The 57120-nt window shown below is 66.4% G+C and carries 48 protein-coding genes (2 of these 48 only partly in view); 27 read left to right on the forward strand and 21 right to left on the reverse strand.

All coding sequences use genetic code 11. From position 1 onward, the window contains the following. The 3 genes in view from ATO3_RS14225 to ATO3_RS14235 are tightly spaced (at most 35 nt apart) and all read right to left on the reverse strand, a layout consistent with a single transcriptional unit that may run on beyond the window. Positions 1-389, reverse strand: partial view of an ABC transporter ATP-binding protein gene (locus ATO3_RS14225; protein WP_088650537.1) — the 5' portion only. It extends 382 nt beyond the left edge of the window; 389 of the gene's 771 nt are visible here — the first part of the coding sequence; it begins with the start codon at positions 387-389; its stop codon lies off the left edge, out of view. Next, positions 389-1363 (reverse strand): ABC transporter substrate-binding protein, encoded by a 975-nt coding sequence (locus tag ATO3_RS14230; RefSeq protein ID WP_088650538.1) that lies wholly within the window; start codon positions 1361-1363, stop codon positions 389-391. The genes ATO3_RS14225 and ATO3_RS14230 overlap by 1 nt, the downstream gene beginning before the upstream one ends. Before the next feature lie 35 nt (positions 1364-1398). Further along, positions 1399-2136, reverse strand: coding sequence for a 5-formyltetrahydrofolate cyclo-ligase (locus ATO3_RS14235; RefSeq protein ID WP_088650539.1), 738 nt, complete (start codon positions 2134-2136; stop codon positions 1399-1401). A 75-nt stretch (positions 2137-2211) separates the two neighbouring features. On the opposite strand from ATO3_RS14235, the gene ATO3_RS14240 reads away from it, so the two are divergent. Continuing rightward, positions 2212-3060 (forward strand): MurR/RpiR family transcriptional regulator, encoded by an 849-nt coding sequence (locus ATO3_RS14240; RefSeq protein ID WP_088650540.1) that lies wholly within the window; start codon positions 2212-2214, stop codon positions 3058-3060. 81 nt (positions 3061-3141) lie between these two features. On the opposite strand, the gene ATO3_RS14245 is transcribed toward ATO3_RS14240, so the two are convergent. Together ATO3_RS14245 and ATO3_RS14250 are read right to left on the reverse strand one after the other, a co-directional pair. After that, positions 3142-4941 carry an NAD(P)/FAD-dependent oxidoreductase gene (locus tag ATO3_RS14245; protein WP_088650541.1) on the reverse strand — a complete coding sequence of 600 codons (1800 nt, stop codon included), beginning with the start codon at positions 4939-4941 and terminating at the stop codon, positions 3142-3144. A gap of 140 nt (positions 4942-5081) precedes the next feature. Then, complete coding sequence (locus ATO3_RS14250) at positions 5082-6812, reverse strand: sigma-54-dependent Fis family transcriptional regulator (RefSeq protein WP_088650542.1); 1731 nt, start codon at positions 6810-6812, stop codon at positions 5082-5084. Between the two features lie 375 nt (positions 6813-7187). On the opposite strand from ATO3_RS14250, the gene ATO3_RS14255 reads away from it, so the two are divergent. Beyond that, positions 7188-9377: a calcium-binding protein gene (locus tag ATO3_RS14255; RefSeq protein WP_088650543.1), complete on the forward strand. Its 2190-nt coding sequence runs from the start codon at positions 7188-7190 to the stop codon at positions 9375-9377. A gap of 334 nt (positions 9378-9711) precedes the next feature. Here the strand turns inward: ATO3_RS14255 and ATO3_RS14260 are convergent, their stop codons facing one another. The 7 genes from ATO3_RS14260 to ATO3_RS28850 all read right to left on the reverse strand — a co-directional run bounded on the left by ATO3_RS14260 (position 9712) and on the right by ATO3_RS28850 (position 17313). Further along, a complete protein-coding gene (locus ATO3_RS14260; protein ID WP_088650544.1) occupies positions 9712-11361 on the reverse strand; it encodes an amidase in 1650 nt (549 codons plus the stop codon). Between the two features lie 61 nt (positions 11362-11422). Beyond that, a complete protein-coding gene (locus ATO3_RS14265; RefSeq protein WP_088650545.1) occupies positions 11423-12292 on the reverse strand; it encodes an ABC transporter permease in 870 nt (289 codons plus the stop codon). Then, the gene (locus ATO3_RS14270) at positions 12292-13239 is read right to left on the reverse strand and encodes an ABC transporter permease (RefSeq protein WP_088650546.1); all 948 of its coding nucleotides are present in this window, start codon (positions 13237-13239) and stop codon (positions 12292-12294) included. Before ATO3_RS14270 ends, ATO3_RS14265 begins: the two co-directional genes overlap by 1 nt. A gap of 60 nt (positions 13240-13299) precedes the next feature. Further along, on the reverse strand, positions 13300-15078 hold the full coding sequence (locus ATO3_RS14275; protein WP_088650547.1) for an ABC transporter substrate-binding protein: 1779 nt from the start codon (positions 15076-15078) through the stop codon (positions 13300-13302). Continuing rightward, the gene (locus ATO3_RS14280; protein ID WP_088650548.1) at positions 15075-16097 is read right to left on the reverse strand and encodes an ABC transporter ATP-binding protein; all 1023 of its coding nucleotides are present in this window, start codon (positions 16095-16097) and stop codon (positions 15075-15077) included. The genes ATO3_RS14275 and ATO3_RS14280 overlap by 4 nt, the downstream gene beginning before the upstream one ends. Beyond that, a complete protein-coding gene (locus ATO3_RS14285; protein ID WP_088650549.1) occupies positions 16094-17110 on the reverse strand; it encodes an ABC transporter ATP-binding protein in 1017 nt (338 codons plus the stop codon). Before ATO3_RS14285 ends, ATO3_RS14280 begins: the two co-directional genes overlap by 4 nt. A 44-nt stretch (positions 17111-17154) precedes the next feature. Continuing rightward, on the reverse strand, positions 17155-17313 hold the full coding sequence (locus tag ATO3_RS28850) for a hypothetical protein (protein WP_158217977.1): 159 nt from the start codon (positions 17311-17313) through the stop codon (positions 17155-17157). Positions 17314-17335: 22 nt separating this feature from the next. Here ATO3_RS28850 and ATO3_RS28520 point away from each other — a divergent pair, with 22 nt between their 5' ends. Both ATO3_RS28520 and ATO3_RS14295 read left to right on the forward strand, forming a co-directional pair. Beyond that, positions 17336-17965 carry a GntR family transcriptional regulator gene (locus tag ATO3_RS28520; protein WP_233152151.1) on the forward strand — a complete coding sequence of 210 codons (630 nt, stop codon included), beginning with the start codon at positions 17336-17338 and terminating at the stop codon, positions 17963-17965. A 10-nt stretch (positions 17966-17975) separates the two neighbouring features. Further along, positions 17976-19766, forward strand: a complete 1791-nt coding sequence (locus ATO3_RS14295; protein WP_088650550.1) for a gamma-glutamyltransferase family protein — start codon at positions 17976-17978, stop codon at positions 19764-19766. A 13-nt stretch (positions 19767-19779) separates the two neighbouring features. Here the strand turns inward: ATO3_RS14295 and ATO3_RS14300 are convergent, their stop codons facing one another. From ATO3_RS14300 to ATO3_RS14310, 3 genes are all read right to left on the reverse strand, one after another. Continuing rightward, positions 19780-20184 carry a c-type cytochrome gene (locus tag ATO3_RS14300; RefSeq protein ID WP_088650551.1) on the reverse strand — a complete coding sequence of 135 codons (405 nt, stop codon included), beginning with the start codon at positions 20182-20184 and terminating at the stop codon, positions 19780-19782. A gap of 124 nt (positions 20185-20308) precedes the next feature. Beyond that, on the reverse strand, positions 20309-21709 hold the full coding sequence (locus tag ATO3_RS14305; RefSeq protein ID WP_088650552.1) for a glutamate decarboxylase: 1401 nt from the start codon (positions 21707-21709) through the stop codon (positions 20309-20311). Between the two features lie 261 nt (positions 21710-21970). Further along, entirely contained in the window at positions 21971-25150 is a 3180-nt protein-coding gene (locus tag ATO3_RS14310) for a transporter substrate-binding domain-containing protein (protein ID WP_088650553.1), read from the reverse strand. A gap of 174 nt (positions 25151-25324) precedes the next feature. On the opposite strand from ATO3_RS14310, the gene ATO3_RS14315 reads away from it, so the two are divergent. The 8 genes from ATO3_RS14315 (at position 25325) to ATO3_RS14350 (ending at position 34541) form a co-directional block, all read left to right on the forward strand. Beyond that, a complete protein-coding gene (locus tag ATO3_RS14315; RefSeq protein ID WP_088650554.1) occupies positions 25325-25684 on the forward strand; it encodes a response regulator in 360 nt (119 codons plus the stop codon). Positions 25685-25912: 228 nt separating this feature from the next. Then, the gene (gene ytfQ / locus ATO3_RS14320; RefSeq protein WP_088650555.1) at positions 25913-26857 is read left to right on the forward strand and encodes a galactofuranose ABC transporter, galactofuranose-binding protein YtfQ; all 945 of its coding nucleotides are present in this window, start codon (positions 25913-25915) and stop codon (positions 26855-26857) included. An 83-nt stretch (positions 26858-26940) separates the two neighbouring features. Further along, on the forward strand, positions 26941-28437 hold the full coding sequence (locus ATO3_RS14325; protein WP_088650556.1) for a sugar ABC transporter ATP-binding protein: 1497 nt from the start codon (positions 26941-26943) through the stop codon (positions 28435-28437). Beyond that, positions 28434-29456, forward strand: coding sequence for an ABC transporter permease (locus ATO3_RS14330; protein WP_088650557.1), 1023 nt, complete (start codon positions 28434-28436; stop codon positions 29454-29456). The genes ATO3_RS14325 and ATO3_RS14330 overlap by 4 nt, the downstream gene beginning before the upstream one ends. Then, complete coding sequence (gene yjfF / locus ATO3_RS14335) at positions 29453-30433, forward strand: galactofuranose ABC transporter, permease protein YjfF (protein ID WP_088650558.1); 981 nt, start codon at positions 29453-29455, stop codon at positions 30431-30433. The genes ATO3_RS14330 and yjfF overlap by 4 nt, the downstream gene beginning before the upstream one ends. After that, positions 30433-31182, forward strand: coding sequence for a FadR/GntR family transcriptional regulator (locus tag ATO3_RS14340; RefSeq protein WP_198963281.1), 750 nt, complete (start codon positions 30433-30435; stop codon positions 31180-31182). Before yjfF ends, ATO3_RS14340 begins: the two co-directional genes overlap by 1 nt. A 397-nt stretch (positions 31183-31579) precedes the next feature. Further along, positions 31580-33877 carry a cache domain-containing protein gene (locus ATO3_RS14345; RefSeq protein ID WP_088650559.1) on the forward strand — a complete coding sequence of 766 codons (2298 nt, stop codon included), beginning with the start codon at positions 31580-31582 and terminating at the stop codon, positions 33875-33877. A gap of 22 nt (positions 33878-33899) precedes the next feature. Continuing rightward, positions 33900-34541 (forward strand): response regulator transcription factor, encoded by a 642-nt coding sequence (locus ATO3_RS14350; RefSeq protein WP_088650560.1) that lies wholly within the window; start codon positions 33900-33902, stop codon positions 34539-34541. Between the two features lie 6 nt (positions 34542-34547). Here the strand turns inward: ATO3_RS14350 and ATO3_RS14355 are convergent, their stop codons facing one another. Continuing rightward, complete coding sequence (locus ATO3_RS14355) at positions 34548-35798, reverse strand: D-tagatose-bisphosphate aldolase, class II, non-catalytic subunit (RefSeq protein WP_088650561.1); 1251 nt, start codon at positions 35796-35798, stop codon at positions 34548-34550. Beyond that, the gene (locus ATO3_RS14360) at positions 35795-36742 is read right to left on the reverse strand and encodes a sugar kinase (RefSeq protein WP_088650562.1); all 948 of its coding nucleotides are present in this window, start codon (positions 36740-36742) and stop codon (positions 35795-35797) included. The genes ATO3_RS14355 and ATO3_RS14360 overlap by 4 nt, the downstream gene beginning before the upstream one ends. 243 nt (positions 36743-36985) lie before the next feature. Here ATO3_RS14360 and ATO3_RS14365 point away from each other — a divergent pair, with 243 nt between their 5' ends. From ATO3_RS14365 to ATO3_RS14400, 8 genes are all read left to right on the forward strand, one after another. Continuing rightward, the gene (locus tag ATO3_RS14365; RefSeq protein ID WP_088650563.1) at positions 36986-38011 is read left to right on the forward strand and encodes a LacI family DNA-binding transcriptional regulator; all 1026 of its coding nucleotides are present in this window, start codon (positions 36986-36988) and stop codon (positions 38009-38011) included. 114 nt (positions 38012-38125) lie between these two features. Then, on the forward strand, positions 38126-39439 hold the full coding sequence (locus tag ATO3_RS14370; protein ID WP_088650564.1) for an ABC transporter substrate-binding protein: 1314 nt from the start codon (positions 38126-38128) through the stop codon (positions 39437-39439). 153 nt (positions 39440-39592) lie between these two features. Further along, positions 39593-40465 carry a carbohydrate ABC transporter permease gene (locus tag ATO3_RS14375; protein ID WP_088650565.1) on the forward strand — a complete coding sequence of 291 codons (873 nt, stop codon included), beginning with the start codon at positions 39593-39595 and terminating at the stop codon, positions 40463-40465. 10 nt (positions 40466-40475) lie between these two features. Continuing rightward, positions 40476-41309, forward strand: a complete 834-nt coding sequence (locus tag ATO3_RS14380) for a carbohydrate ABC transporter permease (RefSeq protein ID WP_088650566.1) — start codon at positions 40476-40478, stop codon at positions 41307-41309. Between the two features lie 10 nt (positions 41310-41319). Then, complete coding sequence (locus ATO3_RS14385; RefSeq protein ID WP_088650567.1) at positions 41320-42324, forward strand: ABC transporter ATP-binding protein; 1005 nt, start codon at positions 41320-41322, stop codon at positions 42322-42324. Beyond that, the gene (locus ATO3_RS14390; protein WP_088650568.1) at positions 42321-43094 is read left to right on the forward strand and encodes an L-iditol 2-dehydrogenase; all 774 of its coding nucleotides are present in this window, start codon (positions 42321-42323) and stop codon (positions 43092-43094) included. Before ATO3_RS14385 ends, ATO3_RS14390 begins: the two co-directional genes overlap by 4 nt. A 34-nt stretch (positions 43095-43128) precedes the next feature. Then, a complete protein-coding gene (locus ATO3_RS14395) occupies positions 43129-44598 on the forward strand; it encodes a mannitol dehydrogenase family protein (RefSeq protein ID WP_088650569.1) in 1470 nt (489 codons plus the stop codon). Positions 44599-44607: 9 nt separating this feature from the next. After that, positions 44608-45606: an alcohol dehydrogenase catalytic domain-containing protein gene (locus ATO3_RS14400; RefSeq protein WP_088650570.1), complete on the forward strand. Its 999-nt coding sequence runs from the start codon at positions 44608-44610 to the stop codon at positions 45604-45606. Positions 45607-45627: 21 nt separating this feature from the next. Here the strand turns inward: ATO3_RS14400 and ATO3_RS14405 are convergent, their stop codons facing one another. Then, a complete protein-coding gene (locus ATO3_RS14405; RefSeq protein ID WP_088650571.1) occupies positions 45628-46785 on the reverse strand; it encodes a BamA/TamA family outer membrane protein in 1158 nt (385 codons plus the stop codon). A 239-nt stretch (positions 46786-47024) separates the two neighbouring features. Between ATO3_RS14405 and ATO3_RS14410 the strand changes: the two genes are divergently transcribed. From ATO3_RS14410 to ATO3_RS14440, 7 genes are all read left to right on the forward strand, one after another. Then, positions 47025-48224 carry a GTP-binding protein gene (locus ATO3_RS14410; protein ID WP_088650572.1) on the forward strand — a complete coding sequence of 400 codons (1200 nt, stop codon included), beginning with the start codon at positions 47025-47027 and terminating at the stop codon, positions 48222-48224. After that, complete coding sequence (locus ATO3_RS14415; RefSeq protein WP_088650573.1) at positions 48221-48541, forward strand: DUF6525 family protein; 321 nt, start codon at positions 48221-48223, stop codon at positions 48539-48541. Before ATO3_RS14410 ends, ATO3_RS14415 begins: the two co-directional genes overlap by 4 nt. Positions 48542-48711: 170 nt before the next feature. Further along, positions 48712-49062: a RidA family protein gene (locus tag ATO3_RS14420; protein ID WP_088650574.1), complete on the forward strand. Its 351-nt coding sequence runs from the start codon at positions 48712-48714 to the stop codon at positions 49060-49062. A 223-nt stretch (positions 49063-49285) separates the two neighbouring features. Next, a complete protein-coding gene (locus ATO3_RS14425; RefSeq protein WP_088650575.1) occupies positions 49286-50914 on the forward strand; it encodes a peptide ABC transporter substrate-binding protein in 1629 nt (542 codons plus the stop codon). A 75-nt stretch (positions 50915-50989) separates the two neighbouring features. Further along, on the forward strand, positions 50990-51913 hold the full coding sequence (gene oppB, locus ATO3_RS14430) for an oligopeptide ABC transporter permease OppB (protein ID WP_088650576.1): 924 nt from the start codon (positions 50990-50992) through the stop codon (positions 51911-51913). Between the two features lie 10 nt (positions 51914-51923). Next, positions 51924-52853 carry an ABC transporter permease subunit gene (locus ATO3_RS14435; RefSeq protein WP_088650577.1) on the forward strand — a complete coding sequence of 310 codons (930 nt, stop codon included), beginning with the start codon at positions 51924-51926 and terminating at the stop codon, positions 52851-52853. Position 52854: 1 nt separating this feature from the next. Next, positions 52855-54669, forward strand: a complete 1815-nt coding sequence (locus ATO3_RS14440) for an ABC transporter ATP-binding protein (RefSeq protein ID WP_088650578.1) — start codon at positions 52855-52857, stop codon at positions 54667-54669. Between the two features lie 93 nt (positions 54670-54762). Here the strand turns inward: ATO3_RS14440 and ATO3_RS14445 are convergent, their stop codons facing one another. The 3 genes from ATO3_RS14445 to ATO3_RS14455 all read right to left on the reverse strand — a co-directional run. Next, complete coding sequence (locus ATO3_RS14445) at positions 54763-55614, reverse strand: alpha/beta fold hydrolase (protein WP_088650579.1); 852 nt, start codon at positions 55612-55614, stop codon at positions 54763-54765. A 213-nt stretch (positions 55615-55827) separates the two neighbouring features. After that, on the reverse strand, positions 55828-56481 hold the full coding sequence (locus ATO3_RS14450; RefSeq protein WP_088650580.1) for a 3-oxoacid CoA-transferase subunit B: 654 nt from the start codon (positions 56479-56481) through the stop codon (positions 55828-55830). After that, a protein-coding gene (locus ATO3_RS14455) for a CoA transferase subunit A (protein ID WP_088650728.1) crosses the window boundary here: on the reverse strand, positions 56478-57120 show its 3' portion. The gene runs 14 nt beyond the window's last position; 643 of the gene's 657 nt are visible here — the last part of the coding sequence; its start codon lies beyond the right edge, outside the window — the gene reads right to left on this strand; its stop codon occupies positions 56478-56480. The genes ATO3_RS14450 and ATO3_RS14455 overlap by 4 nt, the downstream gene beginning before the upstream one ends.

A 57120-nucleotide genomic window follows, 5' to 3' on the forward strand; every position in this document is an offset into this window, starting at 1 on the left:
TTCAGACCGACCAGGTCGATCATCGCCTGAACCTGCGCCGCCTCGGCCCGGGGCGTGCGCCCCAGTACCTCCAGCGGCACCTCGACATTGCGGCGGACCGACCGCCAGGGCAGCAGGGCCGCATCCTGGAAGGCGACGCCGGTGATGCCTTGCCGCGCGGCCTCCAGCGAGCGCTGTCCGGCGACGCGCACCTCGCCCGCATCGGCGGTTTCCAGCCCCAGTGCGATGCGCATCACCGTGGATTTGCCGCAGCCTGACGGGCCGATGATCGAGGTGAAGGACCCCGGCGGGCAGGCCAGCGTGACCTCCCTCAGGGCTTCGACCACCTTGCCCCGTCCGGTGAAGGTCTTGCTTACACCGGTCAGCGCGATCCCGTCAGGCTGTCGCATCAGGCCTCCGCCAGCAGGGAGGTGTCGAACATGTCCGCGCTGCCGACGATGCCGACCTCGCCAAGCGCGCTCAGGCAGGCCTCGATCCCGTCGCCGGTCAGGGCGAAATAGCCCTCGGGGCTTTCCATCAGCGGCTTCTGCGCGGTGTTGAAATAGACCTCGTTCTCGATCGACCGGCCGGTGCCCTTGAAGTACGTATCGGCGAATTTGGGCGGCCATACCGTGGGATCGGCAAGGTTCTCTTCCCAGCCCTTCTTCGAGGCCGACAGCCAGGCGACCAGCAGGTCGCGCTTCTCGGCCAGCACGTCCTCGGTCACGACGACGGTGTCGTTGTAGATCGTGTAGCCGAAATCATAAAGCAGGAACGAGGTTGCTTCCTCGCCGGCCTGGCTGATGGTGAAGGGGACGTTGGTGGTGAAATCCAGGCTGGCGTCGATCTCGCCCCGGACCAGCGGGGTCGGATCATAGGCGTATGGCACGATGTTGACCTCCGAGGGGTCGATCCCGTTCATCTTCAGCATCGCCTCGACCGAGATCACGTTGACCGGCGGCACGGCCAGCGTCTTGCCGATCAGGTCCTTGGGCTCGTTGATCGGGTTCTTCGCCAGCGAGACGATGCCGATCGGGTTCTTCTGGTACTGCGCGCCGATGATCTTGAAGGGCGCGCCCTGTTCGGTGATCGCCTTGATCGTCGTATCCGGCGTGGTCAGCGCCAGGTCGGCGCGGCCGGCGATGATGGTGCTTTCGGGGATCACGTCGGGCCCGCCCGAGAGGTATTCCAGGTCCAGCCCGGCGTCGGTGTAATAGCCCTGGTCCATGCCCAGGAAATAGCCCGCGAATTCGGCGTCGTTGATCCAGGCGGCCTGCATGGTCAGCGGCGAGGTGGCGGCCAGCGCAGTGTGGGGCAGGGCCGAGGCGGCAAGGCCCGCGGCGGCGGTGCCGAGGAAGGCGCGACGGTTGAGCGATATGGTCATGTGTGAAGTCTCCCTGTTGTTGGGGTGTCGGTGCGTCAGGCGAGGCCCTGCAGGCGCTGAAGCTCCTGCAGGGGCGGGGTCTGGTCGATCTGCCTGGGCTCCAGCAGCGGCCATTTCACGCCGCTGGGCCGCTTGGCCCGGCGTTCGACCACATGGGTGCCGCCGGGGGTGAAGATCTTGTCCACGAGGATGTCGGTTTCCGACGGCTGAAGCTGCTCTTCGACCAGCTGGATGTCGTGGACGACGGCGTGTACCGGCGTGGTTTCGTCGACGAAGCCCAGGTCGGTGAACATGCCCCATTCCAGGTCGAAGAACCCGTGGCCCTTGCCGAAGCGCACACCGTTCATCGACACCGCGGAGGCGCCGGTCACTAGGTAATCGAACCGCCCCATGCGCGAGATCTGTTCGAGCGTCACGGGGTCTCCGAAATGCTCCATCCCGTCGAGCCAGGCGGCATAAAGCGCCGCGCCCTCGGGCACCTTCGCCGGGTCGAGGTAGAGAAAGCCGCGGTAGATCCCGTAGGTCGACATGACGAAGGGCTTGCCCGCCTCGATCATGCGGCGGCGCAGGTCGACAAGGCAATTATCCGGCGTGATGAAGGCAAAGGTGCTGGCCTGGTAGGCCGGATCCTCGACCAGCCGGTCGGTCGCTGCCTCCGATCCTTCGAAATCGGGGATGACCTCGGCAAAGTTCATGTGGAACCGGGTATCCGGCCTCGCCACCTCGTGAAGCCTCGTCCATATTCTTTCGCGGATCATCCTGGAGGAAGTCATCTTGTCGCCCTTGCCGTTTCAGTGTTTCATGCTTGTGAAACTTTGGTTTCATTCGTCAAGAGGAAAGCGGTAGACATGGCCTCCAGACTGATCCTGAGAATCCAGGAAAAACATGCCCGGCTGACCTCGAGCGAGAAGAAGATCGCGGCGGTTCTGATGGAAAACCAAGGGCTTGTTGAAACTCATACGGCGACGGAGCTCGCCTCTCTTGCCGGAGTGTCCAAGGCGACGACTGCCCGTTTTTTCCGCAATCTGGGCTATGCGGATTTCGAGGAGGTACGGCTTCAGGCCCGCGAGGAGCGCAACAGCCGCGAGCCCTACCTGCGGCGTGACACGGGGACTGAAACGGCCTCGCTGGGGCGGACGCTGTCCGATCACCTGGAGCTGGAACAGCGCAACCTGGCCCGCACCTTCGAAGAGATCCGCGCCGACCTGCTGCCCGAGATCGCGGGCGTTCTGGAGGCCGCGCCGCGCGTCTGGTTCCTGGGCTTCGGCGACGAATACGGCATCGCGCGGCTGGGGCGGACCATGTTCACGCGGCTGCGCCACGGGGTGCACCAGATCGAGGGATCGGGGCAGGACTGGGCGTCGGAACTGTCGATGACCGGGCCGCGCGACGTGCTGATCCTGCTGACCTTCGCGCCGCGCCCGCGGCTTCTGCCGGTGCTGCTGGCCCATGCACGGACCACGCGGATGCAGATCATCACGATCACCGACCCCGCCTATGCCGCCCAGGCGCGGCGGTTCTCGAACTACGTGCTGCCCTGCCACATCGCCAGCTACGGGCTGTTGCCGACCCATGCGACGATGATCTCGATGCTGCGGCTTCTGGCGCTGGCCTACCTGGGCAAGACGCCCGAGGCCGCGACCCGGCGCATCGCGACGCTGGACGCGATCAACGAGGAACTGGACCTCAGCGAATAGCGCCGGCGCCACGCCGGGCGCGCCGATCTCAGGGAAGGTTCAGCGCCCGGTTCGGGAGAAGAAAACCGGGCGCCTGGTGCATCACGACAGGTGATGCACCTCCTGCAGGCCGTAGACGAGGGTGTCCAATCCCTCCATCCGGGCCTTCAGCTGCAGGGCGAGGTAGAGCGAATAATGCCGCGACTGGTGCAGGTTGCCGCCGTGGAACCACAGGTTCTCCTGCTGGGTCGGCTTCCACATGTTGCGCTGCTCGCCCTCCCAGGGGCCAGGGTCCTTGGTCGTGTCCGATCCCAGCCCCCAGACCTTGCCGACCTTGTCGGCGATCTCCTGGCTGATCAGGTCGGCGGCCCAGCCGTTCATGCTGCCATAGCCGGTGGCCAGGACCACCAGGTCGGCCTCCAGCCGCGTGCCGTCTTCCAGCACCACCGCCGTTTCGTCGAAGTGATCGACCTGGCCCTTCACCAGCTTCACCTTGCCGTCGATGATCAGCTGGCTGGCGCCCACGTCGATGTAATAGCCCGATCCGCGCCGCAGGTACTTCATGAAAAGACCCGAGCCGTCGTCGCCCCAGTCGAGATCGAAGCCGGCCTTTTCCAGCCCCGCGTAGAAGTCCGCGTCGCGCTCGCGCATCTGCTCGTATAGCGGGATCTGGAATTCGTGCATGATCCGGTAGGGCAGGGAGGCGAAGACCATATCGGCCTTCTCGGTCGTCATGCCGTTGGCCACCGCCTCTTCGGAATAAAGCGCGCCCAGCCCGATATTCATCAGCGTGTCCGAGCGCACGATATGGGTGGAGGACCTTTGTACCATGGTGACATCGGCATCGGCCTCCCACAGCGCGGCGCAGATGTCATGGGCCGAGTTGTTGGAGCCGATCACGACGACCTTCTTGCCGGTCCAGGCGTCCGGCCCCTCGTGCTGCGAGGAATGCTGGATCGTGCCCTTGAAGCTGTCCATGCCGGGGAAGGAGGGGATGTTGGCCTTGCCCGACATGCCGGTGGCCAGCACCAGCTGCGTGGGTTTCAGCACCACGGTCTCGCCGTCGCGGTCGACCTCGACCGTCCAGGTGCCCGAGGCCTCGTCGAAGCTGGCCTTTTTCACCTCGGACCGGGTCCAGTAGTTCAGCTCCATCACCTTGGTGTACATCTCCAGCCAGTCGCCGATCTTGTCCTTGGGCGTGAAGACGGGCCAGTTGTCGGGAAACTTGATGTAGGGCAGGTGGTCGTACCAGATCGGGTCATGCAGGCAGAGCGACTTGTAGCGGCTGCGCCACTGGTCGCCGGGGCGGTCGTGCTTGTCGAGGATGATGGTCGGCACGCCAAGCTGGCGCAGACGGGCGCCAAGCGCGATGCCGCCCTGACCGCCGCCGACGATCACCGTGTAGGGCTGCGTGTCGTAGCCCAGCGTGGCGGCCTCCGCCTCGCGCCGTTCCTTCCAGCTGGCGCGGTTCTTCTCGGCCCCGTGTTCGGCGCCCATCGGGCGGCGCGTGCCGCGGTTCTCCTCGAAGCCCTTCAGCTCCTGCATGGCGGTCAGCAGGGTCCAGATCCGCCCGTCCTTCAGGCGCATAAGTCCCCAGCCCCGGCCCAGCCTGGTCTCGAACGTGATCCAGGCGGTGATGATGCCGCCGTCCTCCGCCGGCGTCTCGCCGTCCTGGATCGCGAAATGGCCGGGCTGCGTCAGCGGCAATTGCTGGGTGAGCATGTCGGTCACGCCGTCGGGCCCCTCCACGGTCTTGAGGTTCCATGTCACGGCCACGAGGTCCCGCCAGTAGCTGTCGGTGGCAAAGAGCCCGGCGGCGCGGGCCACGTCGCCGGCGTCCAGCGCGGCGTTGAGGGTGTCCAGCACCTCCTGGGTCTGGGTCGTAACGGTTGTGTCGAGCATCGCGTTTCCTCCTCTGAACGATCCGCTGTCGCGCAGTATCGCGGCCCATCCGGCGCGCGATCCATCGCGGGATGCGCGCGCGCGCCGGAAATCCCGGTGCCGCGCCGCGGCATGTTGCGCGCGCAACGTCGCGCAACCGCTCAGCCGTGCGGCTGCAACCCGGCCTGGCGCATGCGGCGCAGCACGGTCGACCGGTGCACGCCCAGCCGACGGGCCGCGCGCGCCATGTTCCAGCCGCAGGCCTCCATCACCTGCTCCAGCGTCTCCTCGGTCGCGCCCGCCCCGGCCGCCGCATCCACCGGCGCCGGCAGGTCCGGCTGATCGATCACACGCCCGTCGCAAAGGGCCACGGCCACGTCGAGCACCTGTTCCAACTCGCGGATATTGCCGGGCCACGGGCGGCCCAGCAGGTCGGCCCGGGCCGAGGGCGACAGGCGCATGTCCTCGGGCGCGCGCCGCCACAGCAGCCGGTCGAGCAGCCACCCCAGGTCCTGCCGCTGCCGCAGCGGCGGCAGGGCAAGCGTCGCACCGGCGAGGCGATGGAACAGCGGACGCGGCAGGTCGAGCGCGCCGGGCGCCAGGCACGTGGTCGAGACCGGCCGCAGCCCGGTGTCGCCGTCGAGAACCGAGGCAAGGGCCGAGGCGGTGTCAGGCGCCAGCTCTTCGATCCGGCGCAGCAGAAGGGTGGCGGGGCCGGTGAGCGTGGCGCAGGCCTCGCGCAAGGCCTGCGGGGTAAGCCCGGCGCAGTCAATCCCCAGGAAACCGCGGTTGGCGCCGGTCATGTGGATCGTGTGCGCCAGCTTCGTCTTGCCGGTCCCGGTCTCTCCGGTGAGCAGCAGGGGGACCTGCGTCGGGGCAAGCCGCGCGGCGTGGGTCAGCATCTGCTCCATCGCCGGGTCGTCGCCGGCCAGCCCGGCCAGCGGCCCGCCGCGCCGGTTGCTGCGCGGCGCGGTGCGCGGCGCCTGGGGCGCGATGGCATGGCCGAAGAGCGCGCCGCCATCGCGCATCTCGATGATCCTGTCCTCGGTCGGGCGGTCGCGCATCAGGTCGGGCAGGTCGTCGATGGTCAGGTTCAGCACCTCGTCGATGCGCCGCCCCAGCACCTCCTGCCCGTCCGGGAACAGCCGCCGCGCGCCCCTCGTATATCCCAGCACCCGGCCGGACCCGTCGAGCCGCACGGCGGTCTCGGGATCCACGTCCAGGAACTCCGGGCTGTCGGACAGGCGCAGCACCCAGTCGCGGCGGCTTTCGGCCATCAGGTTGGCCATCTCCACCCGCCGGGTGGCATTGGTCACCAGGCTCATCGCAAGGTTCTGGCTGCGCTTCGGCGCGGGCGAGCGCAAAAGCGAGATGTCAAGCACCGCGGCCAGCCGCCCGAGACTGTCGAAGATCGGCGCGGCGGTACAGCTGAGCGTGGTATGGGCGTTGCCGAAATGGTCGTCCTGGTGGACGGTCACCGGCGCCTGGGTGACGATGCAGGCCCCGACGCCGCAGGTGCCGGCCAGGTCCTCGGACCAGTTCGATCCCAGGTAGAGCCCCGCCGCCCGCAGGTCGTCGACGAAGAGCGCGTCGCCGAAGAAGTCGACGCAGACGCCTTCGGCGTCGGTCAGCAACAGCACGTAGTTCTGCCCGGCGACCTGCCGGAACAGGCTTTGCAGGCTGGAGCGCGCGGCGCCGACCATGCGCTCGGCCTGCTGGCGGTGATCGCGCAGCTCTGTTTCCGTAACGATATGGGCCGGATCGCGCCGCATCGGATCCATGCCGTAGATTTCGACACAGCGCTTCCACGACGCGGACACGAAACCATCGCGCCCGGTCTGGCCGCCGCTCAGCACCCGTTCGATCTCCTCGACGTGCTGACGATCGCTCATGATGTCGATCCTCCCCCGGTTGTATCCTAGCACAGGCAGGACGGTATCCGGGAAGAGACTTTCGTCGGCCGTCCTGTCGGGTCCTGGGGTGGTTCCGGACTGGCGCGGCGGCAGGGCAGGATGGCGGGGGACCAGGCGTGGCTGTCCTTGGGATGGAATCCGCCTGACCGGTGCAAGCCATCTGGCGGGATGGATTCGCAAAATTGGAAATCAATTTTCGTAGTATTTGATTTTAATTCTATACTTCAGGATATCTGTCCTGATCGGATTTACTAAAATCGAAACTTTGCGCCGCCTCCCGGTCCGGTGGCGCGCACATTTCGGCCCCAATCCCCGGCGAAAACCGACCCCGGTTGATCGCAAGGGGGATTTGACATGCGTGGCACCGCCGCTGAACACCGGGACGTCGATGACCTGGTGCGCAATTCCGACGAGGAATTGGACATCGCCAAGTTTGCCAGCCGCGCCGCGGCCGAGGCGGGCCCGTTCGTCATCGAAACGGGCCGGGCCGAAAGCGGCCGTATCACCGACGCCATGTTCGGCGGGAATTACTTCTTCGCCAACGGCAACGCCAACATCAGCGACGCCAGCTTCGCGTGGTCGCAGGCAATGGCCGGCGTGACCCACTGGCGCTACCCGGGCGGCTCCATCTCGGAGAAGTCCTTTGACATGACCGACAGGCGCCATTTCGACCGGACGCCCGCGGATTTCATCGACGCGCCCAGCGGCGATACCGTCGTCCCGATGTCGCGTTTCCTCGAGCTTGCCGCGCGGACCAACACTTCGATCACCATGGTCGTGCCGACCCGCGAAGGGTTGATCGGAGATGCTGTGAAGACCGGTGTCCACCAGCAGGCCGTGGTCCGCGAGGTCAGCCAGGCTTACCTGCGCGAACTGTCGGAGTTCATCGGTGAAGCCGTTGAAATCGCGCGATACTGGGGCGTGAAGATCGAGGCCTTCGAGATCGGCAACGAATTCTGGGGCTCGGGCCAGATGAACCAGGTCGAATACGGCAAGCTGGCCGGCCTGGCGGCGGTCCGGATTCACGACGCGCTGGAGACGGCGCGCTACGACGCCGACATCCTGGTCCAGACCGTGCATTCGCGCAACGAATACAACACCAACGCCTCGTCCTTCAACGAGCAGCCCCGCGAGATCGCCGCCGGCATCAAGGCGGCCGGTGCCGCCGACCTGATCGACGGCATCGTGAACCACGTCTACGCGCGCAATTTCAGCGTCGACGACGGCGGAAAGAATGTGGCCTTCGGCTCCTATGCGAAACTGGAGGCGGCGCTGTCGGCGGGTCCCAACGGACGGTCCGCCAATGCCGGCGAGCTGAGCTACGGGCTGACCGAATGGAACCTGCAGGCGGCCAAGGCGGGGGAGTACGGGTATGGGCTGAAGCAGGCCGGCATCATCGTCGAGATGTTCCACGAGGCGGCGACGAGCGGCATCGACAATGCGCAGATCTGGAAGGTCATGGGCTCGTCGATGAAATCCACCGCGCTGGTTCATACGCCGGAGGTGAATTCGTCGGAGGGGCCGACACTGAAACACTCGGGCGCCGTCTATGAGATGCTGTCGTCGTCCGTCCAGGGGCTGGTGGCAAGTGCCGGCGGCGATCTGCTGGACATACCGGGGGAATATGACGTCGAATATTCCACCTATGTCAGTGCCAAAAAGAATGTTGCCTTCATCGTCAACCAGAGCCCCTATCAGCAATCGCTGACCGTGGATTTCGGCGCGCTGGTGGAGGATTTCGGAAAGTCCTATTTCATCACGGCAACGATCCTGGGCGACGATGCCCCGGCCCATGCCAGCGCCGAGGAACTGGTCACGTCTCGGGTCGTCTATTCGCACCCGACGGCGCGGGACATGAACTGGCGCGACGGCATTGCCGAGATCAAGCTGAAGGACTGGGAAATCCTGCAGCTGGAAGCCACCGCGATCACCCCAAAGGCCGACGTCCTGCGTGGCGGTGCCGGCCGGGACGTGATCATCGGCAAGGGCGGGCACGACCGGCTGCAGGGCAATGAAGGCAACGATGTGCTCATCGGTGGCTCGGGGGGGGATCTTCTGGCCGGTGGGCCGGGGCGCGACCGGGCGCAATACATCAACTCGAAACATGGGGTCGTGGCGGACCTGCAGGTCAGCGGCCGGAACACGGGCCAGGCCGATGGCGACCGCTTCGTCGGTATCGAGGATCTGTTCGGCACGCGGTTCGATGACGCGCTGAACGGCGATGACGGGAGAAACCGGCTCTTCGGGCACAACGGCAATGACCGGCTGCTGGGGCGGGATGGAAACGACGTGCTCTACGGCATGAACGGCAACGACCGCTTCATCTTTCGCCGGGGCGACGACAAGGACCGGATCCTTGATTTCGAGGCCGGCGCCGACGAACTCGTGCTGAGAAACCTGGGCGACCGGTTCACGCTGGACCGGATCGAGCGGCTGTCGGTGCAGAAGGACGACATGCTGGTGCTGCGGCTGGGGGAGGGCGACCTGATCAAGCTGAACGGCGTCACCTTCGACGAGATCGCGCAGGATATCCTGCTGATCTGAGGTTCCGGGCCGGCCAGTCACGGCCGGAGCGGGCAGGCGCGGCGTGTCATCGGCAAGAAGGGGAAGAGGCAGAGCACATAACGCATCGCGCAGACGGCGCCGGCACCCCCGTCCCCCAGGGGGCCTGCGCCGAACCGGAAGCCGCCGCACGGCCATCCCCCGGCCGGCGGCGGCTTTTCCCCTTCGTCAGCCCTTCCAGGCTGCCTCATGTCCGCAGGCGCCCCTCACGCCCCTGGACTCTCGCCCTGCAGAACCAGATGCCCGGGTAAGGTGATCCGGCCGGGCTGTGCGGGACCTTCCCCCCGGGTAAGGTCCGGTACCCGGGCGTCCGGGATCAGGCGGGCAGGGGCGGGCGTTCGGCGGCGACGCCCAGCTCGGCCTCCAGCGCCTGGCCGAGGTTGAGGATCGTGCCCTCGTCGAACAGCCGGCCCCAGAGAGAGATGCCTTGCGGCACGCGATGCGTCTCGCCCTCGCCAGCCTTGCCGGTGGTCAGCTTGCCCTCGCCGAGGGAGGCCGCGCCGCGGGTGGCGACCTGCAGGAAGCCCGCGCGCAGGTGCAGGCAGGGATGGCCGGTGAAGTTGGAGGCCACGAGCATCGGCCCGGTCATGAAGGGGCCGATCAGCGCGTCGACCTCGCGGAACATGCCGTCGAGCGCCTGCATCACCAGGTAGCGCAGGCGGTCGATCTGGACGTGGTCCACCGCCGAAAGGAAGCGTGCCTTGCGGTGGGTGTTGGGCCAAGCGCCGTCGTCCTGCCAGGTGAGCGTGTCGTCCAGATCGGAGAGTGTCAGGTGCTCGAAGGCGGCCGCGGCCTCGGCGTAGAGGCCGTTCATCAGCGAGCCATAGGGCAGATCGGGGAGCGAGACCTCGACCACCTCGATGCCCAGCCGTTTCGCGGCGGCGAGGGCCGCGTGGTCCACGTCGGTTGAACCTTTGCCGAAGGCCTCGGGCAGGTAGCCCAGCGTCAGCTCATGGGTCCCCTTGGTCGCGTCAAAGGCGAAGGGGGCGGCGATGGTGCAGCGGTCGTCGATATCGGCGCCGTTGATCGCGTCGAGCACCAGCGCGCAATCCTCCACGCCCCGGCACATCGGCCCGATCTTGTCGAGCGACCAGCAGAGCGCCATGGCCCCCGCGCGGCTGACCCGACCGAAGGTGGGGCGCAGGCCGGTGGTGCCGTTGCGCTGGCAGGGCGAGGTGATGGAGCCGAGGGTTTCGGTGCCGATGGAGAAGCCGCAGAGACCGGCGGCGGTGGCCGAGCCGGAGCCGGCGGAGGAGCCGGAGGAGCCCTCCTCGGGGTTCCAGGGATTGTTGGTGCGGCCGCCATACCAGATGTCGTTATAGGCCAGCGCGCCCAGCGTGGTCTTGCCCAGCAGCACCGCGCCGGCCTCGCGCAGCAGCGTCACGACGCGGGCATCGGTGTCGGGCACCCGGTCGCGGTAGGGTTCGGCGCCCCAGCCGGTGGTGATGCCGGCGGTGTCGAAGAGGTCCTTCACGCCGTAGGGGATCCCGTGCAGCGGGCCGAGGTTTTCGCCCTTCGCGGTCAGGTCGTCCATCGCGTCGGCCTGGGCCAGGGCGAGGTCGGGCGTGACCGTGGCGTAGCAGTTCAGCAGCGGGTTCAGCGCCTCGATCCGGGCGAGGTAGATTTCGGTCAGGCGGCGGCTGGTCAGGGCGCCGGAGCGGATCCAGACGCCAAGCTCGGGCAGGGTGGCGAAGGCGATGTCCTCGTCCGCCGCGAGCAGCGGGGTGTCGGGCGTGCTGCCGGTGACGCCGGAGGCGGTGGGCATTTCGAACCCCGGCAGGCGGGGGTCGAAGCGGGTGGCCATGGGGACGGCGTTCGGAATGTCGATCTTGCGCCGGGCGACCGCGCTGTCGATCTGGCCGTCGAGATTGCCGGCCATCTGGGCCCGCTCGCGCGGTGTATAGGCGATGCCAAGCAGCTTCTCGGCGCTTTCGATGTCCTGCTCGGTGATCCCCTTGTTCGCCATGGCCTTCTCCCTTGTTCCCGCTGCTACTCGTCCGTCCCTTGCAGGCCGGCCTCGTGATGGCTCAGACCTGCTGGCGCACGTCGAGCGCGTCGCGCAGCCAGTCGCCGATGAAGTTGATCGACAGCACCACCAGCATGATCGCCAGCCCCGGGAAGACGCCCAGCCACCAGGCCCGGGTGATGAAGCCGCGCCCGTCCGCCAGGATCAGCCCCCAGGTCGGTGTATTGGCGTCGACGCCGAGGCCCAGGAACGACAGGCTCGCCTCGCCCAGGATGGCGTAGGAGACGCTGACTGTGGCCTGCACGATGATCGGCGCCACCGCGTTGGGCATGACATGGATCAGCAGGGTACGGGCTTTGGAAAAGCCCAGCACGCGGGCGGCGTCGATATATTGTTCCTCGCGCAGGGTCAGGGTCATCGACCGTGCGATGCGGGCGAAATCATCGACGAAGGCGAGCGAGATGGCGACGATCACGTTCAGCAGGCCGGTGCCGAAGACCGCGACGAGGTAGACCGCGATGATGAAGTTCGGGAAGGCCCATTGCAAGTCGATGTAGCGCATGATGACCATATCGACCCAGCCGCCGAAATAGCCCGCCACCAGCCCCAGCGCGACACCGACCACCAGGGCCAGCGCCACGGTGGCAAAGCCGATGAAGAGCGACACGCGCGTGCCGTAGAGGATGCGGCTGAGCAGGTCGCGGCCGAGGTCGTCGGTGCCCAGCGGGTGCGCCCAGCTGAGGCCGCCCATCATGTCGAGCGTCATCTCGTTGGGGTCGTATTGCGCCAGCAGTGGCGCGAAGGTCCCGGCCAGCACGAAAAGCACCAGCACCAAGAGCCCGGCCTGCGCCTTTCGGTCGGCGGCCAGTGTCGACACCAGGCGGGAGCGGCGTTTCGGCGGGGCGGAGACGTCTTGAGCGATATCGGTCATCAGTGCAGCCGGATGCGGGGGTCGATCACGCCGTAGAGCAGATCGACGAGGAGGTTGGAGAAGACGAAGATCGCCGAGACGACGAGCACCGCGCCCTGCACGACCGGGTAGTCGCGGTTCAGGATGCCCTCGATCAGCACGCGGCCGAGGCCCTTGATGGCAAAGACGTTCTCGACCACCACGGCACCCGAGATCAGCAGGGCAAAGGCAATGCCCATGACTGTGATCACCGGGATCATCGCGTTGGGCAGGGCATGGCCGAACATCAGCATCCGCGGCGTCAGCCCCTTGGCGCGGGCCGTGCGCATGTAGTCGGAGCTGAGAACCTCGAGCAGGGAGGACCGGATCATCCGGGCGATGATGGCCGAGAAGGCCGTGCCGATGGCGATGGCCGGCAGGATCAGGTGGCGGAACCATTGCCAGAGCCCGTCCTCGATCGGGACATAGCCGATGGCGGGCAGCCATTGCAGGTTGGCGGCAAAGACGATGATCAGCAGGATCGCCAGCCAGAAATCCGGCATCGAGAGCCCGAGGAAGGCAAAGAGCGAGACGGTCGTGTCTGTCGCCGTGTTGCGCCGCGTGGCCGAGAGGATCCCGGCGGGCAGGGCGATCACCATGGCGATCACGAAGGCCAGAAGCGAAAGCGACAGGGTGCGGGGGATCGCCTCGACGATGATCTGGGTAACGGGGATGCGGCTGCCGTAGATGGAATTGCCCAGATCGCCCTGCAGCATGTTCCAGAACCAGATCCCGTATTGCACCACCAGCGACCGGTCGAGCCCGAGGCGGCGGCGCATGGCCTCCATCTCTTCGGGGCCGCCGGCATCGGCCAGCATGGCGGCGATCGGGTCGCCGGGGACAAGGCGGAGCATGAAGAAGACCAGCGTCGCCACCGCCCACATGACGATGACCGATCCGATGAACCTGCGCAGGATATAGCCACCCAAAGTGCGAAGCCCTTTCGTTACAGTGGGGTGCCGAGGCGGGAGACCCGCCCCGGCGACTGGTCAGCCCAGCGTGACGCGGTCGAAATCATGCAAGCCGGGGATGCGGCTTTCGGCCGGGAAGTTCACCGATTTGTGGCGAACCTGTACGTCGACGGGATGATAGAGGAAGCCGCAGGCTACCCGGTCAGAGGTGATCTGGTTCGCAGCCTGGACCATTTCCCTGCGCTTCTCGAGATCGGCGGTCACCGATTGCTCCATGATCAGCTCGTCCGCTTCGGCGTTTGAGAAGTATCCGAAGGCGTATTTCTCCTTGTCGCGGGTGCGGCCATTGAACTTGCTGTCGGTGATCATCCAGTCGACGATGCCATCGTCGGGGTCGTAATCCCCGCCCGATCCGCCGAGCCGCATGTCATATTCGTTGCTGTTGAAATCCTCGATCCCGACCGAGAATTCCTTGGGTGTCACGTTCACCGTGATCCCCAGCACCTGCTTGTAGATATTGGCCAGCACCAGCCCGTTGCGCTTCTGCGCCGGGGTGGTGATCAGCTCAAGCTCGGGGAAGCCCTCGCCGCCGGGGAAGCCGGCATCGGCCAGCAGCTGCTGCGCACCTTCCGGATCGAAGGCCTGCTGCGATTTCTCGGCGATGTCCTCGTCGTAATAGAAGGCCATGGCCGGGTTGATCGTGCCGTAGCCGGGCACGGCATAGCCGAAATGCGCCTGCTGGACATAGGTGTCGCGGTCCAGCGCCTTGGCGAGCGCGAGGCGGACCTTGAAGCCCGGCTCTTCCATCAGCTCTTCCATCGGCTTGTTGAAATCGGTGACCTTCATCGGGTCGCGCCAGGGGTTCAGCCAGACGGACTGGAAGCCCGGCGCCGGCTTGATGTCGACGACCAGATCCGGGTTCTCCTTGAACCGGTCGATCAGCTGCGAGGCGATCGGGTTGCCGCCGATATACTGGATGTCACCGGCCTCCAGCGCGGCGGCGATGGGCTCGACCCCGTCGATGGGACGGATCACCACCTTGTCGAGCTTCGGCCGTTCGGGGTCGAAGTAATCGGCGAATTTCTCCAGCGTGACGCCCTGGCCCAGCACATGTTCGGTGATCATGAAGGGGCCGGTGCCGACGGGGGCGAGGCCGTAATCGGATTCGCCCATCTCCTCGATGGCGCGCTTGCTGACGATGGTCATGGCGCGTCCCGAAGCGCGTTCGAGCGTCTTGGCCAGGAAGGACGCCTGCGGCGCCTTCAGCGTGAATTTCACCTCGTAATCGCCCAGCTTTTCAAGGCTTGCCACGTTGGCCAGGTTGCCGGCGTGGATCGAGATGTCGGGGTTGGACGAGCGTTCGTAGGTGTAAAGCACGTCATCGGCGGTGAAGGGATCGCCGTTGTGGAATGTGACGCCCTCGCGCAGCTTGAACGTGTATTCCAGCCCGTCCTCGGACACGGTCCAGTCCTCGGCCAGGTCGCCCTGGGCGACCAGCTCGTTGTCGATGTGCATGAGGCCCGAAAGCACGTTCGACGTGATCTGGAACTGCAGCACCTGGTCCATCTTGGCGGGGTCCAGCGTCACGATCTCGGTCACGCCGGCCCAGCCGCAATTCAGCGTGCCGCCGGCTGCGCCCTGCGCCGTTGCGGCCCCTGTCAGCCCGCCGGGCACCAGGTGGGCCGCGGTCAGCGTGCCGCTGGCGGCCAGCAGGCGCAGCGTGGCGCGGCGCGACAGTTTCGGGCCGGACATCTCCTTCGCGGTCAGCCCGAACAGCGGATCCTTCGGGTCGAAATCATGGGCGTCATCCCAGAGCTTGCGCAGCGTCCGGCGTAGTTTCGGGTCGTCCGTGGTCATGATGATGTCCTTTGCGTGGTGGTTGGATGGTCAGGCGCCTGCGGAGAGTTCCAGCAGGCGACAGAATGCTCCGACGCGACGGTCAGGAGAGCGGGCGATTCAATGCGGCAACGCTCGGTTGCGAGCGGGCAGCGGGGATGGAAGACGCAGCCCGAGGGCGGGTTGGCCGGGCTGGGCACTTCGCCGGCCAGCGGTTCGACATGCCGGCCGGCCTCGACCGCGGGGTCGGGGTTGGGCACGGCGTCGATCAGCGCGCGGGTATAGGGATGGGTCGGGTTCGAAAACAGCACCTCGGACGGTGCGCTTTCGACGATCCGCCCGAGGTACATGACCGCCACGTGATCGCAGATGTGGCGCACGACCGACAGGTCATGGCCGATAAAGAGATAGGTCAGGCCCAGGTCGCGCTGGAGGTCCTCCAGCAGCGTGATGATCTGCGCCTGGATCGAGACATCGAGCGCCGAGACCGCCTCGTCCGCGACGATCAATTCGGGGTCCATGGCCAGCGCCCGGGCGATGCCGATGCGCTGGCGCTGTCCGCCGGACATCTCGTGCGGATAGAGCCCCTCGAACCGGCGGGGCAGGCCGCAGAGGTCGAGCAGGCGGTGGACTTCGGCCTTGATCTCGGTCGGTGGCTTCAGCCCGTGGACGCGGATCGGCTCGGCGATGATCTGGCCGGCCTTCTGGCGCGGGTTAAGCGAGGAGAACGGATCCTGGAACACCGCCTGCATCTTGCGGCGGTAGTCCATCATGTCGGGGCCCAGCATCAGGGAGACATGCTCGCCCGCGTAGCGAATGCTGCCCGAGGTCGCCTCTTCCAGCCGCAGCGCGGCGCGGGCGACGGTGGACTTGCCGCAGCCGCTTTCGCCGACCAGCCCGAAGGCTTGCCCGCGCTTGATCTCGAAGCTTACGCCGTTGACGGCGCGGATCCGCCCGACCTCGCGCTTGAAAAGCCCTTCTCGGATCGGAAAATGGACATGGACATCATCGAATTCCAGGAGAGTTTGTGCTGCGCTCATGCGGCCCCCATGGATTTGGCGACGGGGTGAGCCACGGTGTCGGACTGCTCGCCGGTGTCGGGATGCCAGCAGGCGACGGCGTGGTCGCCATGCATCTCTAGCCGTGGCACGTCACGGCGGCACCGGTCGGTCGCGGCGCCGCATCTGGGGTGGAAGCGGCAGCCGGGGACATGCTGCATCGGGTCCGGCGGGGCGCCCGAGATCGGCCGCAGGGGCACGTCGCGTGGAATGTCGAGCCGCGGGACCGAGTTCAGAAGCCCGCGCGTATAATGATGCATTGGCGCGCGGTAGAGTTCGGCGGCCGCGGCCTTTTCGACGATGCGCCCGCCATACATCACCGCGACGTTCTGGGCGTAGCGCGCCACGATGCCGAGGTTATGCGTGATCAGCACCAGCCCCACGCCATGATCGCGGCAGATGCGCGCCGTCAGCGACAGGATCTGCGCCTGGATCGTCACGTCGAGCGCCGTGGTCGGCTCGTCGGCGAGGATCAGGCTGGGCTTGCAGGACAGCGCGATGGCGATCATCACGCGCTGGCGCATGCCGCCCGAAAGCTGGTGGGGATATTGCTTAAGTCTTTGCTGGGGATCTGAAATTCCGACCTCTTCCAGAAGTTCGATGGCGCGCGCCTTCGCCTGCCGCCGGGTCAGCCCCAGCTTCAGCCGCATGCCTTCGGTGATCTGGTGCCCGATGGACCGCACCGGGTTCAGCGATGTCATCGGCTCCTGGAAAATCATCGCGATTTCGCTGCCGCGCAGGGCGTTTCTTGCGGGCTCGTCCAGACCGGTGATTTCCTGATCAGCGTAGCGAATCGACCCTGACGAGACGGTCAGCCCCTCGCTCAGCAAGCCGATCACGGCCAGGGCGCTCAGCGATTTGCCGGACCCCGATTCCCCCACGATCGCCAGCGTTTCACCGCGGTCGACGGAAAAGCTGGCGTCGTGAACAAGGCGATGGACAACGCCGTCACGTTCCACGTCGATTGCCAGGTTTTTCACGCCGAGAAGGGGCATTCAGGTCCTCTCTGTCAGGGTGATGTCACGCTGGACACCGGGGGTCATTTCGCATTATCGTTATCATTATCGATATTAACGGTGAGCGGAACGTCCCTGTCAATGGTGTCTGGAAACGGGTTGAAGGAATTGCTGGCGGCCAGCCCGGCGATCGGCGGAAAAAAGTCTGATGTCGCATACGCAATAATCAAGCGTGCCATCATATTGCGGAACTTCGGACCCGGGATGCTGCTGCGCGAGCAGGAGTTGGCCCGGGAGTTCCAGTGCAGCCAGGGCACGGTACGCGAGGCGCTGATGCGGCTGGACGAGGACGGGCTGGTCGAGCGGTCGGGCTATCGCGGGACGCAGATCACCGACATCAGCCATGCCGAGGCCGCCGAGATGGTGCGCGTGCGCCTGTCGATCGAACAGGCCGTGGCCCGTGCCATCGCCAGGGACGGGCTGGCCGATCACGACCGCGAAGGCATCGAACAGATCATCGCCGCCATGGACCAGACCCAGGACCGGGAGGATCACCTGCAGGCCAGCGAACTCGACCGGGCCTTCCACGCCCGGCTGGCCCGGGCCTCGGGCATGTCGCTGCTGTCGCCGATCCTCGAACGCTGCTCGCTGCACATCCATCGCTTCACCCTGGGCGGGCTGGAAGTCCCGCGCGAATTCTTCCGGGAAAGCGGCGTGGCCGAGGAACACCGGCTGTTGCTGGATGCCGTGTCGTCCGGCGACGAGGCCCGTGCCACCACCGCCATTGCCGACCACCTGCGCAACGTGCTGGAACGTTGGGCGCCCTCGCTGCTGGACGCTGTGGGGCCGGAGGCCTTCACTCCGCAGGCGATTGTGCCGCGTCCCTCGACATAAAGGATCAGCCATGGGCCAGTTCACCACGCGGCCGGAGATCACGGGCACCTTCGGCGTCGCCACCTCGACCCACTGGATCGCCTCTTCGGTCGGCTTCGGGATCCTCGAACGCGGCGGCAACGCGTTTGACGCGGCTGTCGCCATGGCCTTCGTCCTGCACGTGGTGGAGCCGCATCTGAACGGCCCCGGCGGCGAGGTCCCGGCGCTGATCCGCACCGCCGATGGCCCGGTGAAGGTGCTGATGGGGCAGGGCTGTGCGCCCGCTGGCGCCACGATCGAACATTATCGTTCCGAAGGGGTTGAGATGATCCCCGGCTCCGGTCTGCTGGCGACGGTGATCCCCGGGGCCTTCGATGCCTGGATGCTGCTGCTGCGCGATCACGGCACGGTGGCCCTGGCCGAGGTTCTGGCCCCCGCGATCCATTACGCACGTGCAGGGCATCCGGTGCTGGAACGCGTGTCGCTGGCCATCGCCGGGCTGAAAGCGCTGTTCGAGGCGGACTGGCCCAGCTCGGCCGCGACCTGGCTGTTGCGGGGCGAGGCGCCGGCGCCGGGGTCGTTGTTCCGCAATCCCGACCTGGCCGATACCTGGGACAGGGTCGTGGCCGAGGCCGGGGCGGTGTCGGGCCGTGAGGCGCAGATCGACCGGGCGCGGGATGCCTTTTACCGCGGGTTCGTGGCCGAGGCGATCGGGGCGTATCTTAGGAATGCCGAGGTCATGGACGGCGAGGGCATGCGCCGCAAGGGTGTGCTGACCGCCGACGACATGGCGGGGTGGAGCGCCGGCTACGACGCGCCGGTCAGCGTCGATTACGGCGGCTGGACGGTGAACAAGACCGGCGCCTGGGGGCAGGGGCCGGTGCTGCTGCAGACGCTGCAGATGCTCGGTCACACGGGGATCGCAGAGATGGAGCCGGGCAGCACGGAGTTCATCCATACCAGCGTCGAGGCGCTGAAACTCGCCATGGCGGATCGCGAGGCTTATTACGGGGATCCGGAACAGGGCAACATCCCGTTGGCCAGCCTGCTGTCGGACGACTACGCGAAGGCGCGCGCGGCGCTGATCGGCGCCGAGGCTTCGCTGGACCAGCGGCCGGGGCGGATCGAGGGGCTGGACCACCTGGCGGAGGCCGCCGTGACCCGCGCCGCGCAGATCACCGACCGTTCGGTCGGCGCGGATGCGGGCGAGCCGACCATGGCGCACCTGGCCAACCGGCGCGGCGACACGGTGCATATCGACGTGATCGACCGCTGGGGCAACATGATCTCGGCCACGCCCTCGGGTGGATGGCTGCAATCCTCGCCGGTGGTGCCGGGGCTGGGCTTTCCGCTGAACTCACGGGCGCAGATGTTCTGGCTGGACGAAGGGCTGCCCACCAGCCTTGCCCCGGGCCGGCGGCCGAGGACGACGCTGTCGCCCTCGCTGGCGGTGCATCAGGACGGCACGGCCATGGCCTTCGGCACGCCGGGCGGAGACCAGCAGGACCAGTGGCAGCTGATCTTCTTCCTGCGCCTGGTGCACGGACAGGCGAACCTGCAGGAGGCGATCGACGCGCCGTTGTGGCATTCGATGCATTTCACGCCGTCCTTCTATCCGCGCGTGGCGCAGCCGGGGCGGATGATGATCGAGCCGGGCGTGGGCGAGCAGACCATCGCCGCCCTGCGCGCGAAGGGCCATGACGTGGAGGTCGGCGAAGACTGGAGCATCGGGCGGCTGACGGCCGCCGCGCGCGATCCGGCCGGCCTGCTGCGTGCGGCGGCGACGCCGCGGCTCATGCAGGCCTATGCGGTCGGTCGGTAGAACCGCCTGGGGGTCACTCCGACTGGATGCTCTCCAGGTAGACGATGATATTGGCCAGCGGCAGGCCTGTCAGCATGGTCTGGCCGCTGGGCAGGCGCAGGGGGATGTTCTGGTCGGCCTCGAGGTAGGGGCCGAAGATCGGCATGTCCCCGCCATGGGCCAGCATCCGGTCGCGCCCGTCGATCTGTCGGGCGACCTCGGCGGTCGGGAAAACCCCGCCGTTATTGGCCGCCAGCACCGTCAGGTCGGGTGTCGCGACTGCCAGCATCTCGGCCATCGGGCCGCCGCCCGTCGCATCCGCTCCGTGGCATTGCGCGCAATGAAGCCGGAACAGCTCCTGCCCGTCGGATGGATCCGCATCCTGCGCCGCGGCCGCCCCGGCCACGAGCAGCAGTCCAAGGCTCACTAATCTCAGCATACCTGGCCCTCCGCTTGGTTGCTGCCGTGATTGCAGCACCGGAGGCAATGCGTTTCAAGCCCCACGTCGCCGGCTGGCCATCCTGCCCCCGCGCCCTTCCTCGGTGCGGAGGCAATCCGGGGCCTCAGCCGTGGCTGTAGGAGCCGCGCTCTTCCTCGGTGAGGGGGGTGGTCACCGGGTGGGCGTCGAAATGGGCGATGGCCCGCTCGATGTCTTCGACCAGCAGCTGCGCCATGTCCATCGACACGCCCTGCCGCACCATGACCCGCATGATGGTGATATCGGACGCCTTGCCGGAGAGGTTGAAGGCCGGCACCTGCCAGCCGCGCTCCAGCAGCTTGGCCGACAGGTCGTAGAGCGTGTAGGGCAGATCGGCGCCGTCGCGGATGCGGAAGCAGACGGCGGGGATGCCGGCCTTGGGATCGCCGGTGTTGATGAAGTCGAAGGGGCCGAGCTTCTCCAGGCGCGACGACAGGAACTGCGCCACCTGGTAGCTGGCGTCCTGCACCCGGCGATAGCCGTCGCGGCCGAGCCGGTTGAACAGGTAATACTGGCTGACGATCTGCCCGGCAGGACGCGAGAAGTTGATCGCGAAGGTGCCGACAGAGCCGCCCAGATAGGGAACCGAGAACACCAGGTCATCCGGCAGCTCGGCCTTGTCGCGCCACACGATCCAGCCCACACCCAGCGGTGCCAGCCCGTACTTGTGCCCGGAGGTCGAGATGGACTTGACCCGGGGCAGGCGGAAATCCCATTCGATCTCGGGCGCGCAGAACGGGCCGAGAAACCCGCCCGAGGCCGCGTCGACATGGATGTCGATGTCCAGCCCCTTTTCCTCCTGCAGCTTGTCCAGCGCGTCCGACAGCGGTTTGACCAGCTCGTAATGGCCCGTGTAGGTGACGCCGAAGGTGGGCACCACGGCGATGGTGTTCTCGTCCACCAGCTCCAGCATGGATGCGGGGTCCATCTGCAGGCGGTCCGGGGTCATCTCGACCTCGCGCTTTTCGATGTCCCAGTAGCGGCAGAACTTTTCCCAGCAGACCTGCACCGGGCCGCAGACGAGGTTCGGCTTGTCGATCGGCTTGCCCTCGGCCTGGCGTTTCGCGCGCCAGCGCCATTTGGCGGCCATCCCGCCCAGCATGCAGGCCTCGGACGAGCCGGTCGTCGAGGTGCCGATCGTGTCCTCGGCATCGGGGGCATTCCACAGGTCGGCCAGCATATGCGCGCAGCGGATCTCAAGCTCGGCGGTCTGGGGGTATTCGCTCTTGTCGATCATGTTCCGGTCCATGGAGAAATCCATGATCTTGTGGACCTCTTCCTCCTCCCAGGTCTGGCAGAAGGTCGCCAGGTTCTGGCGCGGGTTGCCGTCCAGGAAAAGCTCGTCCTCGACCACCTGCATGATCGCCTTGGGATCGTGTTCGATCTCGGGGAAGGCGTATTTCGGCAGCGGCCGCGCCAGGTCGCGGGCGGCATAGGTGCTGTCGTAAAGCTTTTCGCGGATGTCGTCCTTGGACACGAGGGTCATGATCTGGGTCTCGCCTGTGGTCTGGGGAAAATTCGTTATTTCCCATTGGGTTGGATCGGCCGGGGCCAGCGTTCCGAAGTTGGCTAACGCAAGACTTGGGCGAATTGGCGACCAAAGTCGAAAGAAAAGTGGCCGCTGTGCGGGCTCTGCGAGGGCGTGGCGGGGGGTGTTTGCGGGTGGTTCACGCCCCTTGGAAACCGACGGCGATACGGGTCGGGCCCGGCGCCGGCAGGACCATCGCCCGGACCAACTTGGGAGCCGTCAGCGGGGGGTGTCCGGATCCGCGCCGGTTCCGGTCGTGTCGGCGGCGCGCGCGCGGGCCAGGGCATCGCGGAGCGCCCGGGCCAGGTCGGGCAGAGGGCAGGGCTTGCGCAGCACCTTGAGGTCGAGATGCGCGACCTCGTCGGCGCCGACATCGGCGAAGCCGGTCATCAGGACGGCCGCGACGTCCGGATGCCGGGACCGCAGGTGTTCGGCCAGGCCGAGGCCGGAATGGGTGCCAGGCATGACGATGTCGCTCAGCACCAGGTCGAAGGATGCCCCGCTGTCGAGCCTCTCGATCGCCGCATCGGCGGTCTCGGCGGTCTCGACCCGGTAGCCCAGGCCGCGGACCAGTTCGGCCATCGGTTCGCGCAGGTCGTGCTGATCCTCCACCAGCAGGATCCGTTCATCATTGCCGCGCGCAAGCTCGGGCGCGGCCTGCGTCGGCGGGGCGGTGTCTTCGGCGGTGACGCGGGGTACGCGCAGGCGGACCGTCGTCCCCAGCCCCGGTTCGGAATAGATCGACAGGAGCCCGTCGCTGCGGGTGACGAAGCTTTCGACCATGGCCAGCCCCAGGCCGGTGCCTCCGGTCTCAGTCTTGGTCGAGAAGAACGGATCGGTGGCGCGCTGGCGTACGTCCTCGGTCATGCCGGGGCCGTTGTCGCTGACCGAGATCTCGACCACCGGTTGCCGTCCCGGCCCGGTATCGGCATCAAGCAGGTCGTAGCACCGCAGCTGGACCGAGACCGTGTCGCCCTTGCCGGCGCCTGTAATCGCGTCGCGCGCGTTCAGGATCAGGTTCAGCAACGCGGTTTCCAGCTCGCTCCGGTCGCAATGAATGTGGACATCCTCGGCCACCTCTTCGATGTCCAGCCTGATCGTCTCGCCGATGACGGGGCGGGCCAGCGCCTCGGTCTCCTTCAGGCTGCGGGCGACGTTGACGGCGCGTGCCGGTTCGGGCGAGCGGCGGGCGAAGGCCAGCAGCCGCCGGGTCAGGTCGCTGCCGCTGCGCACGGTGTCGATGATGCGGTCCAGAAGCGGCTGGTCCGGCACTTCGGCCATCATCTTCGCCAGCTCGGCATTGTAGAGCACCGTGGCCAGGATATTGTTGAAGTCATGGGCCAGCCCGCCGGTCAGCTGCCCCATCGACGACAGCCTGTGCGAGCGGTCGAGCTTCTGCCGGGTCAGCTCGTTGTCGTGTTCGTCCTCCACGATCAGCAGGGCGCGCAGGGCGGTTCGGCTGTCGTGGATCGCGTCTCCGGACACGCGGACAAACCGCGGCTGGTGGTTGCGGTCGCGGCGAAAGAGGCAGACGTGACCGTGGACCGGCTCGCCCGAAAGCGCGCGCTGCAGCGGGTCGTCGCCGTTCGTGAAGGGGGCGCGGCTGACGGGGTCGAGGAACTCGGCCTCATCGGGCCAGCGGGCGGGCGCGGTGGCGTCGGTGGAGGCCAGCAATGCGCGGCCGCTTGGATTGATGACCGCGATCTCGCCGCCGGCGTCAAAGCCGAAGATCGCCTGACGGGTGTTCGCCATGATCGAGCTCAGCCTCTCGTTGGCGGCCAGCGCTTCGGCGCGCAGGCGTTCGGCCACCGTCTTCGCGCGCCAGTTCTGGGCCAGGAAGGCCAGCAGGGCCAGCAGCAACACGACCCCCCCGGCGCGGAAGAGACGCTGCAGGCGTTCGGGCGTCCAGTAGGGCGGCGTCTCCAGCCAGGTGCGCGACAGGCGGCGATAATCGGAAGTTCCGAGATAGCCGGGAATGACGACGTCAAGCCGCCGCTTCAGATCGCCAACCCCCGGGCGCATGGCGATGGCAAGCCCGTTGCTGAAGATCGGAGCGTTCAGGCGCGTGACCTCGTCCTGCAGGCCTTCCTCGTCCAGCAAGTCCGAGACCGAGAGCGCGGGATAGATCAGCACGTCGATCTCGTCGTTGCGCAGCGCGTCGATGCCGGCGGCGACGTTCTCGATGGGGATCACCGGCGCGCCGATCTCCGCCTCGATCCGGGCCCGGATGGGGCTGGTGAACTGCAACCCCACGCGCAGGTCGGCCAGGTCGGTCGGCGCCGTGATCTGCAGGTTGGACCCGGCGCGCACATGCGGGGCATAATCGATTGTCTGGATCGGCAGCGAGAACTCCAGCTGCTGGCTTTCCTCTGCATTGACGCTGCGCGCCGGGACCAGATCGAAGGCGCCGGGGCGCGGTCCGGCGGCCCAGCTTTCGCCGGTGATCGGCTCGAACTGCAGATCGACGCTGGCCCGTTGGGCGAGGGCGCGCAGAACCTCGACCGAGAAGCCCGTGAGCTGGCCGTCCTCGGTGATCACCTGATAGGGCGGGAAATGCGTCACCCCCACGGTCAGCGCCTCGGGCGGCTCCGGAGGGAGCACCATCGCCCAGCGTTCGCGCAGCACCTCCAGCGCGCCGGAGGTTTCGATCCGTTCGAGCGCGTCGCTTACCCGGGGGCCCAGCCCGGCCCGGCTGTCGGACAGGGCCAGGTAGAACTGCCGGGACAGGACCGGCGGCGACGTGACCCGGACCAGCTCGCCGATCCCTGCGCTTCTGATCGTCCGATCGCCGCGGGCATGGACCATGACGACCCCGTCGACCTCTCCGATCAGCAGCTTGCCCAGGGCCGTGATCTGTTCGTCGAATGTGATCAGCTCGGCGCCCTCGGGCAAGGACATGCCGGCGGCGGCCGTGTTGCGGATCACACCGATCCGCCGGCCCTGGAACGTGTCGATGGTCCAATCGTTCGGCGCGTCATTCCGGACATAGAGAACGAAATGGAGCTGAGCGACCGGTCCGTAGAACAGGTGGATGTCCTGCAACGCCCGCAGGCGGCCGATGGAGCCGATCATGTCCGTCTCGCCGTCGCGCGCCGCCTCGATCAGCGCCGCGGGCGTGTCGTATTCGACGAAGTCCAGCTCCAGCCCGGCCTCGTCCGCGACCATGCGCGCCACGTCGGCGGCAAAGCTTATGACCTTGCCGTCCGGAGCCAGGGTGCCGAAGCCGGGCGCCGATACCCAGGGCACCCGCAAAGGCGCCTGCGTCGCGCCCGGGTCCGCAGATTGTCCCTGCGCGCGCAGGGGCAGTGGGACGGTCAGGAGGAGGGCGATGGCCAGCAGGCACGGCAGGATCCGGCTCACGGCGCGGCGGACAATGCGCTTGAAGTGCCGAGTTGACATGAGGGCTCCGAAACGGAATGGATACTGCAACTATAGGTGGATTTCACGCTACAACCGTGGGCGGGTGCTGTCCAAGAGCATTCTCGCTCCGGGTGCTTCGGCTGACTGTCGGATCCTGCGGAGGATCCGGGGAGGTCGCGGCGGGGCGGACAGAACCGGGCAATCGGGGGCATCATGCCGGACACGGGCGTCATACTGGTTGTCGATGACAACGAAGATTTCCTTACCGTCCTTTCGGATGCGCTGGCACTGCTGGGCTATGAAACGCGGGCCCTGTCCGATCCGGACGAGGCGCTTGGCGTGCTGGGCGCGGGAGAGAGCTTTGACGCGCTCGTGCTGGACATGATCCTGTCGGAGGATGTGTCGGGCCTTGACGTGGCGCGGAAAGCGCGCGCCGAGGCGCCCGGACTTCCGGTCGTCTTCCTGACCGGCGACCAGACGGTGGCCGTGGATGCGGAAACCCGGCGGCTGGGGCCGGTTATCGCGAAAACCGATGGAATCATGGCGATCCGGGACGCGCTCCGGGCCATTTGAATGGTGTCCCCCGCCGGCGATCTGCCGCCCCGACAGCCGGGGCAAACGCGACCCTTCCCGCCTTTCAACCGGGTGTCCAGGTCAATTGACACAGGCCTTTGGGCCTGTTTCCGCAGGCCCTGTGTCGCTCTTGCGGTCCGGGACACCCGCGAACAACGCAACGGTTGAAAAAAGTATTATTATATGACTTATTCGGGTCGAGGCTTCGGCCTGAACAGGGAGGAAATCATGAAGACTTTGATGCTTGGTGCGGCCTTGGCTGCGCTCTCTACAGGTGTGTCCGCTCAGACCATCGGTTTTTCGCAGATCGGTTCTGAATCCGGCTGGCGCGCGGCGGAAACCACCGTGACGAAGCAGGAGGCGGAAGCCCGCGGGATCGACCTGCGCTTCTCCGACGCACAGCAGCGGCAGGAGAACCAGATCGCCGCGATCCGCTCCTTCGTGGCGCAGGGGGTCGATGCGATCCTGCTGGCGCCCGTGGTGGCGACCGGCTGGGATTCGGTTCTGGAAGAGGCCAAGGAGGCCGACATTCCCGTGGTCCTGCTGGACCGGAAGGTCGACAGCTCGGACGACCTGTACCTGACGGCCGTGGGCTCGGACCTGGTGCATGAAGGCGAGGTTGCCGGCCAGTGGCTGGTCGACAACAAGCCCGAGGGCGAATGCCGGGTGGTGGAACTGCAGGGCACGACCGGGTCGTCCCCCGCGATCGACCGGGCCAACGGCTTCCGCGCGGCGATCGAAGGGCACGATGACATCGAGATCGTGCGCAGCCAGACCGGCGATTTCACGCGCTCGGGCGGCAAGGAAGTCATGGAGAGCTTCCTGCAGGCCGAGGGCGGCGGCGACAATATCTGCGCGCTTTATGCCCATAACGACGACATGGCGCTGGGTGCGATCCAGGCGATCAAGGAAGCCGGGATCGACCCGGGCGACGACATCCTGATCGTGTCGATCGACGCGGTGCCGGATATCTTCAAGGCGATGGCCGACGGCGACGCCAATGCCACGGTCGAGCTGACGCCGAACATGGCCGGCCCGGCCTTCGACGCGCTGGAAGCCTTCATGGCCGACAAGTCGGCGCCGCCGAAGTTCATCCAGACGGAATCGGCGCTTTACACGCAGGCCGATGACCCGATGGCCGAATACGAAGCCCGCAAGGATCTCGGCTACTGACCTTCGAGCAGGGCCGGGCGGCCACGTGCTGCCCGGCAGGGCGCGCCCCCGCACGGGGGCGCGCCGGTCCGGAAAGGCGACTTATGCTGCTGTCGATACGCGAACTCACGAAATCCTTCCCCGGCACACTGGCGCTCGACGACGTCCAGTTCGACCTGCGCGCCGGCGAGGTCCATGCCCTGCTGGGCGAGAACGGCGCGGGGAAATCCACGCTGATCAAGTGCCTCACCGGCGCCTACCAGCGCGACACGGGCGAGATCCGGCTGGACGGCGCGCCGATCTCTCCATCCTCCACGCTGGAGGCGCAGGCGCTGGGGATCGGCACGGTCTACCAGGAGGTCAACCTGCTGCCGAACCTCACCGTGGCCGAGAACCTGACCTTTGGACGTCAGCCCACTCGGTTCGGCATGGTGTCCGGCCGGCAGATGCGGGCCGAGGCACGCGAGATGCTGGCAGGCTACGGGCTGGACCACGTCAATGTCGGCCGCGAGCTGGGCAGTTATTCGGTGGCGGTGCAGCAGATCGTGGCCATCGCGCGGGCGGTGGCGCTGTCCGGCAAGGTGCTGATCCTCGACGAGCCGACCGCAAGCCTTGACGCACGCGAGACCGAGACGCTGTTCGGCGTGGTTCGCGGGCTGCGGGAGCGGGGGCTGGGGATCATCTTCATCTCGCATTTCCTGGACCAGGTCTACGACCTGACCGACCGGATCACAGTGCTGCGCAACGGCCGCCACATCGTGACGGGAGAGACCGCCGCGATGGGCCGGGTAGAGCTGATCCACCACATGCTCGGCCATGAGCTGGAAGAGGCCGAGCGCCGGAAGGCCCGGCATGGCAGCGGCAAGACGCTGCTGACGGCAAATGGGCTGGGCAAGCGCGGACGGATCCATCCCTTCGACCTTGAGGTCCGCGAGGGCGAGGTCGTGGGGTTGGCCGGGCTGCTGGGTTCGGGCCGGACCGAGACGGCGGATGTGCTTTATGGCCGAACCCCGGCGGACCGGGGCGAGGTCACCGATGCCAATGGCCCGCTGGACCTGCGCAACCCGCGGGCGGCCATTGCGTCGGGCTTCGGCTATGCGCCGGAGGACCGGAAGACCGATGGCATCGTGGCCGACCTGTCGATCCGCGAGAACATCGCGCTGGCGCTGCAGGCGCGCCGGGGCTGGAGCCGGCCGATCCCGCGATCCGAGCAGAAGGCGCTGGCCGACGAGTATATCCGCCGGCTGGATATCCGCACGTCCGGGCCCGAGAAACCGGTGGGCGAGCTGTCGGGCGGGAACCAGCAGAAGGTGGTTCTGGCGCGCTGGCTGGCGATGAACCCTCGGTTCCTGATCCTCGACGAACCGACGCGCGGCATCGACGTGGGCGCCCATGCCGAGATCCTGCGCCTGATCGGTGAACTGACCGAGCAGGGCATGTCGATCCTGCTGATCTCTTCGGAGTTCGATGAACTCATTGCGGCCTCGGACCGGATCATCGTCGTGCGCGACCGGACCCATGTGTCGCAGCTGGTCGGCGAGGATGTCGAAACCGGGCGCATCATTTCGGCCATTGCCCAGCACGAGGAGGTCGCATCATGAGCCAGGGTCTGCGCCGATTGCTGCCGCAGCTGCTGACGCTGCTGGCGGTGGTCGTTCTGGTGTCGCTGTTCTTTCCCGGCTTTCTCGCGGTCGAGATGCGCGACGGGCGGCTGGTCGGCTCTGCCGTCGATGTCCTGAAGCGCGGCGCGCCGGTGGCGATCCTGGCGGTGGGCATGACGCTGGTGATCGCGACGCGGGGCATCGACCTGTCGGTGGGCGCCGTGATGGCGATCTGCGGGGCGGCTTCGGCCTGGGCGATTTCCAACGAATACGGGCTGGTCGCGGCCCTGGCCGTCGGGCTGGCGGCCGGGCTGGCCTGCGGGTTGTGGAACGGGGTGCTGGTGGCGGTCTTCGGGATCCAGCCGATCGTCGCGACGCTGATCCTGATGGTCGCCGGGCGCGGCGTGGCGCAGATGATCACGGAGGGGCGGATCCTGACCTTCAGCCACGAGGGGCTGGCATTCTTCGGCGCCGGCGACGTCTTCGGCGTGCCGACGCCGATCCTGATATGGCTGGGCGTCGGGCTGGCCTTCGGCCTGCTGGTGCGGCGCACGGCGCTGGGACTGCTGATCGAGGCCATCGGCATCAACCGTCCCGCCAGCGCGCTGGCAGGGGTCAATGCCCAGGTGCTGCTGATCGCCGTCTACATTGCGTCCGGCCTTTGCGCTGCCGTCGCGGGGATCATCGTCGCCGCCGACATCCGCGGCGCGGACGCGAACAACGCAGGGCTCTGGCTGGAGCTGGACGCGATCCTGGCGGTGGTGATCGGGGGCACGTCGCTGTTGGGCGGGCGCTTCTCGATCGTGGCCTCGCTGCTGGGGGCGCTGATCATCCAGACCATCGACACCGGCATCCTGCTGGCGGGCTTCGCGTCCGAGTTCAACCTTGTGATCAAGGCCGGGCTGGTAGTCATCATCCTGGTGCTGCAATCGCCGCGGATCAGCCCGTCGCTTGCGTGGCTGCCCGGAGGACGGGCGCCGTCAGCCTCCACGACCAAGACCAGCAAGGTGACGGAATGACTGCTCTCAATGCCCGCGCGCTGCCGCTTTATGCCACCATCGCGATCTTCCTTGTCGCCTACCTGATCTGCTACTTGCAGTTCCCGGCGATGCTGTCGACACGGGTGGTCGGCAACCTGCTGACGGACAATGCCTACCTTGGCATCGTGGCCGTGGGCATGACGGTCGTGATCCTGTCGGGGGGGATCGATCTTTCGGTGGGGTCGGTCATCGCCTTTTCCGGGGTCTTCATCGCGGTGATGCTGCGCGACACGGGGCTGCATCCGCTGATCGTCTTTCCGTTGCTGCTGGCGGTCACCACCGCCTTCGGCGCGGCGATGGGCGGGCTGATCCACGGGCTGGCGATGCCGCCCTTCATCGTGACGCTTGCCGGCATGTTCCTGGCGCGCGGGGCGGCCTACATGCTGACCATCGACAGCGTGCCGATCGACCATTCCTTCTATGACCTGCTGCAGGGCGCCTATTACAAGATGCCCGGCGGCGGCCGTCTGACCCTGATCGGGGTGCTGATGCTGCTCAGTGTCCTGGGCGGCATGATCCTGGCCCACCGCACGCGCTTTGGCACGGCGGTCTTCGCCCTGGGCGGAGGAGCGCAGACCGCCGGCCTCATGGGTGTGAACGTCGGCCGGACCACGGTGATGATCTACGCCTTCTCGGGCTTCATGGCGGGGCTGTCGGGCATCGTCTTCTCGATCTACACCGGCTCGGGCTATCCGCTGGCGACCGTCGGGACCGAACTGACCGCCATCGCGGCCGTGGTGATCGGCGGCACGATCCTGACCGGCGGCTCTGGCTTCGTGCTGGGCACATTGATCGGCGTGCTGACCATGGGCCTGATCCAGACCTACATCGTTTTCGACGGCTCCCTGTCCAGCTGGTGGACAAAGATCGTCATCGGCGCTCTTCTACTTTTGTTCATCCTGTTACAAAAAGGGCTTCTGAGCCTTGGTCAAAGGCAGCGCAGCGGAGCCACCTGATGAAACAACTCTTCGACCGTCTGGACCCCGGCCTCCCCGCAAGCGGGAGCAGCCACGAACGGGTGGTCGAAGGGCTGGGCCAGGCCATCGTGTCGGGTAACCCGCAGCCCGGCGATCTGCTGCCCCGCGACGAGGAACTGGCCGAGGAATTCGGCGTCTCGCGCACCGTCCTTCGCGAGGCGATGAAGACCCTTGCGGCCAAGGGGCTGGTGGTGCCCAAGGCGCGGGTGGGCACCCGGGTGCGGCCGCGCCACGAATGGAACATGTTCGACGTGCAGGTCCTGCGCTGGCACCTGGAGGACGTGAAGCAGAGCGACAGTTTCTACGCCCAGCTCTTCGAGATGCGCCTGGCGTTCGAACCCTTTGCCGCCGGGCTGGCCGCCGAGAAGGCGAAGCCTGAAGAGCTCGACGCGCTGGATGCCTGCGTGCAGGAGATGCGGGCTGCCAAGGACGAGAAGGCCTTTGCCATGGCCGATCTGGAATTCCACCGCGTGGCGCTGCAGGCGGCGGGCAATGCCTTCTTCTTCTCGGTGGTCTCGCTGGTGGGCGCGGCGCTGCTGTCGCTGTTGCGGCTCAGTTCGCCCGAACTTCGGCCCGAGCAGCAGAATTCCATCTGCGACGGGCACCAGCGGATCGCCGACGCGATCCGTGCGCGCGACACGGTGGCAGCGCAGGATGCCATGCGCGGTGTGATCGACGTGGGCTGGTCGAGGGTCTTCGGCGATGACCGGCCCGCCCTGCAGGGCTAACGCGGCGGATCTGGCCCACGGCATCCGGGTAGGCAGATTTGCCTAGGCAATCATGCGCATGGAGTTGAAAGGTGCCCCGGCGTAGCCTGTTAACACTCCGGTAATCATCCCTATCCGGATTTATTTTGATCAAGACCTTTTAAACAATAACAAGTGCTCTTTTACCCAGTGAGTCCCAAATTTGCGCCCTGCCGCTTGCGGCAGGGCGCATTTTTTTGTCCCCGTTTCCGCCCTCGCGCGGCGCCTCGAAATGCCACGGCCGGGTTGGCAAAATGGCGCGGCGCGGCTTTGCAGGTGATTTTTGCGGCAAGATCCGTTTAAACCCGAATGAAGTGGCCACGCGGCCGCCAGAATGCCTGTATCCGGCGGTCGAGCCGGCAAATGCGGAACCGATGCTGTGATCAGATCCCTTGGTGTCATCCTTGCCCTCGCCCTGGCGGGGATCCAGCTGTTCGCGGTGACGGTCGTGGTCTTCACTTCCTATTTCACCTCGGAGCGCACGTTGCTCGAACATGCCCGCAACCAGCTCTTCGACGTGGGCACCAACGTGATCCAGCATACCAAGGGGTTTCTGACCCCGGCGCGCAGTGCCGCCGAACTGTCGACGGCGCTGGCCGAGAACCAGATCGTGCGGCGCGAGGAACGCAACCTGCTTGAAGGCCTGCTGTTTCAGCAATTGCGGTCTGCCCCGCAATTCGCCGGGGCCTATTACGGGGATGAATCGGGAAATTTCGTCTACGTGAAGCGCAACGGAAACGGCGTGTACCTGACCAAGATCATCGACACGACGGAGGTTCCGAGCACCACGCTGATCGAACGGGCCGAGGATTTCTCCGAGTTGAGCCGCCGTCCCGATCCCGAAGATAGCTACGATCCCAGGGTGCGCCCCTGGTACGAGGCCGCCAAGACCGAAATGCGCAGCATCTGGACGGATCCCTATATCTTCTTCACCTCGCGGTCGCCCGGCATCACCGCGGCGACGCCGGTTCTGGATTTCCAGGACAATGTGCAGGGTGCGATCGGCGTGGATATCGAGATCCGGGAATTGTCGAGCTTCCTGGCCCAGCTTCGGATCGGCAAGAACGGTGCGGCCTTCATCCTGAACCGCAATGGCGACGTGATCGCGCATCCCAATCCGGAATTGCTGACGACAACGGGCGAGGGCGGCGCGCTGGAATTCCCCTCGATCAAGGATATCGCCGACCCGATCGCGCGCGCGGCCTTCGGCGACCGACTGTCGGACGAGGATGTCTTTGCCGGTGGCGAGATCGAAAGCGATTTCGAACATGACGGGGTGCAATATGTCTCTCTCATCATTCCCTTCGGGCTGGGTGACATTCCCTGGTCCATCGTCGTCTATGCGCCCGAGGGCGATTTCATCGGCACGATCAAGGACAACCGGTTCCAGAACACGCTGATTGCCATCGGCGTCGCCGCCGCCACCGGCCTGCTGGGGCTGGCGCTGGCCAACCGGATCCATGCCCCGGTGCGCGCCTTTGCCGTGCGCTCGGCCCTGATTTCGCAGGGCGAGGTCGACCCGAACGAGCCGATGCCCGGTACCTACCGCGAGCTGGAGAACGCCAACACCGCGCTGGTCAACGAGATCTCGCAGCGCAAGAAGACCGAGACGGAGTACCGCCTGACCTTCGACATGGCCTCGCGCGGGATGGTCTATATCGACAGCGCTACGGGGCGGCTGCAGCGGGTCAACTCGCGCTTCGCCCGACTGCTGGGCCGCGATCCCGGGGCGCTGGTGGGCGTGGAATTCCAGTCGCTTCTGCATCCCGACGAACCCGAGATCCTGCAGGAATTCGGCGAACGGATCGAGGATCACGCCGCCTTCAGCTTCGAGGCGCGGGCCCTGCGCATGGACGGCACACCGATCTGGATCAGCTTCAACGGTGTCTCCTTCCGGGCCGAGGGGGACGGCGAGTATTACATCGTGGCCACGATCGACGACATCACCCAGGCCCGGGCCTCGGAGGAAACCATCGAGGCGCTGAACCGCGAGATCGCCCATGTCTCGCGCCAGCAGGTCATGGGAGAGCTGGCCACCGGCCTCGCGCACGAGCTGAACCAGCCGCTGACCGCGATCACCCAGAATGCCGATGCGGCGATGTACCTGGTCGCCCACCGTCAGGATTCGGCCGACCAGGTGCGCAGCCTGCTGGCCGAGATCGACCAGCATGCGCACCAGGCCGGCGACATCATCCGCGCGTTGCGGGGTTTTATCCGCAAGGAGGACAACAAGGCGACGGCCTTCGGCATCCGCGAGCTGCTGGAACAGGCGCGCCGGCTGGTCCTGTCCGAGGCGCGACAGCATTCGGTCGATATCCTGATCCAGAAGGGCCCCGAGGTCCGGGTGGCCGGGGTCCGCGTGCAGATCGCGCAGGTCGTGGTGAACCTGATGCGCAACGCGATCGAGGCCATCGGCGATCAGGGCGGCTCACCACGGCGTGTCGTTGTCTCGACCGCGCTGGTGGACGGTGAGCTGCAGATCGATGTCGAGGATACCGGCCCGGGTATTGCCGAAGGGCTGGAAGTGTTTACACAATTCGAAACCACCAAGCCGGGCGGCATGGGGCTGGGCCTGTCGATAAGCCGCTCGCTGGTCGAGGCGAATGGCGGCCGGATCTGGTGCACAAGCACGTCCACCGGCGCGAAGTTCAGTTTTACACTGCCGCTGGCCGCCTGAGCAGGGGAGAGGGAGATCGACGATGGCCGAGGAGCTGAAGGAGACATCCTGCATCTTTCTCGTGGACGACGAGGCGGATGTCCGCATCTCGCTGTCGCGGGCGCTGGGGCTGCGCGGCTACCAGGTGCAGGCCTTTGCCTCGGCGCAGGACTTCCTCGACGCCTATGACGAGGACGCGCCGGGTTGCCTGGTGCTGGATTACGGCATGCCGAGGATGGACGGTCTGCAGCTGCAGGAACACCTTGCCGGGCAGGGCATCCGCATCCCGATCATCTTCATCACCGGCCACGGAGGCATCCCGGAATCGGTGCGCGCCATGAAGATGGGGGCGATGGATTTCCTGGAAAAACCCTTCAAGCAATCGGTGCTGATCGAGCGGATCGACGCGGCCTTCGAGGAGGATCGCAAGTACCGCGAGGCCAACCGAAAATCCTGGGCATCGCGCGCGCGGTTCGACAGCCTGACCGACCGCGAGCGCGAGATCGCGCGGCTGATGGTGACGCACCCGGGCAGCAATTCGTCGAAGGATATCGCCCGGCGGCTCGACATCTCTCCCCGGACCGTGGACCACCACCGTGCGCGGATCCTCGAGAAGATGGGCGTGGGATCGGTGGCCGAGCTGGTGGATACCACCGTCAAGGCCGGCCTGTTCTCCGAGCCCTAGGCCGCCTCAGATCGCGTCGTCGTAGATCTTCAGCACATCCGTCACCGCCCGCAGCAGCAGGTCGCGGCCGGTCATCGGCCTTTCGTCCAGCCCGAGCGAGGGGAAGAACTGCTGCCGCACGGGCGGCGGGATCACCCGGTCGCCCAGCCGGTCCATCAGGGCGTCCACCGCCGTCGCGGCATCCGGCGCGGGCCAGTAATAGCGGATCCGGTCGGAGAAGCTGAAATGGCGCTGCAGCCAGGTGTCGTGATCGCTGCCGTGGTAGTACCCTTTCCAATTGGCGGGCTCGGCGCGCATCACCTCTTCCATCCGCGCCATCAGCCCGCCGCGCGGCGCATGGCCTTCCATCACGTCGGCCAGAGCGTCCAGCGCGTAAAGCGCCTCGCGCAGGGCAAAGGTCAGCCAGGGGCCGACCTTCAGGATCGCGTAGCCATTGGCGACCAGCGCGCGCAGGGCCTCGGGCCTCTGGTAATCGGTCGAATGGGCCTCGAAGACCACGCCGGGGTAGGCGGTCAGCGTGGCCGACAGAGCCTGCGCCTTTTCGGCGTCGAAATGGATCACGTCGGTATGGCCGAATTCCACCCCGGGCTGCACGACCAGCGCGATCACCCGGTCAAAGGCGGCCTCCAGCCCGCGTTCGGCAAAGGCCGCGCGGTGCACCTCGTGGGTGCGGGTCACGGCGTCCGGTTCGGTAGGCTCCACGATGTCCAGCCCATGGGTCGCGCCGCCGGGCACGGGGACCTCGGTGCCGATTACATAGACCGGGTCGCGCCCTGTCTTGTGCGCCTCGGCGATCTCGGCCAGCCGGGCGGCGCGCTTGGCGGTCTCGGCATCGTCCAGCGCCACGGGTTCGCCCGCGCAGCCCATCGAGGTGTCCAGATGCAGCTTGGAAAACCCGGCCTCGGCATAGGCCGCGATCAGCGCATCGGCCTTCTGCATCGCCGCCTCGGGATCAAGCTTTTTCCACGGATTGGGGCCCAGGTGATCGCCGCCCAGCACGATCCGCGCGGGGTCAAAGCCGACACGTTCGGCGATTGCCTCCACGAAGGCGCGGAAATCGCGGGGCGCCATGCCGGTATAGCCGCCGTCCTGGTTCACCTGGTTGCAGGTCGCCTCGATCAGCACGGTCCGGTCGCGCGCCTGGCCCAGCCGCAGCGCGGCCTCGATCACCACCGGATGGGCGGAACAGACCGAGGTGATGCCAAGATGGTCGCCGCGCTGACGCGCTTGCGGCAGGGCAAGAAGCGGATGGGTCATGATCTGGGCTCGCGGCTGGAGGCGAAGGTGTCGAGGCTGTCGAGGTCGGAGGTGCCCTCCATCGGGCCGCGCCGGGTGACCGCGATGGCGCCCGAGGCCATGGCGAGGTCCAGCGCCCGGGCGGGGGACGTATCGCGCAGCCACAGCGTGGTGAAGGTCGCGCCGAAGCAGTCGCCGGCGCCGGTCGGGTCGATCTCGTCGACCGGGTAGGCGCTGGCCGACAGGCTTTGCCTGGCATCGTGAAAGGCCGCCCCGGCAGCGCCGTTCTTGTGGACGATGGCGCGGATGCCCCGGTCCAGAAGCTCGGTGATGGCCTCGGTCTCGGTGCTGGCGGCGGTGAGCAGCGTGAGTTCATCGCCGCTGGGCAGGAAGAGATCGGTTAGCGCGATCATCTCGGCCATGGCCTCGGCCAGGCCGGGGGCGAAGAGGATCTCTTTCCGCAGGTTCGGGTCGAAGGAGACGGTGCCGCCGCGCGCCCGGATCGCCCGGGCGGTTTCGAGGTTCAGCGCCACGAAATCGGGGCCCGACAGCGATGAGCCCATGACATGCAGGTGATCGGCGCTGTCCAGCAGCGCGCGGGCCTGTGGCGTGTCATGCAGCGTGCCACAGGCGCTGTGGCGGATGTTGAACACGAAATCCCGTGCGCCGTCAGGGCGATAGCGGACAAAGGCGCTGCCGGTGGGCCGGTCGGGATCGGTGAAGATCGCGCTGGTGTCCACCCCTTCGCGGGCGAGGCGGTCGGTGTTGACCCGTCCGAAATCGTCGTCTCCGACGGCCGAGATCAAGCCCACGGGCTGTCCCAGGCAGGCTGCCTGGGCTGCGAAGATGGCCGGCGCGCCCGAGGGAAAAGGGCCGGTCAGCGGCTGCGGCGCGGTGAAGCCATGGCCGGTCGTGTCGGCCATGATCTCGACCAGGACTTCCCCGATGATGACGATCTTCTTCATGGTCCCCCTCGTGTGCCGCCGGCCCTTGATACGCGCCGGAACAGGCCGCGCGAGACGGCCGGAACGCCCCGGTCTCCCCCCGGGGCAGCGCCTTGACCGTTGCCACGCCACCCCTTTACTGTCAATAAAATAGTTACGCGCGTAAAGAACGGCCGGGTTGGACAAAGGGCTCCCGGAACGGCAGACTTCGGGTCCGGTTCCGGCGGTCCGGCGGGGCGGAAGGAAGAAGAGCGGGGGGGCCGCATGGTCGAGAAGCGCATCAGGAACATGGAGGAATTCGCGACGGTCAGCGGGATCTCGCGGCCGACGCTGTCGAAGTATTTTCACGATCCCGGGTCTGTCCGGGCGACGACCCGCGAGCGCATCGAAAGCGCGCTGGAGCAATACGATTACCGCCCAAACATCTTTGCGATCAACCAGAACCGCAAGCTGACCAAGACCATCGGCATCCTGGTTCCTTACCTGTCGGATCCGTTCTTTGCCGAGATGGTGCGCCTGATCGAACGGCTCTGCATCGATGCCGGGTACTGGCCCGTCGTCTTCTCTGCCCATGGCGAGACCGAGTTGGAAAACAACGCGTTGGCGACGCTGGAATCGTTGCGCCCGGCCGGTGCGCTGATCGCGCCGCTGGGGCGGTCGTCGGATTTCGAGGTGGTCGAGAGGTTCACCGAAGAGGTGCCGACCGTCGTCTTCGACAGTAACCTGGAGGTGGGTAAAGCCTTTGTCGGGAACGACAATGTCCAGTCCATCGGGCTGATCGTCGATTACCTCTGCCGCACGGGCGAACCGCCCTGCTTCTTCGAGATGCCGCCCGTGAACCCGAATGCCAACAGGCGCCGCGATACCTACGTGCAATCGATGGAGCGGCTGGGACATCAGCCGCAGGTCGTATCGGTCCGGGGCGGGGACTGGGATTTCGAGCGCATCGGTCTCGACGAGGGGATGCGCCTGATCTCGGAACGGGCGCTGCCGTCGGACACGATCCTGTGCTCCAATGATCGGCTCGCTATAGGGTTGATCGCTGCCGCTTACCAGAAGGGTCTGCGCGTCGGCCACGGCCCGGGCTGCGCGCTGCGGATCGCCGGCCATGACGACCACCCCTGGGCCCAGTTCTCCTGCCCGCCACTGACCACCGTGGCGCAGGATTACCGCGCCGTCGCAGAGCGCAGCGTAGAGATCCTGTTCAAGCTGATCGACGGCGAGGATCTCGGCGAAGAGCGCCAGATGCATTACTTCCAGGGGCGCCTTGTCTTGCGTGCATCTGCCTGAAACATTCTGCGCCGCAGCACTAAACTTTACACCCGTAAATTTTCTGTTGACTAGAATCGGGGCATGCCCTTAGGTGAGGCGCATCAGTTGCCATGCCAATGGGAGGAGACCTGGATGAAACTGAAGAGCGCATTATATGCGGTCTCGGCGCTTGTAAGTGTCACCGCGACCGCCACGATCGCGGAAGAACTGACCATCGCCACCGTCAACAATTCCGACATGATCATCATGCAGAAGCTGTCGCCCCAGTGGGAAGAGGCGACGGGCAACACGCTGAATTGGGTCGTGCTGGAAGAGAACGTTCTGCGCCAGCGTGTCACCACCGACATCGCCACCGATGGCGGGTCCTTCGACATCGTGACCATCGGCGCCTACGAGGCCCCGATCTGGGGCGCGCAGGACTGGCTGGTGGGCCTGGATGACCTGGGCGACGACTACGATTACGACGACATCTTCGAGCCGGTCCGCAACGGCCTGTCGGCCGATGGCACACTTTACGCGGTGCCGTTCTACGCGGAAAGCTCCTTCACCTTCTACCGCAAGGACCTGTTCGACGCCGCGGGGATCGAGCTGCCGGACGAGCAGATGACCTATGACGATTTCGCCGAAATCGTCGCCCAGCTGCATGACCCGGACAACGGCGTCTTCGGCACCTGCCAGCGCGGCAAGGCCGGCTGGGGCGAGAACATGGCCTTTGTCGGCCCGCTGGTGAACGCCTTTGGCGGCAAGTGGTTCGACATGGACTGGAACCCGACGATCGACAGCCCCGAATGGAACGCGGCGATCACCTACTACGTGGACCTGATGAACAACTACGGTCCCCCGGGTGCCACCGCCAACGGCCACAACGAGAACCGCGCGCTTTTCGCGGATGGCAAATGCGCCACCTGGGTCGATGCGACCTCGGCCGCCGGGTACATCTTCAACCCGAGTGAATCCTCGGTCGCCGACAAGACCGACTTCTTCCAGGCGCCGAAGCAGGTGACCGACAAGGGCACCGGCTGGTTCTGGGCCTGGGCCCTGGCGATCCCCACTTCGTCCAAGAACCAGGATGCCGCGAAGGACTTCCTCGCCTGGGCAACCTCGAAGGAATATGTCGAGCTGGTCGGTGAAAGCGAAGGCTGGGTCGCCGCACCTCCGGGTACGCGCAAGTCGACCTACGCCAACGAGGCCTATCTCGAGGCCGCGCCCTTCGCCGAGACGGTCGAGAACTCGATCCTTGCCGCCAACCCGGCGGACGCCACCAAGGATCCGGTGCCCTATACCGGCGTCCAGTTCGTCGCGATCCCGGAATTCCAGGGGATCGGCAACTACGTGGGGCAGCAGATCTCGGCCGCGCTTGCCGGTCAGCAGACCGTCGACGAGGCCCTGGCCAACAGCCAGCGCTTTGCCGAGCGGGAAATGACCAAGGCCGGCTACATCAAGTAACCTCCCAAGGGGGCGGGCCGGTCTTCCGGGATCGGTCCGCCCCCGTTTCCCCCCGTTACGCAAGAATTCCTTCGTACCCGTGAACGATGCGCGCCGAAGGCCCATGGACTGCTACAGACCTGGTGCCCCTTCGACCGTATCGAGGAGGCCCGCATGGCGACCAAGGCATCCCGCGCCGCTGCCCGGCTGATGATCTCTCCCTCCGTATTGCTGCTGCTTGGATGGATGATCGTACCGCTGAGCATGACGCTCTACTTCTCATTCCTGCGCTACAACCTGATCATGCCGGGCGACAATCCCTTCGTGGGATGGGAGAACTACTACTGGTTCTTCACCGACCCCAGCTTCAAGGACGCGATGATCAACACGCTGCTGCTGGTGGGCGGCGTGCTGCTGATCACCGTCATCGGCGGGACGCTCTTCGCGCTGCTGCTGGATCAGCCGATGTGGGGGCAGGGGATCATCCGGATCATGGTGATCGCGCCCTTCTTCGTGATGCCGACGGTCTCGGGCCTTGTCTGGAAGAACATGTTCATGAATCCGGTGAACGGGATCTTCGGACACCTGGCCTCCAGCCTCGGGCTGCAACCTCTGGATTTCTTCAGCCAGATCCCGCTCTTGTCGATCATCCTGATCGTCAGCTGGCAATGGCTGCCCTTCGCCACGCTGATCCTGCTGACCGCGCTGCAATCGCTGGACCAGGAACAGCTTGAGGCCGCCGAGATGGACGGGGCCAGCTGGGCCAGCCGCTTCTGGTACATCATGCTGCCGCACCTGGCCCGCGCCATCACGGTGGTGATCCTGATCCAGACGATCTTCCTGCTGTCGATCTTCGCCGAGATCCTGGTGACAACCAACGGCGGCCCCGGCACGGCGACAACCAACCTGACCTACCTGATCTACGTCTCGTCCCTGCTGCAATACGACGTGGGCATGGGGTCCGCGGGGGGCGTGATCGCCATCATCCTGGCCAATATCGTCGCGATCTTCCTGATGCGGATGATCGGCAAGAACCTGGACGCCTGAGGAGGACATCATGGCACGCGCTGTCACCCCATCCCGCAAGGCCTTCACCACCGTCGTCGCCGGTCTGCTGGGCCTGATGATGTTCTTCCCGGTGCTCTGGATCTTCATCCTCTCGTTCAAATCCGAGGGCGACGCGATCAAGGCTCCGATGGAGATCCTGTTCAACACCGGCTGGACCACGGAAAGCTACGGCGCCGTGCAGGAGAGGTCGGATTACTTCAAGCACTTCTGGAACTCGGTCATCATCTCGGTCGGCTCCACGGTGCTGGGCCTGGCCGTCGCGATCCCGGCGGCCTGGGCCATGGCCTTTGTCCCCGGCAAGCGGACCAAGGACGTGCTGATGTGGATGCTGTCGACCAAGATGCTGCCGCCCGTCGGCGTGCTGGTGCCGATCTACCTGATCTTCCGCGACCTCGGGCTGCTCGACAGCCGCGTGGGTCTGGTCTTCGTGCTGATGATGATCAACCTGCCGATCATCATCTGGATGCTCTACACCTATTTCCGCGAAATCCCGGGCGAGATCCTGGAAGCCGCGCGGATGGACGGGGCGTCCCTGCGCAACGAAGTAATCTATGTCCTGACGCCGATGGCGGTGCCGGGCATGGCCTCGACCATGCTGCTGAATGTCATTCTCGCCTGGAACGAAGCCTTCTGGACGCTGAACCTGACGGCGGCCAATGCCGCGCCGCTCACGGCCTTCATCGCCAGCTACTCCAGCCCCGAAGGGCTGTTCTACGCCAAGCTCAGCGCCGCCTCGGTCATGGCGATCGCGCCGATCCTGATCATGGGCTGGTTCAGCCAGAAACAACTCGTCCGGGGCCTGACCTTCGGCGCGGTGAAATAGGGAGGTCACAATGGGACGCATTCAGCTCAAACAGGTCAAGAAGGCCTTTGGCGATGTGACGGTCATTCCGCCGCTGGACCTGGAAATCGAGGACGGGGAATTCGTCGTCTTCGTCGGCCCCTCCGGCTGCGGAAAGTCCACGCTGCTGCGCCTGATCGCCGGGCTCGAGGACGTGACCGGTGGCGTGATCGAGATCGACGGTGCGGATGCCACCGGCCTGCCGCCCGCCAAGCGCGGCCTTGCCATGGTGTTCCAGAGTTACGCCCTGTACCCGCACATGTCCGTGCGCAAGAACATCGCCTTCCCGATGAAGATGGCCGGGGTGCCGCAGGACGAGCAGGAGAAACGCATCAGCGACGCGGCGCGGGCGCTGAACCTGACCGATTACCTCGACCGGCGGCCGGGCCAGCTCTCGGGCGGTCAGCGCCAGCGTGTCGCGATCGGCCGCGCCATCGTGCGCGAGCCCTCGGCCTTCCTGTTTGACGAGCCGCTGTCGAACCTCGATGCGGCCCTGCGGGTGGGGATGCGGATGGAGATCTCGGAGCTGCACGAAAAGCTTGAAACCACCATGATCTACGTCACCCACGACCAGGTCGAGGCGATGACCATGGCCGACAAGATCGTCGTGCTGCAGGCCGGCGTGGTCGAGCAGGTCGGCACTCCGCTGGACCTGTATCGCGCGCCGCAGAACCGGTTTGTCGCAGGCTTCATCGGCTCGCCCAAGATGAACTTCATCGAAGGCCCGGAGGCTGCGAACCACGGCGCCCATGCCATCGGGATCCGGCCCGAGCACCTGGACGCCTCGACCGAAAGCGGCGCCTGGAAGGGCAGGGTGGGCGTGTCCGAACACCTGGGCTCCGACACGTTCCTGCATGTCCACGACACCGGGCTGGCCGAAACGATGACCGTCCGCGTGGACGGCGAATTCGGCCTGCATGCCGGCGATGACGTCTGGCTGACGCCGGACCCCGACAAGATCCACAAGTTCGACGCGAAAGGGCTGCGCATCACATGAAACGACTGGACGGAAAATCCGCCCTCATTACCGGCGCCGCCCGCGGCATCGGCAAGGGCTTCGCGGCCGCCTATCTCCGCGAAGGCGCGACGGTCGCAATCGGCGACATCAACATGGAGGCCGCCGAGGCCACCGCCGCCGAACTGGGCGAGGGCGCTTATGCCGTGCACCTGGACGTGACCAGCCAGGACAGCATCGGCGCGGGCATCGCCACGGTGGTGGACAAGGCCGGCAAGCTCGACATCCTGATCAACAACGCCGCGCTCTTCGACGCGGCCGAGACGGTCGACATCACGCGCGAAAGCTATGACAAGCTTTATTCCGTCAACGTCGCCGGCACGCTTTTCACCATGCAGGCGGCCGCGCGCCAGATGATCGCCCAGGGCCACGGCGGCAAGATCATCAATATGGCCAGCCAGGCTGGGCGTCGGGGCGAAAGCCTTGTGCTGGTCTATTGCTCGACCAAGGCGGCGGTGATTTCAATGACGCAATCCGCCGGGCTGAACCTGATCAAGCACGGGATCAACGTGAACGCCATCGCGCCCGGCGTGGTGGACGGCGAACACTGGGTCCACGTGGATGCGATGTTTGCCAAGCTTGAAGGCAAGGAACCGGGCCAGAAGAAACGCGAGGTCGAGGCCGGGGTGCCCGCGGGCCGCTATGCCACGCCCGAGGATCTTGCCGGCATGGCCGTCTTCCTGGCCTCGAAGGACTCCGACTACATCGTCTCGCAGACCTACAATGTCGATGGCGGGCAGTGGATGAGCTGAGCGCTCATCCCCTGTTCCAATCGCGGAGGCCCCCATGCCGATCCAGCTTTCCAACGCCACGCTGCCGGACCTGCCCGAGGAGGTCCGGCGCCCGGGCTATGATCGCGCCGCGCTGAGCCCGGGCATCGTCCATATCGGACTCGGCAATTTTCACCGCGCGCACCAGGCCTGGTACCTGCATCGGCTGATGGAGCAGGGCAAGGCGCTGGACTGGGCCATCATGGGGGCCGGTGTCCGCCCCAACGACGAGGCGCAGCGGCTCAAGCTTGCCGCGCAGGATTACATGACCACATTGATCGAGCTGGACCCGACGGGCCGCTCGGCCGAGGTGGTTGGGTCCATGATCGGTTATGTCCCGGTGGAGCAGGGCAACGGCCCGCTGATCGCCCAGATGCTCGACCCGGCGATTCGCATCGTCGGGCTGACCGTGACCGAGGGCGGCTATTACCTCGACCCGGCGACCAAGCGGTTCGATCCCGAACATCCCGACATCCGCCACGACATCGCCCATCTGGACACGCCGCGCACCGTCTTCGGCGCCATCGTCTCGGCGCTGGCCAGCCGGCGCGAGGCGGGCACGGGGCCCTTCACCTGCCTCAGCTGCGACAACCTGCCCGGCAATGGGCGGATCATGCGCGAGGTTATCGTCACCTTGGCGCAACTTGCCGATCCCGAGCTGGGCGCATGGATCGAGGCAAATGTCACCTTCCCCAATTCCATGGTCGATTGCATCGTCCCCGCCACCGGCCCGCGCGAGCTGGCCCTGGTGCGAGAGTTTGGCATTGCCGACCAGGTGCCGGTGACGCACGAGAACTTCCGCCAATGGGTGATCGAGGACGAATTCTGCGCCGGTCGCCCGCCCTGGGAAGAGGTCGGCGCCACGATCACCGACGATGTCCACGATTACGAGGCGATGAAGCTGAGGATCCTCAACGGTGGCCACCAGGTCATCGCCGCCCCGGCCGAGATCCTGGGGCTGGAGACGATCAGCCAGACGATGGAGCACCCGCTGATCCGGGGCCTGTTCCGCAAGATCGCGCTGGAAGAGGTGTCGCCACATCTTCACGCCGTCCCCGACATGACGCCCGAAGCCTATGTCGACCTGATCGACGAACGCTTCTCCAACCCGGCCATTGCCGACACGGTGCGCAGGGTGGCCTTTGACGGGTCGTCGCGCCACACCGGGGCTGTCGTGCCGGGGATCCACGACGCGGTGAAGGCCGGCACGCCGGTCAGCGGGCTCGCCCTGTCGCAGGCGCTCTGGGCGCGGATGTGCACCGGCCGGCGTGAGAACGGCAGCACGATCGAGCCCAACGACCCGGATTGGGACGACCTGCAGGCCGTCGCACAAGCAGCGCAGGACGACCCCGCTGCCTGGCTCGAACAGCGGCATTTCTACGGGTCGCTGGCCGATGATCCGGTGTTTGCCCCGGCCTTCGCCGCCTGGCTGCGGCAGATCTGGGACGAGGGCACCGAGGCCGCCCTGCGGTCCTACCTGACCTGAGGAATTCCAATGCAGGCGATTCTATTCCCCGAGCGCAACTCGGTCGACCTTGCCACACTGCCCGATCCGCGCCCCGGACCGGGCGAAGTTCTGGTGGCGGTGCGTGCCAGCGGCATCTGCCACACCGACATCGAGGTGCTGCGCGGCAATTACGGCACCTCGGCCTTCCCGGTGGTGCCGGGGCATGAATATGCCGGGGTGATCGAAGAGATCGGTGCAGGGGTCCAGGGGCTGGCGCCGGGCGACCGCGTGGCCGTGGACCCGAACGTGGAATGCGGCCGATGCGCCGCCTGCACGCGCGGCTGGGCGCATCTTTGCGAGGACCTGCGCGCCTATGGCGTCACCCAGAACGGCGGCTTTGCCGACCGCAGCGTGGTTCGCGCGGGCGCCGTGCACCCCATAGGCGACATGGCCTATGACAAAGCCGCCCTGGCCGAGCCGCTGGGCTGCGTGCTGAACGGTCTGGGTGCCGCGCGGGCAGAACAGGCGCGCAACGCGCTGATCATCGGCGCGGGACCGATCGGCCTGCTGCTGGCATTCGGGCTACGCGGTGTGGGCGTGACGGACATCACGCTTTCGGATCTAGAGCCGTCGCGGCTGGACCTGGCGCGCGAGCTGGGCTTTGGCACTGTCAGCGCGCGGGATCCGAACCCGGACCTGCGCCATGCCTTCGACCTTGCCATCGACGCCACCGGCGTTCCGGCCGTGGCCGCCGGGCTGATCGACCACGTGGCCAATGGCGGCACCGGGCTCTTCTTCGGTGTCTGTCCGTCTCAGGCGCGGATCGAGATCTCTCCGTTCGAGCTGTTCCGCCGCCAGGTCACGCTGGCCGGGTCGCATTCGCTGAACCACAACATTCCGCAGGCGCTGGATCTGCTGCGCGGGGCCGATGACAGCATCCTGCGGCTTGTCACCCACAGGCTGCCACTGGACGAGGTGGCCGGCGTCTTCCGGGGCAGCGCCCCGGCTGGCGGGCTGAAGATCCAGGCGGTCTGGCCCGGCGCCTGACGCGGCGCCGCGCGGGCCCGGTCAGAACCTCTGGCCCACGTAGATATAGGTCGTGAACGAATGCTCGTCGTTGTAGGCGGCATCGACGGCGAAATCGACCGGGAACTTCTTCGACACCCGATAGCGCAGGCCGATCCCGGCGGCGGAATGGGTGTCGGCATCGCCGATATGATTCATGTCTTCGGCCACCCGCCCCGCACCGGCAAAGACCGCATAGCCGAACCGGCTTTGCCCGACGCGCCCGCGCCAGGCCAGCTGCAGCGAAACCAGCGCGTTGTCGATGTATTCGGTCGAGGAAAAGCCGCGGAAACTGTCCGACCCGCCCAGCGAACAGGCGAGGTAGAAGGGCGTCTCCTTGTCCACGCCGCAGGCCGTCATCAGCCCGGCCAGCACGCTGTCGCGCCCGACGGGGGTATAATGGGCGTATTTGAAGAGCCCCCGCGTGAACTCCCGGTCGCTGCCCCCGAAGATATCGGCTGACAGCCCTTGGTGCGCGCCGCCCCAGCCGACCCGCAGCGTGCTGTCGACGCCGCTGGTCGGATAGATCGTGTCGTCGCGGGTGTCGTAGCCGATGGTCAGATCGGCGGTCAGCGAGGTAATTCCGAAATCGGGCCGAAGCTCGGGCGGTACCAGGGGCGGGTTCGGGCCAAGCTCGCTTTCGATGACGCCCAGATCGAAGCCCAGGGACCAGCTGTCGGACCATCGATAGGCGACGCCCAGCCGGCCCATCAGCCCGGTCTGCTCGATCGCGAAGGCGCGGCCGTCCTGGTAGAAATCGTAGTTCAGATCGGCGTCCCCGACGATGCCCTGGACCTTCCAGCGTCCCGCGCCGAAATTCGCGCTGCCACCGATCGCGTAGCCCTGGCTGCCGTTGTCGGTGCGGAAGGCCCCGATGCCGAAGCCCGAGGGATCCGAGCCCTTGTCGATGGTGAAGAGATAGGCCCCGCCAAGCGCGAGGCCGGTGCCGATGGTGGGGTTCCTGATCGGGATCGGCGCAAGGATGAAGGAGCCGTTGCGCAGCCCGGTCGCGGATTTCTCCTCGCCGATCTGGCTGGAGGGGACATCCGTCCCGAAGACGCCCTGTGCCATGGCGCCCGGGGCCGCCGGGAGCGCGGCAAGCCCGGCAAGGGCTATGGGGCCAAGAAGGGCCGAAAGGCGCGGTCCGGGGTGCTGCGTCATGGTCCATGAAACCTGCGGTGTCGGTAAGAGACTGCACGTGAACCTGCGCCCGATCAATGATAGCGGATGACGGTGCGCGACTTGGGGGCGATCTGTTGCAGGGGCTCCCGTGTCTGCGGGAGGGGGAAGCGCCGGGTGACTGCATGGCTGACGGGCTTGCGAGGCGTAATGTTATAACGTAACAGTATTCGGCGGCGCCACGGCCGCGTGTCGCCTGAGCCCACAAGGAGCGCATAGCCATGACCGATCCCCGCCTTCCCGTCACCGTCCTGTCCGGCTTCCTCGGGGCCGGCAAGACGACCCTGCTGAACCGCATTCTCAACAACCGCGAGGGCCGCCGCGTCGCGGTCATCGTCAACGACATGTCCGAGGTGAACATCGACGCCGACCTCGTGCGGGCCGACACCGAATTGTCGCGCACCGACGAGACGCTGGTCGAGATTTCGAACGGCTGCATCTGCTGCACCCTGCGTGACGACCTGCTGAACGAGGTCCGGCGGCTGGCCGCGGAGGGGCGGTTCGACTACCTGCTGATCGAATCCACCGGCATCTCCGAACCGCTGCCCGTGGCCGCCACCTTCGAGTTCCGCGACGAGGCCGGGCAGAGCCTGTCAGATGTCGCGCGGCTGGATACGATGGTGACGGTGGTGGACGCGGTGAACCTGCTGCGGGATTTCTCCAGCCACGACCTGCTGTCGGACCGGGGCGAGGTCATGGGCGAGGGGGACGAGCGGACGCTCGTGCACCTGCTCACCGACCAGGTGGAATTCGCCGACGTGGTGATCCTGAACAAGGTCACCGATGCCGGGCGTGACCGGGTCGACGCGGCGCGCAAGATCATCCGAAGCCTCAACGCCGACGCCGTGGTGATCGAGACCGATCATTCGAAGGTGACGCCTGCGGCGATCCTCGACACCGGGCTTTTCGATTTCGAACGGGCGCATGAGCATCCGATGTGGGCCAAGGAGCTTTACGGGTTTGCCGACCACGTGCCGGAGACCGAGGAATACGGCGTCACGTCATTTGTTTATCGCGCGCGGCGGCCCTTCGTGCCGGAGCGCATCAAGGCAGTGCTGGAGGGCGACATGCCGGGTGTGATCCGGGCCAAGGGGCATTTCTGGATCGCCACGCGGCCCGACTGGGTGGCCGAGTTCTCGCTGGCAGGCGCGCTGTCGAGCGTGGCGCCGCTGGGCACCTGGTGGGCGACGGTGCCGCAGGAGCGGCGGCCGGATCATCCGCAGGCACAAGAGTACATGGCCGCGCACTGGCAGGAGCCCTGGGGCGACCGGCGGCAGGAGATCGTGTTCATCGGAACGGGGATCGACTGGCCGGCACTGAAGGCGCGGCTGGACGCGGCGCTGCTGCCCGAGGGGCAGGGGGATACGGTCGAGGCGCTGCCGGATCTGCCCGATCCCTTCCCGGCCTGGCGGCGGGCATGAGCGGACGGTACGCGCGTGGCAGCGGCAACCTGGGCGAGACGCGGCTGAGACGGCGCCGGCGCCAGGGCGATCCGATGCGCAGCTTCGACGCGCTGCCCGGGCCGCTGCGGCGCTGGATGGCGGGGGCGGCGCTGCCCTGGTCGCCGGTGTCCTGTCGCCGGATCTGGGAGGCGGCGCGGGCGCGGGGCGACAGCGTGGAGGCGGCGCTGGACCGGCTCGACCGGGCGGAACGGGCGGCGCTGCTGCGCGGGGCGGGCCCCGGCGCCTGCGGCGACCGTGCCCACCCCGCGTGCCCTGAGAAGGAGGCGCGGGCCTGAAAGGGCATGGCCCGCCCCGATGCCCGCGCTGTCGGCGGAGGTCCGCCCGCGACGCAACTGAACGGATGTTCCTTTCGGGAAACCACCGACCTCCTCTTGCGGTCCCGGGCGATCTGGTCTGAACGTTGCGGGCAGTTGTTTCACGCAGGCATTTCCCGAAAGGACCGGACATGACCGATATCATTCGCCACGACACCAACACCCGCATGAGCCAGATCGTCGAGCATGGGCAGACCATCTACCTGGCCGGCCAGGTCGGAACGCCGGGCGCCTCGGTGGCGGAGCAGACGCAGGAGTGCCTCGACAAGGTCGATGCCCTTCTGTCGCGGGCCGGATCGGACCGGACACGGATTCTTCAGGCCGTGATCTGGATGGCCGACATGGCCGATTTCGCGGAAATGAACGGCGTCTGGGATGCCTGGGTCCCCGAGGGCCATGCCCCCGCGCGGGCCTGCGGGGAATCGCGTCTCGCGACCCCGGAGTACCTTGTCGAAGTCATTGTGACGGCAGCGAAAGCCTGATTTCGCCGCCGCGCAATTGCCGCAACCTCCGAGAATGCCACTGCCGTAGGGTTCGCCTTATAGGGCAAGCGGAGGATTGCCGCCTTTCCTCTACGTCCAGGGTTGCAAATGCTTGCAGGCTTGAGCAACGGGGATAGTCTCATTCCGTAGACAACAAGAAATGGTGCGTCAGAACGGGTGGAATTCAACCGCCCCGGCGCGTGTAACTAGGAGGTCCCGACCCATGAAACATACCCCGAAACTGGCCCTGGCAGCCCTGCTGTCCGGCACGTTCCTGAGCGGCGCCGCGCTGGCCGCCGGAACTCACCCCGAGACCGGCGAGCAGCTGGCCGACGACCAGACCTTCACCTACCGCGTGCTGGACGAGCTCAGCTCGCTCGACCCGCAGATCGTCGAGGACGTGATCGGTTCGGAATTCGCGCGTGACCTGTTCGAAGGGCTGATGAGCCAGGACGAGGACGGCAACCTGGTGCCGGGCGTGGCCACCGATTACGACGTCTCGGACGACAAGCTGACCTATACGTTCCACCTGCGCCCCGAAGCCGTCTGGTCCAACGGGGATCCGGTCACCGCCAGCGATTTCGTCTTCGCCTGGCGCCGTGCGGCCGACCCGGAGACCGCCTCGCCCTACCAGTGGTACATGGGCCTGATGTCCATCGCCAACGGCGAAGAGGTCATCGCAGGCGACCTGCCGCCCGAAGAGCTGGGCGTGCGCGCGGTCGACGATCACACGTTCGAGGTCACGCTGTCCTCGCCGCTGCCGTATTTCCCGCAGATGACCACGCATGCCACCACCTTCCCGGCGCCGCAGGCCGTGATCGAGGAGCACGGCAAGGAATGGACCCGTCCGGAGAACATCGTCTCCAATGGCGCCTACGTGCTGGAAGAGCACCTGCCCAACGAACGCTCCACCCGCGTCCGCAACGAGATGTACTGGGACAACGAGAACACGATCCTCGACAAGGTGGTGACGCTGGTCATCAACGACGAGAACGTGGCCCTGACCCGCTACATGGCCGGCGAGCTTGACCGGACCGAAGTGCCGGCCGGCCAGTTCCCGCGGCTGAAGGAGGAATACCCGGACGAGGCGATCAGCTTCCCGCGGCTCTGCAACTACTACTACACGTTCAACCTGTCCGACAGCGGCCCCGAGGCCTTCAAGGACGTGAACGTGCGCAAGGCGCTGGCGCTGGCCGTGGATCGCAAGATCATCACGGAAAACATCATGGCCGGCGGACAGCCCGAGGCCTATACCTTCACCCCCGAGGCCGTCGCCGGCTTTACCCCGCCGACCGTCGAAATGGCCGAGATGACCCAGGCCGAGCGGGACGAGATGGCGCGCGAACTGCTGGCCGAGGCCGGGTATGGCCCTGACAACCCGCTGTCCTTCGACATGGTCTACAACACCTCGGAAGCGCACCAGAAGGTCGCCGTCGCCCTGTCCCAGATGTGGAAACAGAAGCTGGGCGCCGAGGTCGAGCTGGCCAACATGGAATGGAAGGTTTTCCTGGAAGAGCGCGGCAACCAGAACTTCGAACTGGCCCGCGGCGCATGGTGCGGCGACTACAACGAAGCCTCGACCTTCCTCGACCTGCTGGACAGCGACAGCGGCTACAACGACGGCAAGTATTCCAACGAGGAATACGACGCGCTGCTGGAAAAGGCGAAGACGGCCGGTGACACCACCGATCTCTACACCTCGGCCGAGCAGATCCTGGCCGCCGACATGCCGGTCATCCCGATCTACCACTATGCGGGCGTCTACATGTTGGACAGCGACGTGGGCAACTGGCCCGTCAACAACGTCGAGCAGAACTGGTATTCGAAGAACCTGTACAAGATCGCCGAATAATCGGGGCGATCCCCAACCACGTCCGCTCCGTCCCCTGACCGGGGGCGGGGCGGCCGCTTTTCCGAGAACCCCCACATGTTTGCTTACATCGTCAAGCGTCTGCTGGGCGCGATACCGACCCTGTTGTTCCTGGTCGTCGCCGCCTTCTTCATGATGCACCTGGCCCCCGGCGGGCCCTTCACCTCCGAACGTCCGCTGCCGCCCGAAGTGCTCGCCAATATCGAGGCGCAGTACGGGCTTGACCAGCCGCTGTGGAAACAGCTCTGGGATTACGTGACCGGCATCGTGCTGCATTTCGATTTCGGCCCGTCCTTCCGCTACAAGGACCGCGATGTGAACGACATCATCGCCCAGGGCTTCCCGATCTCGCTGACCTACGGCACGCTTTCGTTCGTCGTCGCCACCCTGGTCGGTGTCAGCCTCGGGATCGCCGCCGCGATCCGGCACAATTCCTGGGTGGATTACTTCGCCGTCTCGCTGGGTATCGTGGCTCAGGCGCTGCCGAACTTCATCATGGGTCCGATCCTGATCCTGACCTTCACGCTCTGGCTGGGCCTGCTGCCCGGCGGCGGCTGGAACGGCGGACAGTGGGAATACCTTATCATGCCGGTGATCGCTCTCTCGACCTCCTACATGGGCAACATCGCGCGGCTGACGCGGTCCTCGATGCTGGAGGTGATGAATTCCAACTTCATTCGCACCGCCCGGGCCAAGGGCCTGCCGGCGCGCTCGGTGATCTGGCGCCACGCGATGAAGCCGACGCTGCTGCCGGTGATCTCCTACCTCGGGCCCGTCTTCGTCTATGTGCTGACAGGGTCGGTCTTCGTCGATCTCTATTTCTCGACCGGCGGGCTGGGCCAGTCCTACGTGAACTCGGCGCTGACCCGCGACTATGCGGTGCTGCTGGGGGTGACGATCCTTTACGGCGCGCTGACCATTCTCGTGAACCTTCTGACCGACCTGGCCTATGCCTGGTTCGATCCGAAGATCCGGTACTGAGGGGGCTGCCATGTTCGCAAAATCCGACAAGGCCGCCGATCTCGCCGGAGAGATCACCGACGCCAAGGCGATCAGAGGGCGTTCGCTCTGGCGCGACGCGCGCGACCGGTTCGTGCGCAACAAGGCCGCGATGGCCTGCGTCTTCGTGCTGGGTCTGATCGTTCTCTTCGTGATCTTCGGCCCGCTGCTGGCGCAATGGTCGAACGAGGAAATCGACTGGAACCGCATGGGCGACATCGCCCGCGACGGGCGCCCGTCGATCGAGAACGGCCATTACTTCGGCCTCGACGAGCTGGGCCGCGACCTTTACGCCCGGGTGATCCAGGCCACGCGCACCTCGCTTCTGGTCGGGCTGATCGGGGCGGCGATGGCGCTGCTGGTGGGCACGGCCTATGGCGTGCTGGCCGGGTTCTACGGCGGGCGGCTTGATGGCGCGATGATGCGTTTCGTCGACATCCTGCTGGCGATCCCGACGACGCTGATCATCATCCTGATCCTCGTGGTGGCCGGGCGGTCCTTCATCACGCTGTTCATCGCCCTGGGGGCGGTCAGCTGGCTGACCATGTCGCGCATCGTGCGCGCCCAGACGCTGGCACTGAAATCGCGCGAATTCATCGAGGCCGCACGCGCCGGGGGTGTTTCGGAATGGGCGATCATCACGCGGCATATCCTGCCAAACCTGCTGGGCGTGGTGATCGTCTATGCCTCGCTCCTGGTGCCCGAGATGATCCTGGCGGAGTCGTTCATCTCCTTCCTTGGCCTCGGCATCGCCGAGCCCAACACTTCTCTCGGGCGGCTCATTGCCGAGGGCGCCGGGACGATGGCCTATGGCACGCTCTGGCAGCTGCTTTTCCCGCTTTTCTTTTATGTCACCATCATCATAACGATGTTCTTCATCGGCGATGGGCTGCGTGACGCGCTTGATCCGAAGGACCGCTGACATGGCCGTTCTGACCGTGAAGGACCTGACCGTGGGCTTCGACACGCCCGATGGCAAGGTCGAGGCCGTCAAGGGCACCTCGTTCCATATCGAGGCCGGCGAATGCCTGGGCATCGTCGGTGAATCCGGGTCGGGCAAAAGCCAGACCTTCATGGCCGCCATGGGGCTGCTGCCGCCGAATGGCGTGGCCAGGGGATCCGTCCAGCTGGACGGGCGCGAAATCCTGAACCTGCCGGTGAACAAGCTGAACGCCATCCGGGGCGCGGATGTGGGCATGATCTTTCAGGATCCGCTGACCGCGCTGACCCCGCATCTGCGCGTGGGCGAGCAGATGGCCGAGGTGCTGAAGGTGCACCGCGGCATGACCGGATCGGCGGCGCGCAGGCTCTGCCTCGACTGGCTGGAGCGGGTGCGGATCCCGGCGGCCGAGCGTCGGCTGAAGCAATATCCGCACGAGCTGTCGGGCGGCATGCGCCAGCGGGTGATGATCGCCCAAGCGATGCTGTGCGAGCCGCGCCTGCTGATCGCGGACGAGCCGACGACGGCGCTGGACGTGACGGTGCAGGCCGAGGTGCTTGACCTGATCGCGGCGCTCCAGAAGGAGCACGGCACCGCCGTCGCGCTGATCACCCATGACATGGGCGTGGTGGCGCGGATGTGCGACCGGCTGGAGGTGATGCAATACGGCGAGGTGGTCGAGAGCGGCTCGGTCCACAAGATCTTCGCGGATGCCGATCATGCCTATACCCGCCGCCTGCTGGACGCGATGCCGCGCATCGACGACCGCGCCGCACCAGGGCCCCTGCCGGCGGAGACGCCGGCGCTGCTGGATGTCGACGACCTGCGCGTCGAATTCCCGGTGCGGCCCGAGTCGGGGTTCTTCCGCAAGCCGATCCCGCTGAAAGCGGTGAACGGGGTGAGCTTCTCGCTCGCGCGCGGCGAGACGCTGGGCATCGTGGGGGAATCCGGCTGCGGCAAGTCCACGCTGGCCCGTGCCGTGCTGCGGCTGATCGAGCCGACGGATGGCGATGTCACCTGGCTGGGCACGCCGCTGACGGAGCTGGACAAAAAGGCCCTGAAGAAGGAGCGCAAGGACCTTCAGATCGTCTTCCAGGACCCGCTGGCCTCGCTCGATCCGCGCATGACCATCGCGGCGTCGATCGCCGAGCCGCTGAAGACCTACCGCCCCGACATGACCGCCCGCGAACGGCGCGAGGCGGTGGCCGAGATGATGGCGCGCGTGGGCCTCGATCCGATCATGCAGAACCGCTATCCGCATGAGCTTTCGGGCGGGCAGAACCAGCGCGTCGGCATCGCAAGGGCGATGATCAATCGGCCCAAGCTGATCATCTGCGACGAGGCGGTCTCGGCGCTCGACGTGTCGATCCAGGCGCAGATCGTGAAGCTGCTGAAGGATCTGCAGGCCGAGTTCGGCATGTCCATGCTGTTCATCTCGCACGATCTTTCGGTGGTGCGCGAGATTTCGAACCGGATCATGGTGCTGTATCTGGGCCGCATCGTCGAGATGGGCGATGGCGACACGATCTGCGCCCAGCCACTACATCCCTACACGCAGTCGCTGATCTCGGCCGTGCCGATCCCGGATCCGGAGAAAGAACGTGCCCGCGACCGGATCCGCATCCCCGGAGAGCTGCCCTCGCCGCTGGATCTGCGCGCGGCGCTGCGGTTCATGCCGTCGAAACTGGCGGCGGGGCAGGAGGATTACGTGCCGAAGCTGGACCAGGTCTCGCCCGGGCACTGGGTGGCAGAGCACGATCCGCTGGAGAAGATCCTGTCGCAGCAGGCCCCGGCCTGAGGTCAAGATGAAGAAGGCTCAGGCATTCGCCTGAGCCTGGGGTATCGGTGGCTCAAGCCTGCGGCTTGAGCCTGGTGGCCCCTGGCCGGCGGTTCACCCCGAAGAGCGCATCCGCTCTTGGGCTTCCGGCATCACGGCGGCGAGCGCCTCTGCCAGGGGCTGGGGCTGTTCCATCGTGATGCCGTGCCCGGCCTCGGGGATCGCGACCAGCGGCAGGGGATGGGCACAGGCGGCGTGGAACCTTGCGGCCATCTCCTCGGGACAGATCGAGGATTTCGCGCCCCGGATGACCTGCACCGGGCAGTCCAGCCCGGCCAGATCGCCCGTCATGTCGATATCGGTGCCCAGGATCGCCTCGATCCCGCGGACCACGGGGACCTTCCAGGTGGCGCCGTCGTGTTTGGCGGCAGCGCGGAAATAGGTGTCGAGCAGGTCCTCGTCGGCGAAGGGATCCGTGCCGGTGACCAGCTGCACCAGCCCCTTCACGTTGGCCGCGCCCTTTCGCATCCCGGCGACATGGGCGAACAGCCGGTCTCGCACGTTGGGGGCGTGATCGTCGGCTGTGTCCAGCAGGGTCAGCCCCTGCACCGGCACCGCGCCGCGTTTCGCCAGCCCGATCGCCACCTTGGCGCCGGCGGAATGGCCCACCAGCCACATCGGGGTCGCGGCGAAATCCGCCAGAGCGCCGGCGATGCGCTCGGCGACCGCATCGCTCTTCATCTCGCGGCGCGACACCGGGGCGCTGTCGCCGTGGCCGGGAAGATCGAGCGCGATGAACGTCGGCCGTGCCCCCGGCCAGCGATCGACCAGCGGCGCCCAGATCCAGCTGCAATCGCCCATCCCGTGGATCAGCAGGACCGCCTGGTCGGTGTCGCCGTCCCAGATGCGCAAAGTCAGACCATCGTCTTCACCGATGCGAAGGATGCGGGGCTGTGTCTCGGACATGGGGGCTTCACCTGATTGATAGTGGGCCCGGGCGTGCGCGCCCGCCCGGGTCGGTAAAGGGCTTCGATATCTATGCGATACCGATGCCGCAGTGCAGCGAAAAAATCAAGCAAAGGATGCCGCGTTGCGACAATCGACCGGACCAAGCCGACGGTTTTCGACCCTCTTCCTTTCGCCTGCCGGGTTTTTCAGCCCCGCAGGCAGGGCGCCGGCTCAGGCCAGCCGCATCTGGCCGGGGGCCACGGGCACCAGCAATTCGGCCCCGGTGGCGGCGCGGACGTCATCAACCGAAAGCCCTTCGGCCACCTCGCGCAGCACAAGGCCGTCCTCCGTGGGTTCGATCACCGCCATCTCGGTCACGATCAGGTCGACCCGGCGCAGGGCGGTCAGGGGCAGGGTGCAATCCGGCACGATCTTGGGTGCGCCCTTTGCGGTGTGGACCATGGCCACCACCACTTTGCGCGCGCCGGCCACCAGGTCCATCGCGCCGCCCATGCCCGGGACCATCTTGCCCGGCACCATCCAGTTCGCGAGATGCCCGTGAGAATCCACCTGCAGCCCGCCCAGCACCGTCATGTCCAGGTGCCCGCCCCGGATCAGCCCGAAGCTCATCGCGCTGTCGATCGAGGCCGCGCCGGGCACCGCCGTCACGAACCCGCCGCCGGCATCTGTCAGGTCCGGGTCCTCCATCCCTTCGGGCGGGCGCGCGCCAAGGCCGATCACGCCGTTCTCGGCCTGGAAGAAGACATGCACATCATCAGGCAGGTAATTCGCCACCAACGAGGGCAACCCGATGCCGAGGTTCACCAGCGTGTCGCGCTCGACCTCAAGCGCCACGCGGCGCGCGATGCGTTCCTTGTCGTTCATGACGGGGCCCTTTCCAGCAGGTGGTCGACGAGGATGCCGGGGGTCTTGACCGCGTCCGGCGGTATGACACCGACCGGCACGATCGAGCGCGGCTCGGCGATGACCACATCGGCGGCCAGCGCGATGATCGGGTTGAAGTTGTGCGCGGTCAGCGAATATTCGAGATTGCCGACGTAATCGGCCTGGTGACAGCCGACCAGCGCGAAATCCCCGCGCAGGGGCGTCTCAAGCAGGTAGGTCTTGCCGTCGACCTCGATCTGTCTCTTGCCGTCTGCGACCGGCGTGCCCAGCCCCGTGGCCGTCAGCACGCCGCCCAGCCCCACGCCGCCAGCACGAATGCGTTCGATCAGCGTGCCCTGGGGGACCAGTTCGACCTCCAGCTCGCCGGCGATCATCTGCGCCTGCGTCTCGGGGTTCAGCCCGATATGCGAGGCCACGACACGGCGGACCGCGCGGGCCGTGATCAGCTTGCCGATGCCGCGGCCCGGCATGGCGGTGTCATTGGCGATGATCGTCAGGTCCTTGCGCTCGGCCGCGACCAGCGCGTCGATCAGGCGATGCGGAGACCCCACCGCCATGAAGCCGCCGATCAGCAGCGTCGCGCCGTCGGGAATCAGGGCGGCCGCCTCGGCCGGGGAA

This window comes from Marinibacterium profundimaris (assembly GCF_002210095.1).
GTDB lineage: Bacteria > Pseudomonadota > Alphaproteobacteria > Rhodobacterales > Rhodobacteraceae > Marinibacterium > Marinibacterium profundimaris.

Coding starts and splice junctions, on each gene's coding strand:
- ATO3_RS14305 (WP_088650552.1), bottom strand. CDS start 21,709: ATGACCCTCGTGTCCAAGGACGACATCCGCGAAAAGCTTTACGACAGC.
- ATO3_RS14315 (WP_088650554.1), top strand. CDS start 25,325: ATGCCGGACACGGGCGTCATACTGGTTGTCGATGACAACGAAGATTTC.
- ATO3_RS14250 (WP_088650542.1), bottom strand. CDS start 6,812: ATGAGCGATCGTCAGCACGTCGAGGAGATCGAACGGGTGCTGAGCGGC.
- ATO3_RS14325 (WP_088650556.1), top strand. CDS start 26,941: ATGCTGCTGTCGATACGCGAACTCACGAAATCCTTCCCCGGCACACTG.
- ATO3_RS14405 (WP_088650571.1), bottom strand. CDS start 46,785: ATGACGCAGCACCCCGGACCGCGCCTTTCGGCCCTTCTTGGCCCCATA.
- ATO3_RS14310 (WP_088650553.1), bottom strand. CDS start 25,150: ATGTCAACTCGGCACTTCAAGCGCATTGTCCGCCGCGCCGTGAGCCGG.
- ATO3_RS14235 (WP_088650539.1), bottom strand. CDS start 2,136: ATGACTTCCTCCAGGATGATCCGCGAAAGAATATGGACGAGGCTTCAC.
- ATO3_RS14415 (WP_088650573.1), top strand. CDS start 48,221: ATGAGCGGACGGTACGCGCGTGGCAGCGGCAACCTGGGCGAGACGCGG.
- ATO3_RS14285 (WP_088650549.1), bottom strand. CDS start 17,110: ATGCCCCTTCTCGGCGTGAAAAACCTGGCAATCGACGTGGAACGTGAC.
- ATO3_RS14410 (WP_088650572.1), top strand. CDS start 47,025: ATGACCGATCCCCGCCTTCCCGTCACCGTCCTGTCCGGCTTCCTCGGG.
- ATO3_RS14340 (WP_198963281.1), top strand. CDS start 30,433: ATGAAACAACTCTTCGACCGTCTGGACCCCGGCCTCCCCGCAAGCGGG.
- ATO3_RS14350 (WP_088650560.1), top strand. CDS start 33,900: ATGGCCGAGGAGCTGAAGGAGACATCCTGCATCTTTCTCGTGGACGAC.
- oppB (WP_088650576.1), top strand. CDS start 50,990: ATGTTTGCTTACATCGTCAAGCGTCTGCTGGGCGCGATACCGACCCTG.
- ATO3_RS14275 (WP_088650547.1), bottom strand. CDS start 15,078: ATGACCACGGACGACCCGAAACTACGCCGGACGCTGCGCAAGCTCTGG.
- ATO3_RS14425 (WP_088650575.1), top strand. CDS start 49,286: ATGAAACATACCCCGAAACTGGCCCTGGCAGCCCTGCTGTCCGGCACG.
- ATO3_RS14445 (WP_088650579.1), bottom strand. CDS start 55,614: ATGTCCGAGACACAGCCCCGCATCCTTCGCATCGGTGAAGACGATGGT.
- ATO3_RS14360 (WP_088650562.1), bottom strand. CDS start 36,742: ATGAAGAAGATCGTCATCATCGGGGAAGTCCTGGTCGAGATCATGGCC.
- ATO3_RS14245 (WP_088650541.1), bottom strand. CDS start 4,941: ATGCTCGACACAACCGTTACGACCCAGACCCAGGAGGTGCTGGACACC.
- ATO3_RS14390 (WP_088650568.1), top strand. CDS start 42,321: ATGAAACGACTGGACGGAAAATCCGCCCTCATTACCGGCGCCGCCCGC.
- yjfF (WP_088650558.1), top strand. CDS start 29,453: ATGACTGCTCTCAATGCCCGCGCGCTGCCGCTTTATGCCACCATCGCG.
- ATO3_RS14440 (WP_088650578.1), top strand. CDS start 52,855: ATGGCCGTTCTGACCGTGAAGGACCTGACCGTGGGCTTCGACACGCCC.
- ATO3_RS14380 (WP_088650566.1), top strand. CDS start 40,476: ATGGCACGCGCTGTCACCCCATCCCGCAAGGCCTTCACCACCGTCGTC.
- ATO3_RS14435 (WP_088650577.1), top strand. CDS start 51,924: ATGTTCGCAAAATCCGACAAGGCCGCCGATCTCGCCGGAGAGATCACC.
- ATO3_RS28520 (WP_233152151.1), top strand. CDS start 17,336: ATGCTGCTGCGCGAGCAGGAGTTGGCCCGGGAGTTCCAGTGCAGCCAG.
- ATO3_RS14265 (WP_088650545.1), bottom strand. CDS start 12,292: ATGACCGATATCGCTCAAGACGTCTCCGCCCCGCCGAAACGCCGCTCC.
- ATO3_RS28850 (WP_158217977.1), bottom strand. CDS start 17,313: ATGATGGCACGCTTGATTATTGCGTATGCGACATCAGACTTTTTTCCG.
- ATO3_RS14370 (WP_088650564.1), top strand. CDS start 38,126: ATGAAACTGAAGAGCGCATTATATGCGGTCTCGGCGCTTGTAAGTGTC.
- ATO3_RS14240 (WP_088650540.1), top strand. CDS start 2,212: ATGGCCTCCAGACTGATCCTGAGAATCCAGGAAAAACATGCCCGGCTG.
- ATO3_RS14420 (WP_088650574.1), top strand. CDS start 48,712: ATGACCGATATCATTCGCCACGACACCAACACCCGCATGAGCCAGATC.
- ATO3_RS14295 (WP_088650550.1), top strand. CDS start 17,976: ATGGGCCAGTTCACCACGCGGCCGGAGATCACGGGCACCTTCGGCGTC.
- ATO3_RS14385 (WP_088650567.1), top strand. CDS start 41,320: ATGGGACGCATTCAGCTCAAACAGGTCAAGAAGGCCTTTGGCGATGTG.
- ATO3_RS14230 (WP_088650538.1), bottom strand. CDS start 1,363: ATGACCATATCGCTCAACCGTCGCGCCTTCCTCGGCACCGCCGCCGCG.
- ATO3_RS14400 (WP_088650570.1), top strand. CDS start 44,608: ATGCAGGCGATTCTATTCCCCGAGCGCAACTCGGTCGACCTTGCCACA.
- ATO3_RS14280 (WP_088650548.1), bottom strand. CDS start 16,097: ATGAGCGCAGCACAAACTCTCCTGGAATTCGATGATGTCCATGTCCAT.
- ATO3_RS14365 (WP_088650563.1), top strand. CDS start 36,986: ATGGTCGAGAAGCGCATCAGGAACATGGAGGAATTCGCGACGGTCAGC.
- ATO3_RS14260 (WP_088650544.1), bottom strand. CDS start 11,361: ATGGCGAACAAGGGGATCACCGAGCAGGACATCGAAAGCGCCGAGAAG.
- ytfQ (WP_088650555.1), top strand. CDS start 25,913: ATGAAGACTTTGATGCTTGGTGCGGCCTTGGCTGCGCTCTCTACAGGT.
- ATO3_RS14395 (WP_088650569.1), top strand. CDS start 43,129: ATGCCGATCCAGCTTTCCAACGCCACGCTGCCGGACCTGCCCGAGGAG.
- ATO3_RS14300 (WP_088650551.1), bottom strand. CDS start 20,184: ATGCTGAGATTAGTGAGCCTTGGACTGCTGCTCGTGGCCGGGGCGGCC.
- ATO3_RS14330 (WP_088650557.1), top strand. CDS start 28,434: ATGAGCCAGGGTCTGCGCCGATTGCTGCCGCAGCTGCTGACGCTGCTG.
- ATO3_RS14255 (WP_088650543.1), top strand. CDS start 7,188: ATGCGTGGCACCGCCGCTGAACACCGGGACGTCGATGACCTGGTGCGC.
- ATO3_RS14355 (WP_088650561.1), bottom strand. CDS start 35,798: ATGACCCATCCGCTTCTTGCCCTGCCGCAAGCGCGTCAGCGCGGCGAC.
- ATO3_RS14450 (WP_088650580.1), bottom strand. CDS start 56,481: ATGAACGACAAGGAACGCATCGCGCGCCGCGTGGCGCTTGAGGTCGAG.
- ATO3_RS14375 (WP_088650565.1), top strand. CDS start 39,593: ATGGCGACCAAGGCATCCCGCGCCGCTGCCCGGCTGATGATCTCTCCC.